Origin of the sequence: Lentzea albidocapillata subsp. violacea, from assembly GCF_900100275.1 — a bacterium.
GTDB lineage: Bacteria > Actinomycetota > Actinomycetes > Mycobacteriales > Pseudonocardiaceae > Lentzea > Lentzea violacea.
On record NZ_FNET01000019.1, the window covers coordinates 1 to 57,484 of the forward strand.

The 57,484-nt window shown below is 66.9% G+C and carries 54 protein-coding genes and 1 pseudogene; 20 read left to right on the forward strand and 35 right to left on the reverse strand.

Annotated elements, in window-relative coordinates; all coding sequences use genetic code 11:
- Positions 1–224: 224 nt before the first annotated feature.
- Positions 225–959, forward strand: coding sequence for a TnsA-like heteromeric transposase endonuclease subunit (locus BLR21_RS31570; protein ID WP_218131020.1), 735 nt, complete (start codon positions 225–227; stop codon positions 957–959).
- A gap of 40 nt (positions 960–999) precedes the next feature.
- On the opposite strand, the gene BLR21_RS43280 is transcribed toward BLR21_RS31570, so the two are convergent.
- The gene (locus BLR21_RS43280; RefSeq protein WP_218131021.1) at positions 1,000–1,140 is read right to left on the reverse strand and encodes a hypothetical protein; all 141 of its coding nucleotides are present in this window, start codon (positions 1,138–1,140) and stop codon (positions 1,000–1,002) included.
- 49 nt (positions 1,141–1,189) lie between these two features.
- On the opposite strand from BLR21_RS43280, the gene BLR21_RS31575 reads away from it, so the two are divergent.
- The 3 genes from BLR21_RS31575 to BLR21_RS31585 all read left to right on the forward strand — a co-directional run bounded on the left by BLR21_RS31575 (position 1,190) and on the right by BLR21_RS31585 (position 6,890).
- On the forward strand, positions 1,190–3,097 hold the full coding sequence (locus BLR21_RS31575; RefSeq protein WP_218131022.1) for a helix-turn-helix domain-containing protein: 1,908 nt from the start codon (positions 1,190–1,192) through the stop codon (positions 3,095–3,097).
- A gap of 77 nt (positions 3,098–3,174) precedes the next feature.
- Entirely contained in the window at positions 3,175–4,254 is a 1,080-nt protein-coding gene (locus tag BLR21_RS31580; RefSeq protein WP_218131023.1) for an AAA family ATPase, read from the forward strand.
- A complete protein-coding gene (locus tag BLR21_RS31585; RefSeq protein WP_090011791.1) occupies positions 4,251–6,890 on the forward strand; it encodes a TniQ family protein in 2,640 nt (879 codons plus the stop codon). Before BLR21_RS31580 ends, BLR21_RS31585 begins: the two co-directional genes overlap by 4 nt.
- Before the next feature lie 259 nt (positions 6,891–7,149).
- On the opposite strand, the gene BLR21_RS31590 is transcribed toward BLR21_RS31585, so the two are convergent.
- The 16 genes from BLR21_RS31590 to BLR21_RS31675 all read right to left on the reverse strand — a co-directional run bounded on the left by BLR21_RS31590 (position 7,150) and on the right by BLR21_RS31675 (position 22,619).
- On the reverse strand, positions 7,150–7,707 hold the full coding sequence (locus tag BLR21_RS31590) for a hypothetical protein (RefSeq protein WP_090011793.1): 558 nt from the start codon (positions 7,705–7,707) through the stop codon (positions 7,150–7,152).
- A 1,447-nt stretch (positions 7,708–9,154) separates the two neighbouring features.
- Positions 9,155–12,295, reverse strand: coding sequence for an AfsR/SARP family transcriptional regulator (locus BLR21_RS31600; protein ID WP_256335059.1), 3,141 nt, complete (start codon positions 12,293–12,295; stop codon positions 9,155–9,157).
- A 111-nt stretch (positions 12,296–12,406) separates the two neighbouring features.
- Entirely contained in the window at positions 12,407–12,811 is a 405-nt protein-coding gene (locus BLR21_RS31605; protein WP_090011795.1) for a hypothetical protein, read from the reverse strand.
- Positions 12,812–12,890: 79 nt separating this feature from the next.
- Positions 12,891–13,337, reverse strand: a complete 447-nt coding sequence (locus tag BLR21_RS31610) for a pilus assembly protein TadG-related protein (RefSeq protein ID WP_256335060.1) — start codon at positions 13,335–13,337, stop codon at positions 12,891–12,893.
- Positions 13,334–13,822, reverse strand: a complete 489-nt coding sequence (locus BLR21_RS31615) for a TadE/TadG family type IV pilus assembly protein (RefSeq protein ID WP_143027948.1) — start codon at positions 13,820–13,822, stop codon at positions 13,334–13,336. The genes BLR21_RS31610 and BLR21_RS31615 overlap by 4 nt, the downstream gene beginning before the upstream one ends.
- Positions 13,819–14,496: a hypothetical protein gene (locus tag BLR21_RS31620; protein ID WP_143027949.1), complete on the reverse strand. Its 678-nt coding sequence runs from the start codon at positions 14,494–14,496 to the stop codon at positions 13,819–13,821. Before BLR21_RS31620 ends, BLR21_RS31615 begins: the two co-directional genes overlap by 4 nt.
- Entirely contained in the window at positions 14,417–15,127 is a 711-nt protein-coding gene (locus BLR21_RS44085; RefSeq protein ID WP_256335061.1) for a TadE/TadG family type IV pilus assembly protein, read from the reverse strand. The genes BLR21_RS31620 and BLR21_RS44085 overlap by 80 nt, the downstream gene beginning before the upstream one ends.
- A gap of 7 nt (positions 15,128–15,134) precedes the next feature.
- On the reverse strand, positions 15,135–15,326 hold the full coding sequence (locus BLR21_RS31630; RefSeq protein WP_090011799.1) for a hypothetical protein: 192 nt from the start codon (positions 15,324–15,326) through the stop codon (positions 15,135–15,137).
- A gap of 46 nt (positions 15,327–15,372) precedes the next feature.
- Positions 15,373–16,266 carry a type II secretion system F family protein gene (locus tag BLR21_RS31635; protein ID WP_090012007.1) on the reverse strand — a complete coding sequence of 298 codons (894 nt, stop codon included), beginning with the start codon at positions 16,264–16,266 and terminating at the stop codon, positions 15,373–15,375.
- 10 nt (positions 16,267–16,276) lie between these two features.
- Positions 16,277–17,185, reverse strand: coding sequence for a type II secretion system F family protein (locus BLR21_RS31640; RefSeq protein ID WP_176929889.1), 909 nt, complete (start codon positions 17,183–17,185; stop codon positions 16,277–16,279).
- Positions 17,182–18,684 carry a TadA family conjugal transfer-associated ATPase gene (locus tag BLR21_RS31645; RefSeq protein WP_256335062.1) on the reverse strand — a complete coding sequence of 501 codons (1,503 nt, stop codon included), beginning with the start codon at positions 18,682–18,684 and terminating at the stop codon, positions 17,182–17,184. Before BLR21_RS31645 ends, BLR21_RS31640 begins: the two co-directional genes overlap by 4 nt.
- A complete protein-coding gene (locus BLR21_RS31650) occupies positions 18,681–19,541 on the reverse strand; it encodes a CpaE/TadZ family protein (protein WP_256335063.1) in 861 nt (286 codons plus the stop codon). The genes BLR21_RS31645 and BLR21_RS31650 overlap by 4 nt, the downstream gene beginning before the upstream one ends.
- A complete protein-coding gene (locus tag BLR21_RS31655; protein WP_090011803.1) occupies positions 19,541–20,248 on the reverse strand; it encodes a hypothetical protein in 708 nt (235 codons plus the stop codon). The genes BLR21_RS31650 and BLR21_RS31655 overlap by 1 nt, the downstream gene beginning before the upstream one ends.
- Positions 20,249–20,334: 86 nt before the next feature.
- Complete coding sequence (locus tag BLR21_RS31660) at positions 20,335–21,195, reverse strand: hypothetical protein (RefSeq protein ID WP_090011805.1); 861 nt, start codon at positions 21,193–21,195, stop codon at positions 20,335–20,337.
- On the reverse strand, positions 21,189–21,722 hold the full coding sequence (locus BLR21_RS31665) for a hypothetical protein (RefSeq protein ID WP_256335064.1): 534 nt from the start codon (positions 21,720–21,722) through the stop codon (positions 21,189–21,191). Before BLR21_RS31665 ends, BLR21_RS31660 begins: the two co-directional genes overlap by 7 nt.
- Before the next feature lie 252 nt (positions 21,723–21,974).
- Positions 21,975–22,619 carry an A24 family peptidase gene (locus tag BLR21_RS31675; protein ID WP_090011811.1) on the reverse strand — a complete coding sequence of 215 codons (645 nt, stop codon included), beginning with the start codon at positions 22,617–22,619 and terminating at the stop codon, positions 21,975–21,977.
- A 321-nt stretch (positions 22,620–22,940) separates the two neighbouring features.
- Here BLR21_RS31675 and BLR21_RS31680 point away from each other — a divergent pair, with 321 nt between their 5' ends.
- The 3 genes from BLR21_RS31680 to BLR21_RS31690 all read left to right on the forward strand — a co-directional run bounded on the left by BLR21_RS31680 (position 22,941) and on the right by BLR21_RS31690 (position 26,843).
- Positions 22,941–25,142 carry a tetratricopeptide repeat protein gene (locus BLR21_RS31680; RefSeq protein WP_256335083.1) on the forward strand — a complete coding sequence of 734 codons (2,202 nt, stop codon included), beginning with the start codon at positions 22,941–22,943 and terminating at the stop codon, positions 25,140–25,142.
- Positions 25,142–26,362, forward strand: coding sequence for an FAD-binding protein (locus BLR21_RS41895; protein WP_176929890.1), 1,221 nt, complete (start codon positions 25,142–25,144; stop codon positions 26,360–26,362). The genes BLR21_RS31680 and BLR21_RS41895 overlap by 1 nt, the downstream gene beginning before the upstream one ends.
- Before the next feature lie 109 nt (positions 26,363–26,471).
- Positions 26,472–26,843, forward strand: a complete 372-nt coding sequence (locus BLR21_RS31690) for a DUF6355 family natural product biosynthesis protein (protein ID WP_143027952.1) — start codon at positions 26,472–26,474, stop codon at positions 26,841–26,843.
- A 103-nt stretch (positions 26,844–26,946) separates the two neighbouring features.
- Here BLR21_RS31690 and BLR21_RS31695 read toward each other — a convergent pair whose 3' ends face one another.
- From BLR21_RS31695 to BLR21_RS31750, 11 genes are all read right to left on the reverse strand, one after another.
- Entirely contained in the window at positions 26,947–27,792 is an 846-nt protein-coding gene (locus BLR21_RS31695; protein WP_090011816.1) for a Scr1 family TA system antitoxin-like transcriptional regulator, read from the reverse strand.
- Positions 27,793–28,118: 326 nt separating this feature from the next.
- Entirely contained in the window at positions 28,119–28,967 is an 849-nt protein-coding gene (locus BLR21_RS31700; RefSeq protein WP_090011818.1) for a helix-turn-helix domain-containing protein, read from the reverse strand.
- Between the two features lie 213 nt (positions 28,968–29,180).
- The gene (locus tag BLR21_RS31705) at positions 29,181–29,765 is read right to left on the reverse strand and encodes a hypothetical protein (protein ID WP_090011820.1); all 585 of its coding nucleotides are present in this window, start codon (positions 29,763–29,765) and stop codon (positions 29,181–29,183) included.
- Between the two features lie 175 nt (positions 29,766–29,940).
- A complete protein-coding gene (locus tag BLR21_RS31710; protein WP_090011822.1) occupies positions 29,941–30,195 on the reverse strand; it encodes a helix-turn-helix domain-containing protein in 255 nt (84 codons plus the stop codon).
- 162 nt (positions 30,196–30,357) lie between these two features.
- Complete coding sequence (locus BLR21_RS31715; protein ID WP_090011824.1) at positions 30,358–31,059, reverse strand: helix-turn-helix domain-containing protein; 702 nt, start codon at positions 31,057–31,059, stop codon at positions 30,358–30,360.
- A complete protein-coding gene (locus BLR21_RS31720; protein WP_143027953.1) occupies positions 31,056–31,430 on the reverse strand; it encodes a hypothetical protein in 375 nt (124 codons plus the stop codon). The genes BLR21_RS31715 and BLR21_RS31720 overlap by 4 nt, the downstream gene beginning before the upstream one ends.
- Positions 31,420–32,250 (reverse strand): RNA polymerase sigma factor, encoded by an 831-nt coding sequence (locus BLR21_RS31725; RefSeq protein ID WP_090011827.1) that lies wholly within the window; start codon positions 32,248–32,250, stop codon positions 31,420–31,422. The genes BLR21_RS31720 and BLR21_RS31725 overlap by 11 nt, the downstream gene beginning before the upstream one ends.
- A 195-nt stretch (positions 32,251–32,445) precedes the next feature.
- Entirely contained in the window at positions 32,446–32,697 is a 252-nt protein-coding gene (locus BLR21_RS31730) for a helix-turn-helix domain-containing protein (protein WP_090011829.1), read from the reverse strand.
- 160 nt (positions 32,698–32,857) lie between these two features.
- The gene (locus BLR21_RS31735) at positions 32,858–33,256 is read right to left on the reverse strand and encodes a hypothetical protein (protein WP_143027954.1); all 399 of its coding nucleotides are present in this window, start codon (positions 33,254–33,256) and stop codon (positions 32,858–32,860) included.
- On the reverse strand, positions 33,253–33,567 hold the full coding sequence (locus BLR21_RS31740; protein WP_090011833.1) for a hypothetical protein: 315 nt from the start codon (positions 33,565–33,567) through the stop codon (positions 33,253–33,255). Before BLR21_RS31740 ends, BLR21_RS31735 begins: the two co-directional genes overlap by 4 nt.
- 307 nt (positions 33,568–33,874) lie before the next feature.
- Positions 33,875–34,201: an HC3 family zinc finger protein gene (locus tag BLR21_RS31750; RefSeq protein ID WP_143027955.1), complete on the reverse strand. Its 327-nt coding sequence runs from the start codon at positions 34,199–34,201 to the stop codon at positions 33,875–33,877.
- A gap of 915 nt (positions 34,202–35,116) precedes the next feature.
- On the opposite strand from BLR21_RS31750, the gene BLR21_RS31755 reads away from it, so the two are divergent.
- The 7 genes from BLR21_RS31755 to BLR21_RS31785 all read left to right on the forward strand — a co-directional run bounded on the left by BLR21_RS31755 (position 35,117) and on the right by BLR21_RS31785 (position 41,342).
- Positions 35,117–35,989: a helix-turn-helix domain-containing protein gene (locus tag BLR21_RS31755; protein WP_176929891.1), complete on the forward strand. Its 873-nt coding sequence runs from the start codon at positions 35,117–35,119 to the stop codon at positions 35,987–35,989.
- A gap of 22 nt (positions 35,990–36,011) precedes the next feature.
- On the forward strand, positions 36,012–36,212 hold the full coding sequence (locus BLR21_RS31760; protein WP_090012013.1) for a DUF397 domain-containing protein: 201 nt from the start codon (positions 36,012–36,014) through the stop codon (positions 36,210–36,212).
- Positions 36,213–36,446: 234 nt separating this feature from the next.
- Complete coding sequence (locus BLR21_RS31765) at positions 36,447–37,358, forward strand: aminoglycoside phosphotransferase family protein (RefSeq protein ID WP_176929892.1); 912 nt, start codon at positions 36,447–36,449, stop codon at positions 37,356–37,358.
- A gap of 9 nt (positions 37,359–37,367) precedes the next feature.
- Positions 37,368–37,967 (forward strand): histidine phosphatase family protein, encoded by a 600-nt coding sequence (locus BLR21_RS31770; RefSeq protein WP_090011839.1) that lies wholly within the window; start codon positions 37,368–37,370, stop codon positions 37,965–37,967.
- A gap of 77 nt (positions 37,968–38,044) precedes the next feature.
- A complete protein-coding gene (serS, locus tag BLR21_RS31775) occupies positions 38,045–39,337 on the forward strand; it encodes a serine--tRNA ligase (protein ID WP_090011841.1) in 1,293 nt (430 codons plus the stop codon).
- The gene (locus BLR21_RS31780; protein ID WP_090011843.1) at positions 39,334–40,359 is read left to right on the forward strand and encodes a glycosyltransferase; all 1,026 of its coding nucleotides are present in this window, start codon (positions 39,334–39,336) and stop codon (positions 40,357–40,359) included. The genes serS and BLR21_RS31780 overlap by 4 nt, the downstream gene beginning before the upstream one ends.
- Complete coding sequence (locus tag BLR21_RS31785) at positions 40,353–41,342, forward strand: hypothetical protein (RefSeq protein WP_143027956.1); 990 nt, start codon at positions 40,353–40,355, stop codon at positions 41,340–41,342. The genes BLR21_RS31780 and BLR21_RS31785 overlap by 7 nt, the downstream gene beginning before the upstream one ends.
- A 6-nt stretch (positions 41,343–41,348) precedes the next feature.
- On the opposite strand, the gene BLR21_RS31790 is transcribed toward BLR21_RS31785, so the two are convergent.
- Positions 41,349–42,605 (reverse strand): methionine adenosyltransferase, encoded by a 1,257-nt coding sequence (locus BLR21_RS31790; RefSeq protein ID WP_218131024.1) that lies wholly within the window; start codon positions 42,603–42,605, stop codon positions 41,349–41,351.
- Positions 42,606–42,748: 143 nt separating this feature from the next.
- Positions 42,749–43,642, reverse strand: coding sequence for a hypothetical protein (locus tag BLR21_RS44090; RefSeq protein ID WP_256335065.1), 894 nt, complete (start codon positions 43,640–43,642; stop codon positions 42,749–42,751).
- A gap of 356 nt (positions 43,643–43,998) precedes the next feature.
- Between BLR21_RS44090 and BLR21_RS31800 the strand changes: the two genes are divergently transcribed.
- Entirely contained in the window at positions 43,999–44,787 is a 789-nt protein-coding gene (locus BLR21_RS31800) for an NYN domain-containing protein (protein WP_256335066.1), read from the forward strand.
- Positions 44,788–45,064: 277 nt separating this feature from the next.
- A pseudogene (locus tag BLR21_RS31805) lies at positions 45,065–45,272 on the forward strand (histone-like nucleoid-structuring protein Lsr2).
- A 386-nt stretch (positions 45,273–45,658) separates the two neighbouring features.
- Here BLR21_RS31805 and BLR21_RS41900 read toward each other — a convergent pair.
- Complete coding sequence (locus tag BLR21_RS41900) at positions 45,659–46,210, reverse strand: COG4315 family predicted lipoprotein (RefSeq protein WP_256335084.1); 552 nt, start codon at positions 46,208–46,210, stop codon at positions 45,659–45,661.
- Positions 46,211–46,270: 60 nt separating this feature from the next.
- Positions 46,271–47,419: a lysyl oxidase family protein gene (locus BLR21_RS31815; protein WP_090011849.1), complete on the reverse strand. Its 1,149-nt coding sequence runs from the start codon at positions 47,417–47,419 to the stop codon at positions 46,271–46,273.
- A 309-nt stretch (positions 47,420–47,728) separates the two neighbouring features.
- Here BLR21_RS31815 and BLR21_RS31820 point away from each other — a divergent pair, with 309 nt between their 5' ends.
- From BLR21_RS31820 to BLR21_RS31835, 4 genes are all read left to right on the forward strand, one after another.
- Positions 47,729–50,038 (forward strand): heavy metal translocating P-type ATPase, encoded by a 2,310-nt coding sequence (locus tag BLR21_RS31820; RefSeq protein ID WP_090011851.1) that lies wholly within the window; start codon positions 47,729–47,731, stop codon positions 50,036–50,038.
- Entirely contained in the window at positions 50,035–51,045 is a 1,011-nt protein-coding gene (locus BLR21_RS31825; RefSeq protein ID WP_090011853.1) for a cytochrome c oxidase assembly protein, read from the forward strand. The genes BLR21_RS31820 and BLR21_RS31825 overlap by 4 nt, the downstream gene beginning before the upstream one ends.
- Positions 51,042–52,970, forward strand: coding sequence for a bifunctional copper resistance protein CopD/cytochrome c oxidase assembly protein (locus BLR21_RS31830; protein WP_256335068.1), 1,929 nt, complete (start codon positions 51,042–51,044; stop codon positions 52,968–52,970). The genes BLR21_RS31825 and BLR21_RS31830 overlap by 4 nt, the downstream gene beginning before the upstream one ends.
- A 252-nt stretch (positions 52,971–53,222) precedes the next feature.
- Positions 53,223–53,858 (forward strand): class I SAM-dependent methyltransferase, encoded by a 636-nt coding sequence (locus BLR21_RS31835; RefSeq protein WP_090012019.1) that lies wholly within the window; start codon positions 53,223–53,225, stop codon positions 53,856–53,858.
- 140 nt (positions 53,859–53,998) lie between these two features.
- Here BLR21_RS31835 and BLR21_RS31840 read toward each other — a convergent pair whose 3' ends face one another.
- From BLR21_RS31840 to BLR21_RS31850, 3 genes are all read right to left on the reverse strand, one after another.
- On the reverse strand, positions 53,999–56,263 hold the full coding sequence (locus BLR21_RS31840) for an MMPL family transporter (protein WP_090011855.1): 2,265 nt from the start codon (positions 56,261–56,263) through the stop codon (positions 53,999–54,001).
- A 123-nt stretch (positions 56,264–56,386) separates the two neighbouring features.
- Positions 56,387–57,214 (reverse strand): helix-turn-helix transcriptional regulator, encoded by an 828-nt coding sequence (locus BLR21_RS31845; RefSeq protein ID WP_176929893.1) that lies wholly within the window; start codon positions 57,212–57,214, stop codon positions 56,387–56,389.
- A 59-nt stretch (positions 57,215–57,273) separates the two neighbouring features.
- Positions 57,274–57,483, reverse strand: coding sequence for a hotdog family protein (locus BLR21_RS31850; protein ID WP_090011859.1), 210 nt, complete (start codon positions 57,481–57,483; stop codon positions 57,274–57,276).
- Between the last annotated feature and the right edge of the window lies 1 nt (position 57,484).

Genomic DNA, 57,484 nt, shown 5'->3' on the forward strand with positions numbered 1-57,484 from the left:
TGTAGGGTCTCACCGCTGATGGCACATTCTCAATGATCTTGGCACCTGGATGACACTTGTGCCATCGGTATGAGACTTGCCGCTGGCCGTCATCGTTGTTTTGATCTTTTGGGCCGTCTGGGTGGTGTCGCCGACTGGCCGCCCTGTCTCGCGACGTCGCTGGCGCGTGTGGTGTATCCCTGGCCGCTCTGCCGCTCACCGACCAGCAGCGGGAGGACGAGCCCATGATGGTTGCAGCCGAGCCTTGCTCGGTGTCGATCCATGTCCGGAGATTCGCGCCGGAGGCGGAGCTCGTGTGCCCGTGGACGGAGGTGGACGTCGGCGTTTTGATCTCCGCACTGCCGTGGCGGACTTTCCGCTGGCACAAGGGGCAGAAGCATTACCCGGGTGCCTTCTGGTCGTCCACCGAGCGGGATCTGGTGATCTACGAATCTCGGCTGGAGTTAGCGCGTTTACTGTTCGCGGATTTCGACAGGTCCGTAGATCATATTGTGGCACAGCCGTTCCTGCTGCGCGCTGCGGTTGGTGGGGTGTTGCGCCGGCACATTCCGGACTATCTGCTGTTCACCAGCGCCGGGCCGTTGGTGGTGGACGTCAAGCCGCGGCATCGGGTGGTCAAGCCGGAGAATGCGTTCACTTTCGCCTGGACGCGGCGGGTGGTGGAGTCACGCGGCTGGCGGTACGAGGTGTGGAGCGAACCGCCCCGTGCTGAGTTGGAGAACGTGCGGTTCCTGGCCGGGTACCGCCGGGACTGGCTGTTCGATCATGAGCTTGTTGCTGAGCTCCGCTCTGCGGATCTTGACGGTGCCACACTGGCGGCGGCCTGCCGGTCTTTCCCGGATCAACCGGCCGCGATGGTGAGGTCTGCGGTCCTGCATCTGTTGTGGCAACAGCACTTCCAGGTCGATTTGACCCGCCCGCTCAGCGGCGCCCATGTGCTGAGGAGGGTTGCTGCATGAGCAGCGCGGCGGTGCGTGTTGGCGTCGGCACGCGCGTCTGTTACGACGGTGAGGTTGTCGAGGTGGTGGAGTTGCTGGCCACCATGGCCGGCAACGAGGTCGTGCTCAAGTACGCCACGGACCAGCGGATCGTGCGGGTGTCGGTGCGGGAGTTGCTGGTTTCGGAGCGGGCCCAGATCATCCCGACCTCTCCTGGTCCCTGCGCTGATGACCCGCTGGAGTTGGCGAGCGTGCTGCTGGCCGAGCTGACCGATTCCGAACGGCAGCAGGTGTTGGAACGGGCCGCTCATGTGCGTGAGGTCTTGACTGGTTACCGCTCTGGAACTGCGGAACTGGCGGCCGCTGGTGAGCCCCGTCCCGAATACGCACCTGGCCTGTCGGCGACGAGCAGATACGAGTCGAAGGCTGCTGAGCTGGGGATTGGGTTGCGGACTGTCAAACGCTGGGTCGCTGATTACCGCCGCCATGGTGAAGCGGGACTGGCTCCGAAGAAGGGCCGCGCAGCGGGTGGGCCGCTGGGGCACACCGACGAGCGGTGGGTGGAGACGGCGTTGGCGGTGATGGTCGAGCACACCGGGGAGTCGAAGCCGTCGCGGACGATGGTGATCGATCGGACCGACGCGCGGGTGGCCGTGCGGTTCGGGTCGGGCGTGGTGAAGGTGCCGAGCCGGGCGACGGCGTTTCGGGTGTTGGAGGAGTTGGAGCGACGGCATCCGACGTTTCGGTTGAGCGCCAAGCGGAATCGGGATATCGCCGACCGGCCGGATGAGGTTTACGGGAAGTTGCGGCCGACGCGGCCGGGCGAGTACGTGCTGATGGACACCACCCGGCTGGACGTGTTCGCGCTGGACCCGGTCACGTTGCGGTGGATCAACTCCGAGCTCACGGTCGCGATGGATTGGTATGACCGGTGTGTCGTCGGATTACGGCTCACGCCGGTGTCGACGAAGTCGGTGGACGCGGCTTCGGTTCTCTACCAGGCGTTCCGGCCGCGGCCGGCTGGGCGGGATTGGCCCGCGCATGCGGTCTGGCCCGAGCACGGGATTCCTCGGTCGGTGCTGCTGGATGCCGATGCGGTCGAGCGGCCGGGTGCGGCGTCGCCGGCGGTGGTGCCGGAGACGATCGTGGTTGATCACGGCAAGATCTACGTGTCGGAGCATCTGACCAGCGTGTGTCGTCGGATGGGGATCTCGATACAGCCAGCCAGGTTGCGGACGGGCCGGGACAAGGGGCCGGTGGAGCGATTTTTCCGTACCCTGCGGGAAGATCTGTTGCAGGCGCTGCCTGGCTACAAGGGCCCGGACGTCCATTCTCGGGGTCTGAATCCCGAGGCGGACGCGTTCTTCTTCCTCGACGAACTCGAAGCGATCATCCGCGAATGGGTCGCGACGGTCTACCACCACAAGCCACACAGCGGCCTGGTTGATCCGCACCTGCCGAAACTGCGGATGTCGCCGGCGATGATGTTCGAGCATGGTGTCGCGCGGGCCGGCTATATCGAGGTTCCGCGCGATCCGGACCTGGGCTATGAGTTCCTCAAGACCGAGTGGCGCACGATTCAGCACTACGGGGTGGAGATCGACGGCCGCCGCTACAACGGCCCGATCCTCACGGGCAAGGAGAACGAGACCAGCCCCTACACCGGGAAGGCCAACGGCCGCTGGCCGTTGCAGGTCGATCCCGACGACATCACCCGCGTCTACTTCCGTGACCCGGCCTCCCGCAGATGGCACACGCTGGCATGGGAGCACGCTCCGTCGCTGACGATGCCGCTGAGCGAGGACGCCTTGCAGTTCGCGCGCAAGCTGGCCGCCGCGAAATACACCTACCCCGACGACAAGATCGCGGTCGCCGACCTGTTCCAGCGCTGGAACATCGGATTGGGCCAGACGCTGCCAGAACGGCGGATGGCGCTGCGGCTGTCCCGCGAACAGGCCGCAATCGGGCTGCCCGAGCAACCACGGGAGCAGGCGGTGTCGGTCTTGCCGTCAGTGGCCCGAGTCCTGGCGGCCACCGCAGCCTCTGGCGAAGTCCCGGCCGACGAGCCGGTGGCGGAGATGGGCGACGACGACATCGACGACCTGGAGGCCGTCGACGCCGAGGACGACTTCTACGCCGATGCTCTGGAGGACGTGTGACCGACACACGTCGCGAGCAACCTTCACCAGGCGCAGAACGAGCAGCGGATCGCCCCGCGGGCCTGGATAACCTCACCTTGGCGCGCAAGGAAGGCTGGCGCAGCTTCGTCGACGCCCCCGCACGCAGCCAGCCCGAACCACTGACCACAAAGGACCTGCGGCGCCTCGGGGACGACGCGCTCGCTGACTACAACCAGCGGCGGCGGGTCTGGCACGCCAACCTCGGTCCGATCAAGACCCCGCAGCTGGCCGGGCTGCACGAGGACTTGTGGGACATCGTGGACAGCAACGTCCAGGACGGGGACAAGGCCAAGGGCGCGATCGCGATCGACGCGTTCCCCGGGCTGGGCAAGACCACCTCGGTGCTGGCGTTCGCCAAACAGTTCCACCTCCGCGAGATCGCCGAGAACGGCGCGTTCACCGCGGACGGACACGAACGCTGGCCGGTCTGCCGGGTCGGGTTGACCGGCAACACCGGCATGAAGGACTTCAACCGGGCGATGCTGGAGTACTTCGGTCATCCCGGCCATCAGCGGGGCACGACCGCACAGTTCGCGCACCGGGCTCTGGATTGCATGCTTTCTTGCGCGGTCCGCGTCTTGATCGTGGATGATCTGCACTTCCTGCGCTGGCGGGCGACATCCGGCATCGAGGTGAGCAACCAGTTCAAATACATCGCCAACGAGTTCCCGGTCACGCTGGTGCTCATCGGCGTCGGTCTGGCCGAACGCGGCCTGTTCTCCGAAGGCGACTCCTACACCAACGCCGTTCTCGCCCAGACCGGACGCCGCACTACCGCGTTGGACATGCGGCCGTTCACCGTCGACACCGACGCAGGGCGGCGGGAGTGGCGGCAGATGCTGCTGGCCATCGAACAACGCCTGGCGCTGTCCGAGAAACACCCCGGGATGCTGGCCGATGAGCTGTCCGACTACCTGTTCGCCCGCAGCACCGGGCACATCGGCTCGCTGATGACTCTGATCAACCGCGGCTGCCAGCGCGCCGTCCGCACCGGCTGCGAGCACCTGAGCCAAGATCTGCTGGACGGCGTGAAGAACGATGCCGCCGCGGAAACGGCTCGCCGCGAACTGGACGCCGCGATCCAGGCTCGCCGGCTGTCGACCCGCGTCGCCCCGGCCCGCTGCCTCGCCGGATGAACCGCCCGCGCACCCTGCCGATCCGGCTGGCACCGCTGCCCGGCGAAGCACTGGACAGCTGGCTGGAAGCACTGGCCGAACGCCTGCACACCAACGTCTTCGACCTCTTCCGGTTCGCGGGGGTGACCACGCGGTGGAACACCGCGAGAAGCCGCAAACCCTGGGTGCGCCACCTCGACGCCGACCAACTCACCGCGGTGAGTATCGCCACCGGGGTCCCGGCCGACACCCTGGCCGCCCTGACCCTGGACCGCTATTCCGGCACCGGGCTGATCATCGACCGGCCCGCGCGAGCAGGCAGCCGTCCACGCTGGTGGCGCGGACTGAGAGGATCACGGTTCTGCCCCAAGTGCCTGTCCGACAACGGAAATCGGTGGATGCTGTCCTGGCGGCTGGCCTGGAGCTTCGCCTGCACCCGCCACCACACGCTCCTGCTCGACGCCTGTCCGGCCTGCGGACGTCGCCACGTCCGGACCCGCGCCCAGCCTGCCGGCTCGCCCTACCTCGGTGATCTGGGGCTCGCTCTCCTCGAGCACTCGCCGCACGGCGGGCCACCCGCCTGCACCTACCCGTTGTCAGAGGCCGACGCGGTCCCACTCGACGCCGACAGCCCTGTGCTGCGGGCCCAACGCCACGTCAACACCACCATCGCCGCGCTGCTGGCCGCCCGGCGCACCCCGGCCGCCTTGGCCGCCTTGGCTGCACCGCAGCAGATCCTCGATGACCTGCACGCCGCCGCCCGCGCGGCACTGGCCGCTCTGCGAACCCCTGCCATACCACCGCAATCCATCGCGGCGATCATCCGCGATCTGGTCGCCGACCACGGTTTCTCCGACAACGCCCACGACGATGACGCCGCCCACGTCGCGGTCGGCGCAACCGCGGCGGACCTCATGCTCGCCACCGGCTCCACCACACCGGACCCGGTGATCACCGGCTGGCTCGCGCACACTCCCACGGGCGGTTCGAAAGCCCACCTCTCCCGCCTGCTGGACCAATGGAACAACGCCAGCCCCGGACTCCAAAGCTCACTGCTCACCTGCATCGGTCCTCGTCTCAACCCCGCGCACCAGCTCCGCTACGGCATCGCGACCAGCACCCCACGCCGCCCGCGATCCGGGCACGGCACGGCACGAGCGGCCAGCGTCCCGAGTTTGTTCTGGCGAGGGTGGGCGCTGCGCCTCAACCCCCAGGGCCTGTTCGACCCGCTGCCCTACCGCCAAGCGCTGAGCATGCTGTTGCAGATCGCCGGACTCGGCGACGTCGACTACACCACCGCCCGCACACTGCTTCAGCTGCCTGCGGCCAGCAACGCCGTCTGCCCCCACTTCACCAAGACACTCCGTGAGGCCGGCGCCTGGGAACCCGTGCTCGCCGTGCTCGGACAACTCGCCCGCGCACTCGACGATCAACCCGCACCCATCGACTACGGACGCCGCCGCCGATGGCGCCGCATCTGCGCCGCCACCCTCGACAGCACAGCCTGGCGGGCGACTTGCGCACAGATCTGCCACCGCTCGTCCGAGCGCCAGGAACGCTTCGCGCGACTACACCTGATCGAATTGCTCACCGGCAGCCACCCCTACCACTACCCGCAGCCGCTGACGCTGTCCCCGGAACTCGACGGCGAGCACTACACCGCCTTCGTCTTCCACCTTCCCGCACAGCTGTCCACGCATCTGCACCAGCAAGCCCAGACCCTGCTGCGGCGCCTGCACATCGACGAACCCGTCACCTGGGAACCGCCGTTCGACCACACCGGCACCGTCTCCTGGCCCGGCCCCCACCCCGACGACGTTCTCCCACAACAACTCTGGGACCTCGTCCAGACAGGACTGACCCGCAACGAGATCGCCGCCCGCCTGCACACCACACCCGAACACATCCACCTGGCCGCCGTCCGGCACCCACAACCCAGGACCCCACGACACCAACCCGCACCAGGCACGAACAGCCCGCCCACAGCCCTGCCCAACGAGCACGATCTACGCGCCTACGTGAGCCAGGGACTCCGTCCAGGTCAGATCGCGAAACTCACCGGCCACAACCACCAACGCATCAACGAACTCCTCACCAGCAACGGAATCGGACCACCAACGCCACGAGAGGTTCTCCGCACGGTCAACCCAGCCTGGCTGCGCGAGCAATACGAAGACAACCACCGTTCCTTCGCCGACATCGCCGCCGATCTGGGCATTCCGGCGGCCAATCTGGCTCGGCACGCCCGCGAACTCGGACTCGCGATCCGCCACGGCGTCGCTGCGCACAAGCACATCCTCAGCGCGCACGGCGGGCCGGACGCGTTCTCCGTCACCATCTGGACCGTCTTCGCCACCCGCGGAGCCGAACAACGCGTCCGACGACTCCTGGCAACCGCCGGACACCCCAACCTCGACCACGCCGCCAGACACCTCGGCACCAGAAAAGCCGTTCTCAGGCACCAAATCGACCAACTCGAACACGCCATCGGCGCCGCACTGCTCGAAACCACGCCTGACTCCGGCGGCATCAGACTGACACCCGCCGGTGCGAATTTCGCGCAAGACGCAGTGCCAGTTCTGACGATCCTCGACCGAAGCGGCAACAGCGACAGGGCCACAACGCGCCGGACCGCTGAGGAAATGCCACGACACTGAGGCCGATCTTGGTGAGACTGCAGTGAGACAAGCCGAGAAACCGCAGGTCGCGCAAGATCGACATGCCGTCGGCGGTGAGGTCCTACAAGATCATTTGGGAATCCTGGTGAGCTGAGCAGCCGAACCGCTCGGTGAGCAGTGCGTGGGCAGTGGTCAAGCCACCTGAGCATTACTCGGCGGGGTGTCCAGACTGCCGCAGGCGCCGGCGGTTCAGGGTTCAGGTCGGTGGTCAGTCATAGTCGAGCCCGGCGGCCGGTTGCTAATGGTTGTGAGCACTCGACCCTGGTTCGTAGTCGCCGTCGAGCCAGCGTAGGAAGTAGGCGGTTCGATCCACGTAGGTGCGTATCGAATTCTCCTTGAGGCCAGCCGTCCGCAACTCTTCTTCAAAACGCATAAGCTCAACTCTGAGTTGGTCGGTGGTTCTGCTCTCCATCTCTTCACCCGCCTTTGCGTTTTGGTCATCAGTTGCCGATTGCTCGTCGGGCTGGATACTGGGAGCGGTGCGGTAGACACCCCGTCCGATTCTGTCGATGCGACCTCGTTGCCATAGGTCGTAGGTCGTTACCTGGATCTCCGTCTTGGGGTCGTTGCGGCCGACCGCCTGAAGTGCCGACCAGATCTCCACAGGTCGCATCGGCCGACCTTGATGGACCAGGACCCACTCGATTGCCTTGGTGCGGGGAAGGTTCATCACGTCGACGGCACCGTTGTCGGCTGCCGCAGGGGGCGCGGATCCGCGCTCAATCAGGCGTTCGACGCGCGCCAGCGCGACACTGAGCCCTGTCCTGAGCTCCTGGAGGTCTTCGACGGCAGCCACAGAACTAAGTTACAACGTTAGTACCACTAAAACAAGGCGTGCCGGGCCAAACTCATCGACACGATCGTTCACCCCGACCCTGGGACCGGCAAAGACCTTGGTGACGTCCTGCGGAAGGTCAAGGGAACGTGGAACTGGGCCGTGGTCGAAGGTCCTGCCACAGTCTCAGTCGATGCAGGTGACTGAACTCGGCAACGCTACGACCCGGCGGCCGGCCACCCGGTCAGATCAGCGGGTGACCGAGAGGCCTTGCAGGCAAGCACTGGTCTCGATCAGGTTGCACAGCAGCGAGTTCCATTTGACCGACTTTTCCTGTTCGGCCGGATCGTTCTCGGCGATCATGCCCTGGTTGCCGAACCGGATCCTGGCGGAGAACCCGTTGTAGGACCTGAATCGTGGCCCAGGTCAGGTCACTCACGCCGGGGAGAAATTCGCACAAGACGCGACTCCGGTCCTGGCTGTGCTCGACCGAGTCGGCAACGGTGACTCCGCCGCAAACACGCCAGAGTCCACCGAACCGCCGAGGAAATGCCACGGAACTGAGATCGACCTCAGATGACATCGCCGTGAGACAATCAAGAAGCCGCAGGTCACACAAGATCAACATGTCACGCGCGCTGAGACCCTACAGGAAGGCACTGTGCGCGCAGATGGTCTTCCCTGCCGCTACGTGGCGTGACGTTCTGTGACGGTGTGACGTGAGCCGGAATACGGAGGGCTGATTCCGGCGCCCTGCCGGACGACGAAAAGCCTCGTTGCTCCGGGGCGAGTGGGAGGCCAGTACCGACTCCCGCGGTAGCACTGAGCAGAGGCGGGCGCTCGAATAGGAGCCGTAGGGATTGTGTCGCTGAACGAGAGGGCGACGGGTACGGCGCGAGGACTCGGCCGGCACTGGTGCGCATGTGAGCGCGACGATGAGGGGTGAGGGGTTTCTTCGGGATGTCCATGACCCGAGGCGCCGTTTCGGGGCAAGTGGGAACAGGCCACACTGGTCACGACGACCTCGGGTGACCTCGCATGACGAGAAGGAATTCTTTCCACGGCCAGCTCGTATTCCATCGACGAAGAATCTCCGGGCAAACATCCCGACCTGCAGAATAGCATTCCTGGCCGCACACACCGAAAAAGGTGACTATCGAAACTTTGTTGCACGACCTGCGCGCAAAGTCTTTTCCGGGCACGGTCACGTACTCGTTGAAGGTCGAAGCACTGGAGTTCTTGACGCTGGCCGAGGCTCTGGTCGTCCCGCTTGGCGCGCACCCGGAACTCATCGCGCACGCTCAGGCGTACCGCTGCCGGATTGGCGGCAAGGTAGTCGCACTTACCGAAATTGCCGAGTTGGACGAACTCGGTCTCAGCGACGGCGAGGCCAGCGAACAGGGCAAGCCTGCGGGCACGAGCTCGGTCCTGGCTGTGGTCGTGAGGCCCGTGCCGTCCTGGCGCCATGTCAACTGGCCGTGCTGCGATCACGTGTGCCCTGAGCGTGTGAACTCGCTGGGCCGGCCGGCTTGTCCTCGTGGCGTTGTCCCAGCTGGGCTGCCAGGCCGCGAGCCTGTGGGGTCGGTGCGGCGTCGAGTTCGGCCAGCCGGGCGCTCAGCAGGGTCAGTGTCCGCGGGATGGCGTCGATCTGCCCGAGCCGTTCCTGCAGGCGCATGATGTCGCGGTAGAGCGGCTCGTTGTGCGGGTCGAATGCCCGCGCGACCTCCAGCAGGTCCAGGGTCTGCTGCGGGTCGGTGTCGACCAGTGCGCGGGCCAGCGCGGCGACGGCGTCGACAGCGTCGCGGCGGATCGCCTCGCGTACGGGTTCGATCCACTCGGCTGTCGTGTCTTCTGCCAGTGTTCCGCCGTAGGCGTTGACCACGTCCCAGAGGGCGTCGATTCGGGCTTGGTCGGTGGTGGCGGCGCGGCGTGCGGCGACAGCGTGAGCGAAGCGCCGGTAGTCGACGCTCACCACCGCGGGGTCGAGTTGGTAGCGGCCGTTGCTCGTCGAGACGATGTCGGTCACCGCTCCGTTGGTGGCGGCGGCCAGTGCGGTGCGCATCCGTGCCAGCGCGGTGTGCAGGGCGTTGGTCGGTCGGGCCGGCGGGTCGTGGCTCCACAGCGCCGAGACGAGCGGGTCGCGGGTGACGCCGTCAGGGTGCAGGGCGAGAAACACCAGCAGTTCCTGGGTTCTGGGCTGCAAGGTCCCGGTGATCTCCCGGGAGCTCGTGGCCGGGTGAGGCTCGGGGTGCCAGTGCACGCGCAGGCCACCGAGCACGGTGACCGTGATCTGCGCGGCGTCCGTGTCGTCCTCGTGGTGGGGGGCGAAGGCCGGCGGTGTTGCGGCCACGGGTTCGGTGTGTCCGTCCGCAGGCGCCGGATCATCGGTGAGTGCGCCCGGCTGTGGATGTTCTTTCTCCGCACCAACGACGTCCGCGCGGTCCGGTCTCTGCTGTCGCTTCCGCAGGCCCTGCGCTGGGCTGGGATCGAGGATCTCCGGCTGGGTGTCGGAGGGTGCGGGTTGCGTAGCCGCGGCCGTGACCTTCAGCTCGATCTCACTCGTACTGGAGGGGCGGGTCTCGAGCGGGCCTTCCGCGCTCGGCACCGTGTGATCGTTGCCGGCCGGTGGCGTGGCCGCGACGGGCGTGTGTGGTGCCGGTGGCAGGTCGGGAAGGTAGCTGGTGTCCGGCGCGTCAGGCTGCGGTTCGGCTTGGTGCAGCAAATTAAGGAGCTGGGTGGTGTCGTCGCCACCGAGGCGGAACACCTGGGTGCCGCGCAGGGCTTCGCCCAGACCGGGACCGGTGGCCGAGATCGTGCCGTCGGCGCGGACATAGCAGGTGACGCCGGGTTGCCACTGGCCCAGCAGCAGCCCGGTGACCCCGAACGGCGCGCCGGTGTCCAGGACCGCCTGGAGCCGCAGGTGCAGTGCTGGAGGCTGTACAACCAGCACCAGCGGCGGCCACATCCTGGGCTCGGCGCCTGGTTCCCGGCTGGCGGTGGCGCGCACAAGGATCTCGGCCTCCACCGCGTCCAACGCGCTGTCCAGGTCTCGGACGACTCGCACTGTCGAGGGCAGGCGCAGGTGGCGCGCCTCGCGTCCGAGCATCGAGACCAGGTCGCCGACGGGGACGATGACCACCGTCCCCGCCGACGTCGCCAGGTGGTGTGGCGAGGTAGTGAGTGCCTCGATCAGCAGAGCACGGGCCGCGGCGGGGGCGCCGGCGCCGACCAGGCCGAGGCCGCGAGCGGCGGCAAGGTCGAGGGCGATCTCGCGCCCATCGCGGACACCGACTCCTGGCGTGAGGACCGCGGTGCAGCCAGCACCGGTCTCGTGTGCGCCCACCACCAAGGGCGGCGCGGCCGAGACAGGCCGCGGACGTTGCTGGTGTTCGTCGTCCGCCTCGTCGTCGAGGCCGATCTCGTTGTGTGCCTCGGTGCGCAGGTGTGCCAGGCGCAGCTGGTAGACGACCGGGGCGACGGGCAGGTCGTCGCGGTCGCCGCTGCCGGGCCGGTATCGGCTGCGATGGCGGCGGCGGGCGAGCATCAGCGTCGCGCTGACCGCGGCTGCCAGCCCGAGACTGACGAACAGCTCGGCGCCCCACCGGAAGCCGGGTTCGTCCGCCGCCTGCGGTGCTGGGGTGCGGCTCGTCGCAGACGGTGGGGCCTGAGGCGTAGATGGCGCGGGTGGGGCGGGTGTGGACGGCTGGAGGCTGGTCGAGGGCGCGGAGGAGGTCGATGGCGGGGCGGGAGAGTTCGGGGCCTGATCGGCTGGCGGCGGCGTGGGTGCATGTGCCTTGTGTGGCAGTGTGAGCTCCTCGCCGGGGAAGATCAGGCTGGGCTGGGTGAAGGCGTGCCCGTTCGGTTGCGGTTTTCCTTTGTTGAGCTCGAAGATCTCCGGCCAGCGGGCGCCGTCGCCGAGGGTGCGTTGCGCGATGCGCCACAACGAGTCGTGGACTCCGTCCTGCGGTGCCAGCACGACCACCGACTCCGGCCGCGTGGAAACATCACCCGCGCCACCAGCGGGCGCTACCGAGGACCGGCCTTCCAGCGCCTCGGTGCCGGGTGTGGGGTGGTGCCAGGCTGGGGCGGTCGCCACGACCGGGGCTCCGGCCCCGAGCGTGGCCGACAGCGGGGCGGACGCCGCCAGTGTGAGCCGGTTGCCCAGTACCGCCATCAGAATCGAGCCGACCAGAACACCCGCCAGCGCCTGCGTCGGGCCCGCGGCGGAGAACTCGACGGACCGGGCCGCGTCGAACCCGCGCCGGGCCGCATCCACAGTGCAGGCCACGACGTCGAGAGCGAACGCCGCCCACCAGATCCAGCACGCGCAGGCGATGACATCCAGCACGAACTCGGCCGTGATCGGGCTGAGCAACACGACCTGCAGCTCGGTCCAGGTCAGAACGTGGTCAGGCAGCGGCCAGCCGACGTAATGCCACAGCGCCCACGGCACACCCGCCGTCAAGGCCAGTAGCGTCGTCGCGGCGACCAGACCGCGCAGCACACGGCAGGCGACACGGATCGTGCCGACCAGTCCCCGCCGGACACGCCAGCCCAGCGCCGGCGACAGAGCTGACCCTCTGCGGGTGTGGTGCGGCTTGGAGGTCACGGCTGGCTCGTTTCCTTGGCTGTACAGGCCTTGTGCGGCCCGATGCGTCCTGTCCTGCGGGTGAGCACCGGCCTGGCTGGGATCACCCCAGCTCGACCGGTTCGGAGGCCGTCAAGTCACGTCCGCCGTGACCAGTTGCGGTGGCGGGACTGCCTGGCCGTTGGTCGTGGTGCTCGCAGCGGACGGCTCGCGGCTCGGGTCGTCGGGCCTGCTAGCGGTGAGCGGCTTCTTCTTCGCACGAGCCGGTTTGGAGGCGTTGAGCCATCCCGTCAGGACAGCCGGCCGGATGCTGGTGAACCGCAACAGCTCGTCGATGTCCATGACGTCACGCGAGCCGGCGATGACCTCTGCGAGTTGCCGATCGAACTCCTCGACCTTGCCGGCGTGGATCGCCCGTTGCCGGGCGAGCTCACCGACCTGTTGCGCCGCAGCGGCTCGCCGCTCCCGCCGAGCAGTGTCGGCTTCCTCGACTCGGCGCCTGATCTCCTGCGCTGTCGCGATATCGGTCGTGGCCATCGTGGTCTCCCCTTCTGTGCGGATGCTGCGGTGCGAGCGATGAAGCCCCTGGGCTCGACCCCTGGGCTGCGGGGGTGGGTCAGGGTTCGGCGGTCGTGACGCCGCGCTGCGGATGCGCGCTGCCCTCGCCGTGAACCTGCAGGCGGGACACGCCGATGAGTCCGAGTAGCTGGGTCGGCTGGGATGCCGTGACCGTGACGGTCACGGTGTTCCCGGACACGGTGACGGTGCCGGAGGCGCCGACGCTGCCGAGGTAGGAGCGGGCCTCGGCCGCTGCCTGCGCCGGGATCAGGTGAAGCTGGCCGCTGGCGCGGTACTGGGCGAGGTCGAGGGCTTGCGCTCCAGCGCGGGCGGCGGCCTCGGCGTGGCCGTTGGCCTTGACCTTGGCCGCGAGCGCCAGGCCACCGTCGAGGCCGAGCCCGGCGAGCGCCAGGAGCGCGAGGGTGATCGTCACGACGAACGCGCTCACCTGCCCGTCGTCCGCACACGACCGCACCCGCCGTGCCAGCTGATTCATCCAGGTCATCTGCCGCTCCTTCCCGCGGTCACGATGGCGCCGGACCTGTAGGTGTCCACCGGCTCGATTGCCGTGGCGGACAAGCGCTTCTGGCCTGCGCCGAGCATCAGGGCGTCACCGAGGTCGACGTCGCAGCTGACGGTCACGGTCACGGTGCCGCCCGGCTGCAGACCTGCGGTGGCGATGTCCACGGCCACGGATCGGCAGGTGACCCCCGCGGAGGCCAGCGCGGCGGTCGCGGTCGCGCGTGCCTGGCCGGCGGCGCGGGCACTCGTGCGCTCGAGACTGGCCGCTCTCGCCGCCTGGTGCGCCACGTCATTGATCCGCAGCCGTGCGTCGACACCGCGGTGCACGACCACCGCGACGAAGACCAGCAGCATCACCAGAAGCGGCGTGACCAGGACCATCTCGCTGCTCGCAGAGCCCCGGTCCTCACGCCACCACGACCTGCGACACGGCGACCTACCGTACGACGCTGTCCGTGCGGCGGTCATGGCGTCACCGCCGCGGGTAGAACGTCGTGCAGTGCGGTCAGGTGCGCGAGCAGGTCGTCGGTCCGGGTCGTGGCCGCGGCGTGGTGCAGCCGCCGGTTGGCTTCGCGGATGTGTGCGGTGGCGAGGGTGAGCCGGGCTATGACCGGCTGCAGATCGTCGTGTGCCGTGGGCGCCTGGTACAGCGCGAGCAGCATGTCCCACGCCAGCCGGTGAACAGCGTCCAAGTGGCCTTGGCCGATCCACGGCGCGGCGGGCCCCGAATGACTCAGGTGCACCGCGTCGATGACCTGCGCGGCCAGGGCTGCCGCAGCCAACGGTCCCCGATCCAAGAAATCAGTGGAACGGAAGTACCATTCACCTCGCCCGCGGTCGGTGCGCCAGGCAGCCGTTCGAGCCGACAGGTCGTGACCGAACCGCAGGTAGTCGTAGCGTGCGATCAGCACCGCGACCACGACGAGCACCGCTCCCGCCGCGACAACAAGAACAAGCATGGGCCGGTTGGCCACGCCGATGAGCAGCGTCACCACCCCGCCGAGTGCATACAGCCCGGCATCAGGCAGCAGGCAACGCCACACGGCACGGCGACACAGCCGCTCACGGGCCAGACCGGGACGCCACAGCACCGGTTCGGTACCGGAACTGAAGCTCCCGTACCGCACAGGAGACTCGTTCATCAGACACTCCCAGTCCTCTCACAGCGCCACGCTGTTCAATCCTTTGTGGATATTCGATAGGCCGATCGGTTGTGTGCGGATCACCGTCCCGGTGTGGGGACGACTCCGCTGGAGCCGGGTTGGGCCTTTCAGGGACCGCTTCGGAATTCCTGAACCCGTTAACATTTGGCACGAACCGTTCGACGGGACCCGCTGCTTCGGCATGAACCGGTAGTCGCAGGAACGGGACAACGGCTCTCGCGGTGCCGGTGATCCGCACGGATGCCGACTCGGGGTTGCGTTCGGCATTGACGCTTGCGCCGGTCAGCGGGCCTCGTGCGAGTTGGTCGAGTAGCTGCTGCGCGCTCGCCGTGCCCACCGCGGCAGTTCCGTTCTGTGCTCGGGTAACGGCGAGTCCTTGTGAGGCGGCGGCTTGTGCGATGTGGGTGGCGTGCGACCACAGCACGAACTGCACGAGCGTCAGCAGCGCCAGTAGCAGTAGCGGTGTGAAGAGCACGAGATCCGCGCTGGCCGCGCCGCGATCGTCCTGCAGAATCCGCTGCAGGAAGCGACGATGCCGGACGGCAAGCCGACGGCTGCGCTGTTTCCGGCAGCCGCGCGAGTCCTGAGTGGAAGCGGTCAAGTGTGCCATCGGGTGCTCACAGTTCGATGCTCGTGGCCTTGGCGATTACCTTGGCCACGATGATTCCGAGCACGAGGACTCCCGCGGAGATGAGCAGGGCGGTGATCAGTGTCGTCTCGCTCACGTAGCCCGCGCTGGGGTTGCGTCGCAGCAGGTCGATGCGTGCCCGCACCATCGTCCACACCATGCTCAACTGGTTGATCGTCATTGTCTTCTCCTTGTCCTATAACGAAAAACGGAACTTGCTCCTCGACTCAGAGGCCGTTGATCACTTGTGTCAGTGCCGGGTAGGCGACGTAGCCGAGGAAGCCGAGGAACAGGCACATGACCGGTAGCGCCATGCGTTCGGTCGCGGAGTGGGCCTCGGCTTCGGCGTCGGTGAGCTGTCGCGTCCGCAAGGCCGTGGCTTTCGAAGCCAGGCTCGCGCGGACCTTGGCGCCTTCGGTGCCGGCCAGACTGACCGAGGCGGCCAGCTCGACCAGCTCCGGGATGCCGAGCTCGTCGCCGAGCTGCCGCAGCGTGGCCCACGGGGTCGTGCGGGTCAGTCGCGCTGCGGCCAGTGCCCGCTGGATGTGGGTGAACGCCCAGCCGTGACCGACCGCCGCCGAGTCGTTGAGCGCGCTGTCGACGCCCGCGCCACCGGCCAGCGTGATCCACACCAGGTCCAGGAACGCCGAGAGCGCATGCCGGAACCCGGTGCGCAGACTCGCCGCTTCGGCACGTGCGCGCAGATCGGGCAGCTCGAATCCGATGGCCGCCAGGACGAGCCCGGCGATGATCGGGAACTGCCAGCCGATCGGCAGCCCGAGGACGGACAGCCCCAGCAGCAGGAGCGCGGGCACCACCAGTCCGGCGAGAGCGAAACTGGCCTTCTCCGCCAGGTGGGCGCTGATCGGCCGTCCGATGACCACGAGGTCGCGGCGCAGCCGCTCGCCGGGCAGCCCCAGCGCGCGCAGCGGCGCGACCGCGGGACTGCCCAGCCGCGCGGCCCATCCCGTCTCGCCGACGACCACGATCGGCGGCGGTGCTGGCGCGGCGGTGACCCGCGCCAGCACCACGCCCAGCGCCGGCCGAGGCGGAAACACCGCGAACGCCAAGGCCCACAGGCCGAAACCGAATCCAGCGCCCAGAACCAGCGCGGTCACCACGGCAGCCACGTCACACCTGCCCCTCGGCGACCGGACGGGGACGCTCCCCCATCGGCGCCTGGGCGGAGGCCAGCAGCCGCGGCGACTGCGCGATGCGGGTAATCCGTGCCAGCCAGGCGAATCCCACCGCGAACAGCAACCCGATACCCAGCAGCACCGCTTGCCCTGTCACGGAGTCGTAGGCCGACAAGTAGGGGCGGTTGAGCAGCACCACGGCCACCGCGAACACCAGCGTGGTCCCCACGATCACCCGCACCGACGTGCGCGTGCGCGCTCGACCGGCCTCCACCCGCATCCGCATCGACACCTGTTCCCGCGCGGTCTGGGCGAGCGCGCCGAGCAGCTCGCCGAGCTGGCGGGCCTGCTGCTCTGCGGCTTTCACCAGCGCGGCGATGACCAGATCGCCGGTCGGGTCCGCGAGCTCGTCGGCCAGCCCCCGCAGCGACGGCGCGAGCCGTTGCCCGTTCTCGAGGCGACGCGCCAGGCCGGCGACCTGGCCGCGGATCGGGGCCGGTGCCAGTGGCGCGGTGGCGAGGATCGCTTGTTCCAGCCCGGATGCGGCCGACAGGGTGTCGCGCAGCATCTCGGTCCAGGTGGCGATCGCCTCGACCTTCGCGACCCGGTGCGCGTGCTCCGGGTCGCGGCCCAGAACACGCGGCAGCGCCCAGCAGGCCATCCCCGCCAGGACCGCGCCGACAACCCAGCCGGTCGCCACGCCGGCTGCTACACCGACCGCGAGCGCGACACCGAACCGGATTCCGAAGCGCTGACGTTGTTCGCCACTGCGCGGTCGCGCGCGCCACAGGCGAGGGCGTTGTTCGACGCCGTGCCAGCCGATGACGAACAGCAGCACTCCCAGCCCTGTACCGAGGCCCAGCAGGACGGCAAGTCCTTGGGCGGTGCCGAGGGAGACGTTCATCGTGGCCACCACCCGTCGGGCTGGTCGAGCACGACAGGGTCGAGTCCGGCGGCGGCAAGCTCGTCGAGGGTGTCGGCGCGCAGCGCGCCGGCCACCGGGCGAGCCCGGCAGTCGCGACCGGGCCGGTAGACCTCGTTGGAGACCACCAGGGGCCCGTCGGCGTCGACGATCTCGCGGACCGACGACACGACCCTGGTGGCCCGGTCGCTGCCACGGCCCAGGTGCACCACGAAATGCACCGCGCTCGCGACCAGCAGCGCGGTGGCCTCCAGCGACAGCCGCTCGGCGCCTTGCGCGGCGTAGGAGGCCAGGCGGGTGAAGGCGATGCGGGAGCTGGAGGCGTGCAGCGTGGCCATGGATCCGTCGTTGCCCTGCGACATCGCGTTGCACATCGGGATGACCTCGGGCCCGCGGATCTCGCCGACGATGACCCGGTCCGGCGACATCCGCAGGCCCCACCGCACCAACTCGGCCTGGGAGACCGCTCCCTCACCCTCCACGTTCGGCTCGCGTGACTGCAGCGCCGTCACATCGGCGTGGATGTTCGGATCACGCTCCAGCCCGAGCTCGAACGCGTCCTCGATGGTGATGATCCGCTCCAGCGGATCCATCTCCGAGGCCAGCGCCCGCAACATGGTCGTCTTCCCGGCCGCGGCACCGCCGGTGATCAGGATGTTCTTGCGGGCGCGCACGAGCGCGCGCAAGAACTCCCGCAGACCGGTGTCGATCGTGCCGCGCTCGCGCAGCTGGGGCAGGGTGGCGGTGAGGTAGCCGTGCCGGCGGATCGACAGCGAGGTCACCCCGTCCGCGGTCAACCCCATCACCGCGAACAACCGCTCACCACCGGGCAGCTGAAGGTTGACCGCGGGGGAACCGTGATCGAACCGCCGTTCCTGGCTGGACGCCCGCGCGGCGAGCAGCCGGACCAGATCGGTGAGTTCGTCGTTGGACGCGGCGATCGGCGCGACCGGTTCGCGGCGGCCGTCGGTGTGCTGCACGATCACGCGATCGAAGCGGTTGGCGTTGATCGTCTCGATCGTCGGGTCGTCCAGCAGCGGCTGCAGGCCCGCCATGCCGAACATCTCGTTGAGCACCTCGACGACCACTTGGCGCTCGACGTCCGGCGCGACGAGGGGTCGGTTGGCCGTGAGTTCCCGCTCGCTGTGGCGGCGCGCCGCGTCCGCCAGGATCGCCTCGCCCAGCGAGCGGCGGGCCGACGGGATCATCGCGGCGCCGCTGCGTTTCTCGTGGGCGTCTACCTGGCTGGGCAGTTCGTCGGCCAGGACGACGCGCAAGTGCTGCCGGAGCCCGTCGCGCGCGGCACGATCGATGTCCTCGCCGGCATCGTCGCGTGGCACGGTGGGCGGACTGCCGCCCGCTGTGGCATTCCACATACCGCCGTAGGTAGGGCTGGTGCCGGGCTGTTGGGGCGGTGACCACGGCTCCTGGCGGGGCAGCGGCGGCACCGACCTGAGATGCCCGTTCACGGGTTGAGTCATGACAAGACTCCTCTCCAAGAGTGCTCCTGCCTGCCGGACTGGTCGTCTGCGGGAAGCCGTGGTGTGACAGGGAGTTCGTGGGCTGGGCCGGTGCCGTTGACGAGACTGAGGGTGGGTGCAGCCACGATCCTGGGTGCCAGTTCGGTGGCGACCTTGTGCGCGAACCGGCCCAGCGCGGAATGCGACGGCCGGCTGCGGCGCCACCGCGATCGCGGTGGCCGTCCACACAGGACAGCGGCACCGTGTGGGTCGTGCGGGATGCGGCCCAGCGGCATCACGCCGAGCTCGCGGCCGACGTCGGTGGTGGCGTAGCCGTCCCCGACCAGCAGCAGCATCGGCCGGGGTGTCCAGCGCGCGGCTGTGGGCAGTCTGCGGGCCAGGTGCGCGAGATCGTCGGCGTGTGCGCGGGTGAGCAGCACCAAGGCGTCGGCCTCGCGGACGATGTTCATCGCCGCGGAGGCGTGATCGATCCGGCCGCAGTCGGCGATCACGACGACACCGGGCCTGTGCGCACTGGCCCGGATGAGACCCGCGCCGGAAGGTGAGTCTGCGGTGAGGGTGAGCAGGGCACCGCGAGTGAGATCTGCGTCCGGCGGCGCGGTGACCGCGAGCAGGCCTCCTGGTAGCGCTTGGGTGTGCTGCCACAGCAACCCTGGGTCGGCGCTGCCCCGTGCGGCCGCGGCAAGGCTGAGCAGGCCGGGTGAGGAAGGCAGGCGGAACCGCGTCGCAATGTCGCCTCCGGACGGATCCGCTTCGACGAGCACCGGCTGTGTGGGAGCCGGCCAGCGGGCGGCCAGCGCGACAGAAAAGGTCGTCACGCCTGGTGAGCCTTTGAGGCTGACAATGGCGACCAGCATCACCGGCCACCTCCCGCTACGAGCACGAGTGACAGCTGGCCGACCGGCACCGCGGCGACCTGACTGGCCGCGGCTTCGGTGAGTTGCACCGACACCACCGTGACCTGCTCGTGGGGCGGCGTCGCCACGCTCGTCACCACACCCGGCCACGTGCCGGTGCCCTCCGCGGAGGGAATGCGCGGCACGGGTCCGCTCGTGCCACTGGACACGATCACCACGGTCACCCGTGCTCCCGATCCGACCTCGGTGGGGAACTGGCCGGACTTCAGCGCCAAGGACACGATCGCCTGTCCCGCCACGGGAACCGCGGAGGAGTCCATCGCGTCCGGGGTGAGCAAGGCACCCGCGGGCAGGCTCACCGACATGGTCTTGCCCACCACGCCGGCCGCCTGCCCGGCGTCCACGACCAGCACGCCCGCGTCGACCGCGACCTTGACGCGCCGCAAATCCTGCGCCACCAACACATGCCCGACCGTCACCTCGCGGGCGAGCGCCAGCACCGGCCGCTGATCGTCGGTGGCGAGCGAGATCCACAGGAACGCTCCCGCGCACAGACCTGGGAGCAACAAGCCGAGCACCAGGTAGGGACGGTTTCGTCGCCTGCCGCGCAAGCGTGAGACGTTGCGCTGCTTGCCGCTCATCCACAGTCCATTGTCTGATGTGGATTGACTCGTGACGGCGTGGCTGTCGGTGACGAAGGTGCTCATGTCGCCCTCCAAAAGGCATGGGAGTAGTGCGCCGCGTCGCGAATGAGCATCAGCGAGCGGTTGAGGGAAGGTGGTTCAGTTGAAGGTCAGCGGGACCCGTTGTTCAGGGCGTGTGACTCAGCGACTCGGAACGTCGTGGAGTTCGTGGTGGTCAGGTCCGGGAACGTGCCGCTCTGGCCGGCGCCGGACCAGGTGACGGTCCAGTGCACGGTGGCGGACACGGCGAACGCCTGTCCTGGCTCACGAGAGGAGGAGCGGCGATAGGTGTGCCCGCAGTCCGGTGAGCTCGCTTTCGGGTCGGCATCGGCCTGATACCGGGTACCTGGCCCGGTACACGTCACGATGGTGCCGTCACCCATTGACCAGCTGACCGTCACCGGCGTCGCGGTCGCGGTCACCAATACACCCGGCACCGATGCGGTTGCGGCCGAATCCGTCCACCCCGCGGACAGCCACAGCCACGTGGGCAAGTGCACCAGCTGCGTCCCAGACGGACTGGCCGTAATGGCCGGAGCAGGCAACTGCAACTGCTTGCGCGCCATCTGCGCGACCTGCTCCGGACTCAACGTCGGCGGCGTGCCCGCACCTGAAGGAACCCACACCGGGCCGTGCGAGTCAGGATCCTTGCCGTCGGGACTGCACAACACCATGAACCAGCCGCCTGGCTCCGGCGAAGGCCCGCTCGGCGCGGGATAGTCCACCGGCACGTACCGACAGCCGAACTCGCTGTCAGCGGCACCGCTGTCGTCGTGTATCCCGGTCGTGGGCTTGCCGTTGGCGGTCGGCCGGTCCGGCCGAGTGCCGGCAGTGAGCTGGCACGCGGGTGAAGGCGTCTGGCCGCAGTTGACGTCACCGAAGATGTTGTCCGCCCGTACAGGCGGGGCTGCGAGCGCTGCTCCTATGAGTGCGGCGGACACGAGGGCCGCGACGTATCTGATGGTCAGCATGACCCCACCTCATGGACACCGAAGTCGGAGACCTTCCACGATCCGTCCGCTTGTTTCTCCACTACAGCGTTAATGAGATGACGGCCACCCGGCTTGTCGTCGGCCAGCTGGCCATTGTCGGCTCGGTACTTCAGCGCGTTCGAAGAGTCACCGCAGTCCGTGACGACGATCTTTCGCGGATCACCCTCACGATCCACAGTGGACACAGACGGTCGAAGGACCGGCTCGCCTTTGGTGACAAGACCTTTGTAGTTGTCGCCGTAGAGACTCTGGGAGAGCTTGTCCAAGGCGATGCCTGTCGCGTGCTGGCGCAAGCGGGGAGATTGCCAGTCCGAGGTCTTGCCAGCGGTGGCGAAGTCACCCCACATCCCTTCGTATGCGGCAGTGGCCTTGTCGCGAGCGACGTCGGCTGACGAAGCTGTGGAGGATGGCGGCAGGGCTGGTGCGGGCGTACTGGTCGTCGTGGCGACCGGTGCGCCGTTACATGCACTGAGCATGATCACCATGCCTGCTACGACCAGGGGCATCTTCGTAAGGTTCACCGCGGCCTCCAACCGGGAATGTGAACAGTGGTGCCGAGGTGGACCCCGAAGGGGGGATGGGGTCCACCTCGACCGGCGCGCCCGGCGTGAAGCCGGTGTCCGGGCGCAAGTCGTCGGCGAGAGCGTCGAGCACAATGAGGGCGAACAGCGCGATCACGCGCCGCAGCGTCGCCAGTGGTCCGCCCAGAATCACGGGGGCCTTCTTCTCTGAACGGCAGGCACATCAGGAGGCCTCCGCTACATCAGCAGGATCGTGCAGACCGGTGCGAAGACCAGCGCTGGTCCGAGGGGAATCTGCAGTCCTTGCCAGTAGGCCCTTCTCGCGCGCAGCACACCGAAGGTGACCGCGCCGAGTGCGAGCGCCAAGCCGAGCCCGATGGCCACGTGCGACCAGCTGAACCAGCCGAGGAAGAACGCGACTGTGGTGGACAGGGTGACGTCGCCGGCGCCCCAGCCCTCCGGTGACACCAACGCCATCGTCACCGTGACCGCGAAGACCGCCGCAAGAGCACCGCCGGCCCGCAGCACGCGTCCGGCACCGTCGTGCTGGACAAACGCAGCGAGACCGAGCTGGATGGCGCCACCAGCGAGCAGCGTGCCGACCAGGATCTGGGGAAGCCGGTGACACGCCCAGTCGATCGACGCGAGCAGCAAGCCCATGATCGCAAGCCACGAGACCGCGCCCGCTGCTGCTGGCCGCCGCTCGGCCACCTCGACCAGCACGAGGCTCAGCAGCGCGCTTGCCGCGAGCATCGCCGCCCATTCGCTTCGGACAGCTGAACTCCACGACAGCGGTTCGCGCAGCGCCACGCGACGGCCAACAACGGTGACGACGGGGCCCGCAACCGCGCCGAGAAGGCCATAGGTCAGCCAGAGCGACATTGCGCCTCCCGTGACGAGCGCAGAATGCGAATTCGTTTCGGATGAGCGACGAAAGTTGTCGTTCGACCGGGTGACTTCGTACGCGTGGTTGCGTGGAATACGTGACGAAGCAACGAGTCGTCTGCATACCCTCACCTCCTCGGACCTGCTGTTTCCACTGCTTGTGGTCAGTTGACAACGTTCAGTGTTGGCAGGTTCAAGGGGGAACCGCTAGGGGGGAGCTGTATCGCGATGAACAAGAGACAGAAGACAGCTATCCACACGACCGGGGGGTCGAAGAATGAACATATCCAAACGAATTGCCAGACGTTCGGTCGGCGAATGCGCGAGTTGCGGGATGCGCAGAAAAAGTCACTGACCCTGCTCAGTGCTGAGTCCAGCGTGAGCCGGGGCTATCTCAGCAACCTCGAACACGACCGCAGCGTGCCCAGCCCCGAGGTCGCCGCGGCGATCGACGACGCGCTCGGCGCCAGCGGTCGGCTCGCTGAGCTTGTCGTGCCCAAGCCCCGTTCCAGGGCGACGCGCGAGCGCGTGCGCCCCGCCCAGCTTCCGGCGGCGGTACGCGGCTTCGTAGCGCGCCGGCAGGTGCTCGAGGAGGCCGAGGCAGCCTTGGCCGTGCACGAGGGCGTGATCGCCATCGACGGCCCGGCCGGCGTGGGCAAGACCGCGTTCACGGTCACCTGGGCGCACGAGATCGCCGCGGACTTCCCGGACGGTGTGCTGTTCACCGACCTGCGCGGCTACGCCGCCGGCCCGCCCGAAGACCCCTCGGTCGTACTCGGCGCGTTCCTGCTCTCACTCGGTGCTACCCCGTCGGAGATCCCCAGCGACCTCGGCGGGCGGGCGGCCCTGTACCGCACCCTGCTGGAGGGCACCCGCACCTTGGTGGTGCTGGACAACGCGTTCGACGACGAGCAGATCCGCCCGCTGTTGCCAGGCTCGGCAACGTCCCTCGCGTTGATCACCAGCCGCAGCCGCATGTCGGGTGCGGTCGTGCACCAAGGCGCGGTCCGCCTCACCGTCCAGCCGATGAGCGCCAGCGAAGCGCACGAGCTGCTCAGGTCGGTGGTCGGGCCGCGGCTTGACGTCGACCCTGCCGCGGCGCGGGCTATCGCCGACCGGGCAGGGCGACTACCGCTCGCCTTGCGCATCGCGGCGGAACGCGTCAACTTGAGGCGCAATACGCCGCTGAGTGCGCTGGCGGACGAGCTCACGCGGCGTCAGCCGCTCGATGTGTTCGCTGTCGATGACACCCTCGCAGTGCGGACGGTGCTGTCCTACTCCCACGACGCTCTACCCGAGAAGATGGCGACCACGTTCCGGCTGCTGGGGCTGCATCCCGGTGGGCCGATCCGTATCGAGGCCGCCGCGGCGCTCACCGAACTCCCGCCGGAATTCGCGCTGGGCCACCTATCCGCTCTGGCCAGCGTGCACCTGGTCGAGCTGACCGCCAAGGACCAGTTCGTGATGCACGACCTCGTCCACTCCTACGCCCAGGAACTCGCCCTGGAGCACAATCCGCACGAAGCCAACGTCGCCGCGCTCGAGCGGCTCATCGACTCCTACCTGCGCGCTGGGGCGGCGGCGACACGGCTGCTTTGGCCTTCGCGGCCCCGGCGTCCACCAGACCTGCCCAATCACAATCTGACAACGTTGACATTCCGTCGGTCTGCGGACGCCATCCGCTGGTTCGAGGAGGAGCTGCGGTTGCTCGTCCGGCTGGTCCGGTGCGGAGCGCGGTGGAACATCACCTCTGTGGCCTACCTGCCGGTGGTGATCAACGAGATGCTCTTCCACCGCCGCGCCTGGTCCTGGTGGGTGCCCGCGCTCAAGGACGCACTCGCCATGGCGCGCCGGGGCGGGCACCGTGACGCTGAGGCGTGGATGCTGGAAACGCTGGCCGATGCCGGCATCGACGCGGGCGACGCCGCCTCGTCGATCGGGCTCTACCAGGAGGCGATGAGCATCCGCGCCGAGCTGGACGACCGCAGCGGCATCGCCGCCTGCCACGTCGGCCTCGGACGGGCCTACTGCCAGCTCGGCGACTACGACACCGCGATCGCGCACTGCGAAACCGCCCGCCAGGTCAGCGACGACGCGGGCGACAGCTGGGAGCACGCGGTGGCGACCGCGCACCTCGCGATGGCACGGGCTGCCCTCGGCGCCACCACCGACGCGCGCGAGCTACTCGAGCTTGTCAGGAAGAGCCTCGACGAGACCGAAGACTTCATGTCGTCGGGATGCGCATCGACCCTGCTCGCCGGCCTGGCCGAGTCGACGACCGAGTACGACCTCGCCCTGCGGCACCTCGACGACGCGCTGGCCACTTTCCACTACGTCGGCGACGTGTGGAGTCAGGCCCACGTCCACAGTCGCATCGGCGACCTACAGGCCGAGCGCGGCAATCAGCACGCCGCCCACAAAGCGTGGTCTGCCGCCGCGGAGCTGCTCAACGGCAACATCGAGCCCACCGCGACGCGACTACGCCAGCAGATGATCAACAGCTTGAAGGAGGACCAGTAGTGGCCCCAGCGTTTGCGGCCCTTCCCGAACTGGCCGGCACGCTCGACACCGACCAGGACGCGCTGCGCTGGGCAGCGCACGACTACGGCGGCACAGTCCAGCACCTACCCGCAGCGGTGCTGCGCCCCGCCTCCGCAGCCGACATCAGCATCGTGGTCCGGTGCGCCCGCGAGCACGGCCTGCAGGTCGTGCCCCGCGGGCAGGGCCACTCCACCAGCGGCCAGGCTCAGGCGCCAGGTGGCGTGGTGGTCGACATGAACCAGCTCAACCGCGTTCACGACGTCCGTCCCGACCGCGTGGTCGTCGACGCGGGTGCGCGGTGGAGCGATCTGCTCCGAGCGACCCTGCCTCACGGACTGACCCCTCCAGTGCTCACCGACTACCTTGAACTGACCGTCGGCGGCACCCTGTCGGTCGGCGGCCTCGGCGGCGCGAGCCACCACCACGGCGCACAGACCGACAACCTCCTCAGTCTCGACGTCGTGACGCCCAGCGGCGACATCGTCACCTGTGGCCCAGACGACAACCGGGAAGTGTTCGACGCGGTGCGCGCCGGCCGGGGCCGCAGCGGCATCATCACCCGCGCCACCCTGCGCCTTGTGCCCGCTCCGGACACCGTGACATGGCACAAACTCCACTACGACACCGTCGACCAGCTCGTCGCCCGCCAGCGGCACCTCATCACCACCGGCGCCTTCGACTACGTCGAAGGACAGCTCAAGCTCCGTGACGGGCAGCGTGTCGCCGAGCTGGAAGCGGTCACGTTCACCGGCGTCTCCGCAGGCCACGGCCGACTCGACAGTCTCGGCTTCCGCGACGCCGACACCCGGACCGCGAGCTACTGGGACTTCGTCAACCGGCTCGCCGACGGCGAACCCCTCCTGCGCAACGCCGGGCTGTGGGAGTCGCCGCACCCGTGGTGCAACCTGCTCGTGCCGAACACAGCCGCGGAAGAACTGCTGCGCCACAACGAAAATGACCTCGGCGCCGACCTGTACAGCGACTTCGGCCTTGTCCTCGCCTATCCGCTGCGCACCGATCGCATCACCACACCGCGGCTCATGCTGCCCGACGACGACATCGTCTTCCTTGTCGCGGCGCTGCGCTACGCACCAGCGGGCGCACCTCAGGTCGTGGCCGCGATGCAGGCAGCAAACGATGTCCTCGTCACCAAGACTCTCCAGGCGGGTGGGCGGCTCTATCTCGATCCGCTGCCGTAGACCGTCTTCTGTCTCGCGTTCACCGCGATACAGAAGACACCTTGTCAGTCTGTTGTGGACTCTTCAAGACTGAAGTGCACCAGGAACTTCAGCGAAAGAGGCCCTTCTGATGAATGCGAACACCGCACGCGCGCTCACGGCGGCAGGCATGCTCCTTGCCGCCACCGCGGTCGGCATGATCGACACCAGTAGCAACACCGCATCCGCGATCACTCCCCAGCGCTGCGGCTTCTATGCGCTCAACCCCGCACAAGGCGAGAAGACCGGCGGCTACGTCCACTGCGGCAACAGTTTCATCCTCATCAAGTACCACTGGAGTACAGGCAGCACCGGCACATCATGTATCGAGCCCTGGGGTAGTCGCCCCTTCTTCAGGGACGGACCGCACAGGATCGTCAACGCCTACTACGTCACCACGCCACCCAACCTCACCGGACCGCCTGGCAACCAGAGGTGCTCAGTCGGCCAGCCACGCGTCTGAGACCCGTACGCGCCGCAGGCTTGGCCTTCGCTCAGCCTGCGGCGCCGCCACCTCTGCGGGTTGATCGCGCCGCGTAACATCGGCCCCGCGACTCGCATCGGGTTCACCGGGCGGCGAGCCGCTCGAAGCTCTCTGCCAGGCGGCGCAGAAAAGAGTGCGATTGACGTTCGGTCAGAGCGCTCGCCCGCAGAGATTCGATCATCTGCCGAAAGGGCTGAATGTCCACATCGGAGGTGATCACCGCGACGCCCGGCAGCGTCGTGACGACCACGTGACGATCGTCGTGAAGTTCGAACCCGTGCGTGGGCAGCGGTGTGACGACGGCATCGCTGGTGACGACGCGGACGGTCACGTTCGGGAAGCGTTCGGGCGCGGAGGCCATGTCGTGCAGCTGCTCGGCCATGATCTTGAGCGACCCGACGCGGGTTCGCACCGCGGTCTCGCGCACGAGAAACTCGAACTTGATGTCAGGGTTCGACAGCAGTTCCTTTCGCTTGCGCAGCAAAGAGGTTGCTCTGCCGCCACGGTCGATGAGCGGCTTGGTGGCCGCGAGCAGATAGTCACGGGTGCGCAGCCAGTCAGGTACAACAGCGATCTCAGCCACGACGACACGTCCGCATGCGCCGAACCGCGACAGCAATGCCGCGTGCTCGGTCACCACACCCCGGCGCAACACCATGCGGTGCGTATACGGATCGTCGTGAAGGCCGCGGATCAGGCGGAGCGCTTGTTCCGCGGACGAGGGGTCCGTGCCCAACCCGGCTATCAGCTGCTGCACGTCGTCGAGGCTCGGCAGCAGAACACCGTTCTCGATCTTCGATAGCTTCGACTGGGTGAATCCCGCTCGTCGTGCGGCGGCGGCGCCAGTGACCTTCGCCAGCGTGCGGTACCCGCGCAGCAGGGCACCGAGCTCGTCAAGATCCTGCTGGGCATCGTCAGAGCGAGCCATCACATTTCCTAGTCGTTCACTGGTGAGGCAGTTCCTGCCTGCTCACCAACCGGGGGCGGGGGCCGATGAACAGGCGCTCCAGCGCGATGAAGCGCCCGCTCGGGCGCACCAGCCAGGGAGTCCAATAGGTCCGGACCGGTAGTGCAGTGTCCGCCAGATCACCACGGCAGCGGCGGCACTGGTAAGGCCATGTCGCAGCGGCTCACCTGGAGTACTCGTCCAGTCAGCCAGGGCACCGAACGGCTACGTCGAGCGCGTTCGTCACCGCAACGCGGCAGGGCAGCCAGCAGAGGTCGGCATCCGCACGCCCAACGCGATCAAGAGCGTTAACCTGCTGCCTCGGTCGTGCGCAACAAGTCGGTGATTGCAGCTTTTGACTGGTCAGCATCCAGACTTGTGCGGACAAGCGAACTGACGATCGTTTCGTAGCCCTGGACTGCGGCCTTCTCTTCAATGATGAGGCTGAAGTTCTCGCCCTCCACCCACACGAGCGGCTCGTACGTCGCGAAACTGAGCTGGGTGAACGGTCCACTCAACCCTGCATGAGCGCCAGAATCCGCAGGCAGAACCCGGATCGTGATGTTCGCCCGCGTCGCCATCCGAAGGAGGTGGCGTGCTTGCTCCGCTTGCGTGTCGACGCTGCCGACACGCAAGCGGAGCGCGGATTCATGCAGGAGGAAGGCGCATTTCAGACCGTGGCGGAGTTGCTTCTGCATCTCGAGCCGCGCAGCCACCCGCGCTTCCATCTCATCGTCGGGCACGCTCGAAGAAGCACGGAGCACTTCCCGCATGTAGGCGACCGTCTGCAGCGCATCCGGAACCATGTGTGTATGCCAGCTGACGAGCTTGTTGGCCACCGCCATGTGTTCAACGAATGTCCGATTACGGATGGGTGCGCGCGTGCCGTGCTGCTGCCACCAGCCTTTGATGTTGGTGTCAGGAAAGAGATCCAGCAGGTGCCGGCTTTCGGCAGCACCCGTTCGGCAAACGCCTAGAAGAAGAGCCAGCTCAGTCTCGGTCGCGCCGCCCTTGCCGTTCACCAAGTCCGAGACCTTTGCCTCCTGCCAGCCCACCCGTTCGGCAGCCGCGCGCCCGGAGAAGCCGGCATCGGCGATGGCAGCTCGCAGACCGTCGCCAAACTCACGGCCTCGAACGGTGGAGTACCTCTTCGGCATGGTGCCTTCCCTTACAACTGAAGATGAACATCTTTGTTCTACGAGAGATAGTTCCGGGACTGTTCCCGGGTGCGTGGCGTGCTGATCACCTGGCAGGCACGAGCAGCCGCTGCACTGACACGCGCAAACCCGAGGTGGCGCAGCTGCACCCCACGTGAGAGCCGCAGCTCTGTCCAGGCCCGACAAAGGCCACGCCGGCTACGCCGCCCAGCCTCAGGCCCACGTGGTGTCGTCCCTTGGCGTGAGCAAGTCAGGTGCAATTGACCGCTCGGCGGCGCGCATCGCTTCACCCAACCAGGAAGCGTGGCGGTCGAGCTTGTGTGCCGCCGCTGTCACCAGAACGGCCATTACTTCGAACGCGCCAGCACCGCACAGGACCGCAGCGGCTCGCCCGATCGCGCCCGCATCCCCTGCCGCGTAAGCGGATACCACGGCCGAGGCGACCTTCACGTTCTCCTGCCACGCCGTGCGATCGTCGTCGTCTACGTCCTCAGGAACCGTGAACACGACCGGGAACTCGATCGGGCACACGAGCTGATCACGGGGAACGCCATCGAGCAGTATCGCAGCCAGAACGCTCGCCGCAGCCACGACAGCCCGCTCTCCATGCGTGGCAACGATGTGGAGTGAGTCCTCGACCCGTTCAGGCTCGGCCCGCAGCTGATGACCCACGGCGCACAAGGCCCAGCGACTGCCGATATCGGCTCCGGCATCGCGGTGCAGCCGAAGCTCATCGAGAACAATCTGCTCCGCACCGCACGGCAGGTACTCACTACCAGCAGCGTCATCAGGGGTCATCGAGTTTCTCTTTGTTCGTAGGGTCGCCGCAGGTCGTGGCTTTCGAATGCAACGCGGTTTCACGATCGGTGCCGCAGTGGTTGCCACCACGCCGGGGTGCTCCAACGGTGTCCTGCGGGTACCGGACTTGTCGCGATGGGAAGCGGCGCAGCCGCGCACTAACAGGCCTGCGGCCTCAGCGAGAGCCAGATCCCTTGGCCCGCAGTGCAGGTCGTGGCCGGTTGGCGCCTCCACGTGGGCGGAGCGTCACACCCGCACCGGTCAGCCACCCGTGAATCGCACCGTAGGAGTAGCCGGACTCCTCGGCCAGCGCGCGGATGCTTGCTCCCGCCGTGTAACGCTGTTCGAGGTTCGCCACAAGCTCCGCCCGCTGCTCGGCGGTCAACTTGTGCGCCGGATACGGCTTCTGAATCGCCGGTTGGTTCGTCATGCGTTGCTTCCTTCTCCTGTGGTCGTCATAGCACGGCATTGAGTGACGGTGGATCGTCTTTGTCGCTGAGGTTGCCGTCTAGCCATCTGCGGGGAGAGCCTGCAATGCCTCGCTGCTGCGGTGCTTCACAAGCGGCCTGCAAGCACGACCTGACGACACCTGTCAGTGGCCGTCCGATGTGCCTGTGGGCGCGTGCTCGGCACCGCCACTGTCGCGCTTGATGCGCATGTCGCCTGCCTCGGTGAGTCGCCAGCACCGGCATGGATGCTTGCTGCTCGCGGGATCGGCAGGCTTCCGTTCGGCTGACAGCCAGCCCGCAGACACGAACTCGCCGAGCGTCAGGTAGACGACCGCGCGTGGCAAGCCTGTGACAGCCCTGACTTCCTTGTAGGTCAGCGTCCCATCAGGACGGTGCCTGAATGCCGTGAGAACCTCGGCTCGCCGAGGAGTCAGGTCCGGTTCCTTCATCACCCCGCACCACGAGGCTCCCTTGCTCGGATTGGCCGCCAGATCGTGCGCCAGCACCGCCGCCAGCACGTCCTGCTCAGGTTGCAACCCCATCCGACGGATCCGGGGATCTGGGGCCGAGGCAGCGTGGATCTCCAACAGAAATTGCTGAGGGTCGAGGCCATAGAACTTCGCCAGCCCGACGACGCGCGTCAGCCCTGGCATCTTCTCGCCGCTGAGCCAGTTCACGACCGTGGTCAGGCTGACCTCCAGGAAGTTCGCCAGATCCATCTGGTCCGTGGTGGCCTGCTGCTGGAGCTCGCGCATTGTCCGGGCGAACACGGAACGATACGAGTGGTCCATGATCACTCTCGTCCCCGGCGTGCCGCTGATGTCGGATGGACCGTTCAGCTTCATCGGCCTGCCGCACCAGGCGTCAGGATGTCGGCGGCTAGGGCATCGAGGTCAAGGGCGAGCGCGGAGAGTCTGGTGCACAAGCCTGGCGAGTCGGCTTCGCTCAGGGCCGCTCGTGCCGCAGGCACGGCGTCGAGGTTCAGCCAGTAGGTGCTCCGCTCACGCGTCCCGGGATCGCAAGATTCCACCGTGCCGGTCTCCATGCGCATCACTTCCGCGTGGTGCAGGCGGTTCAGGCCGGTGCGGGCGACCGCTGTCGAACACCGCGCGGCCTTCTCCAACTGGCGGACGCGCCACCGCCGGGTTAGCGGCTGCGACAGCGCGATCCCCAGCACAACGCGGTCGCTGGTCATCAAGGGTGTGTCAGTCTTCATCGGCAGGAATCCTTTCCGTCGCAACGGCGTCCGCCTCAAGGGACGAGTTAATGGGGTGCGGGTGAATCGGCGGCAGCGTTGCGTTCACCGACACCAGCTCGGCGGCCAGCGAGCGGCAACTCGAGCAGCCGTCAAGGTGCTGCTCGACTCTTCTGCGGCTGTGGCACACCGCTTTGCGTGTCCAGCGGCTCAGCCTGTCCACCGTGCTCGTGCACCTAGGCGCACACCGATTCCTGTCCACATGAGCTGCCAGAAAAGCGATTCGGAGATCGTCACGCGCCCGGTACGCGCGGCTCGACACCGCATCCACCCCGATCCTCAACAGTGGCGCGGTGTCTGCCGGGGACATCGCCAGGACCTCCGTGTACCACAGGACCTGTTGCGCTGTAGGCGACAGACGTTCGTACGCCCGCAGGGCCAGCATCCGATCCAGCCTGCCCTCCAGCCCATAGTCCTGAAAGGATGTCGACCCTTGCCCGGCCAAGACAGCGGCATCGACCGGCGGATCCTCCATCGGCCATTCCCGTTGCTCCTGTCGTGACCGCGTGTACGCGAGACGCGTGATGGTCGTCAGCAGGTACGCGCGGAACGACTCCGTCGGACCACCGCCCGCGAGCAAGATCTCCAGCAACCGCGCGAAACCGTCGGAGACCAACGCCTCAGCTTCGGCGCGGCAGCGGGCGAACCTGCGGGCGCGACGGGTCGCTGCCCCGACGTGTCGTTCGTAGAGAGGCCCGAACGCGGCCACGGTCCCAGCGCGAACAGACTCGGCCAACTCGGCGTCGTCGCGGTGCGTGTAGTCCGCAGTGGCAGTCGGCATCGTCGTTCCCTTCCGGACGCAACCATCGTCTGAGGTAACGCCCCCTGATCAGCCACGGGTACACGGTGCCGATGTGTGTTTCTGGCAGGCCGAGGGAGACGGCGATCTCTGAGAGTCCTGCGCCGGCCGCGCTTTGATCGGCCACATAGAGCGCCAGCTCGTCCCGATAGACGCGGTAGGTCAGCCACCACGAGATCAGCATCCGCTCGCGACCGCCAACACTGAGGCCGGCATCGGCTTCTGCCGACTGCCGCCACGTGGGCGCATCTGGATCCCGGCCTCGGTCAGCCACCGGTGAACCGTGCCGTACGGGCGGTCGGCGCTCTGGGCGATGACGCGGATGCTCTCACCGTTGCGGTAGCGCTCGGTGAGATCCTGAACGAGCTTTTCCCGCTCAGGCAGCGTCAGGGTTCGCGGCTTGCGGTTGACAGGTGCGGAGGCGGTCATCGTGAAGTCCTCTCGGGGAAGATGGGGTCGGTGTGACGGGCAGCTAGGGGTACATCGACAGCCGAAAGCGTTGCGGCAACATCAGACCGCTCCGGCTTGTTGACCTTGAAAAGTGACCACGCAGCAGTTCAAAACGAGAAGGGAAGTCCAGACGGGACAACTACAGGGCCTCGTCGTGATGCCCTGGCCGCGGCGTGACGTCGAGGTAGACGCCGACAGCTAACGTCAACGCGTCCTGGTTTCCCCGCCACAGGAACAGCACCGCAGCGCTCAGCGCACCGGTGCCGCCGACCAACGCGGCCACCGCCCACGGGGAGTACGCCCCGGTGATGACATACAAGATCGCGGCGACGTTCAACGACAGACCAAGAGCCAGGAGAACAGCTCCGCGACGCTCGGCCCTCGCCCATGCCCGCACAACACTGCTGCGGACAGACATCAGGCGTACCGCCTGAGTTTGCGCGGGTCCGTCTACACGGCTGACGTAGTCGGCTAGATCAGACAGTCGTTTCGCCGCAAGCGTGGCGCGCACATCCGGGAACGGGTCGACGTCGCTCACGAGGTCCATGTTCCTTCCGGCAAGGACTCCAGAAGGGCTCTCATCCGTGCTGGCGCGCCCTGTGTGAACATCTCCAGCTTGTCAGCCTGATAGGTCCCCCACCTGTCACGGCAGCTGCCGCACGTCGGCACGATGTCGTACGTTGCCGTCAACTGCCCGACGCTGAACTCATCGCCGCACTCAGCGCTGCGCGTGTGTCCGGCGAAGTCCACCGGGAACACGTGACTTCTCCAGTCCCCGGTCTCAAGCAGGATCTCCAACACCGTCACGGTGATCACCACCTCGACCTGCCGCGCCTCACCGCGGAGCATCCACGGACCTTCGGCACGGCCACGGGTTCCTCGGGACCGTCCACTGTCCAGGCGAGGCGGACGACAAGGAGCATCCGGCATGCTCCCGGCAACCGTCGCAACCAACCGCGCCTGCACTCCGTGCAACGGCCGTTCGCGTCAGGCTTGTGCTGCTCGGTGAGAGCCCTCAGCACGCGGACCAGGCGCGGTACATCCTGCCGTGCGACAGACAGCACCGACTCGTCATCACCCTCGGCCACGATCCTGATGAGCTGGGCCAAATCGCCGTGCAGCTCATCACGCAACATCTTCTCCAACACGCCGTTCGTCATGAGCTGACTCCGGCCTTCTGAGGCTGCGTTCGCGAACGGCTGCGTCCGCCAGCGCCGCAGCGTGATCTGTCCGGCAGGGGCCCCTGCGCGGGCACCTCCGCGCGCAGCGCTTGATCCTCACGCCACGCCTCATCGCACTTCGGACATGTGGGCCACAGCCCGTCCGGGTACTTCGGCGGTGGGATCTTCGGCACGACGACCTCGGCACCGCACAACGTGTCGCCCGTAGCGCCCGGCTCCACCAGGCCCCGCAGCACCGCGTGCCGCGCACCATCAGCGGGGAACCAACGGAACGGTTCAGGAGGAGTCAACCCGGTCACCATCACGGCCGCCGCTCTGAGCGTACAACCCGCCGATTGGCCGATGGCTCTGCGCTGGCGACGTTGATATCGCGGGCATCCGTGGCTGAAGTGACAACCACGGCTGTGCGGCTTGGGGCAGTGAGCTGTGGATCGGTCAACCCACTGGTTAGCTCGACGATCCGTTCGGAGGGGATGTTGGCTCGTCCACTCGTTCGCGATCGCACCTGTGCTGATGCAACAGGAAGCTCGTCTCCCCGATGATTGTCGACCACATATGAGCCCACAGCGTCACTAAAACCATTGCAGACAAACGAACGTCGACGAAGGGACGGTGAAGCCGACGCAAGGGGTAGCGTCCGGCTCCACCGTCCACCTTGGCGGATATCGCGTGGAGCGCTCGAGAGCGGTCGGCGCGTCAGAACATCGCGATATCCACCGGCCTCCCGGCACGGCGCGTGGCTTCGCCATCCGGGATGGCTGTGAGGCAGCTGGACAGCCTGGCCGGGGCGGTTCATGCGCGCGCGGCGTTCAAGCTTGCGAGCTCTTGCCCGAGACCAACGCTCAACGCGTGTAGGGCGATCAAGTCCAGGATCGCAGCCTCACCTGGCGGCGCAATGAGTGCTACCGCTCCCTCGAATGTGCGTCGGACAGCCAGCACCCGTTGACGGTTCGCGGCGTCTTGGCAAGGCACCCACCAGTCCACGGCGGCCAAATCGGTGGCCGCACCTTGAGCTGTTGCGGACATGCCTGCTCCCATCTGTCGCTCCAGTCGAGCAAGACCGCTTGAGCGCCTCGCTTACTGAGTAGCAACACGTTGGATCTGCTGACGATGGATACCATAAACATGGAGCGCTCCATTTTGACACCCTCCAGATGGGGGATGTGCGATTACGACGGGTAGCAGGCACACTGGTCCCCAGGAGAAGGAGGTGCACTGTGAGTGCTTCTGACCGGGCCGCTCGCATGCCTCGACGCAGGCTTGCGCGCACACTGCGTCAGCACCGCGCGAAATCTGGACTGACGGCCGACGATGCGGCAGCGTCACTGTTCTGCGGCAGCGGCACGATCTCGCGGATGGAGAACGGCCAGAGCGCTGAACCGCTCCGGGTCAAAGCCGCACTTGAGCTCTACGGTGCACCGGCCGAGGTCGTGGCGGAGATGGTCAAGATCGCGGCGCAGACCGCCGGCCGCAAGGGAGCAGTGGTCCGGCGGCCCTACCACGACCTTGTTCCCAAGAACCTCGCCGAATACTTCGACCTCGAGGACGAGGCTGATAGCGCAGCGGTACTTGAGGGTGAGTTCGTGCCTGGGCTCCTTCAGGTTCCGGAGTACGCCCAAGCGTTGATCAGCTCCTGGGACCCACATCAGGCGCCGGAGCAGGTCGCGCAGCTACTGGCCGTGCGCATGGAGCGCCAGCAACGTCTGCACGGCGTCCGACCGCTGAAGCTCCGCGTGTTGATCAGCGAGGCGGCCTTGCACACTCAGGTCGGCGGCCCGGACGTCCTTCGAGCCCAGCTCGAACACCTGGTGACGCTTGCCAAGAACGCGCCGAACGTCAGCATCCGCGTCCTGCCATGGTCAACTGGTGCGCGGCCGGCGTTGGGTCGGAACTTCACCATTCTCAGCTTCCCCGACCCCGACGACACCGACGTGATCTTCTCCGAGACGGTCACCTACTTCGTCCTGGAAGACGAAACCGACGAGGTTCGCAGGTTCACTGAAGCCTATGATCGTGTATGGCAGCTGGCACTCGACGAGTCCGCATCGGCAAAGCTGATCGCCCGAGCTGCCGAACAGATCAAGTCCTGACGATCAAGTGGAGGGGTACCGCATGTCGAGCCCCGACCTGTCCCATCTCACCTGGCGAACAAGCTCATACAGCCAGGGAAACGGCGCTTGTGTCGAGGTGGCTCTCGGCACCGACGTGGTGGGCCTACGCGACTCCAAGAATCCGGATGGTGGACACATCCTTGTGCCCACCTTCGGCTTCAGACGACTAGTCACGAGCATCAAGTTCGGTTATCAGCACTGATAGTGATTCCAACCGACGTGATGGGATGGCGAGACGCCACCCATCACGTCCCAGGACAAGCCCCACCCTGTTGTCGGACTTGACACTCACTGGCGCCGATTGGCGTGCCTTCCAACTTTGCGCCGCTGACGATGGGCCTGAAAAACGTTCGGAGACCTGTCTGAAGGATTGATGGCTGCCGCTGCGCCAAGCTGCCCTAAGATCAGAGATCAACTCTCGTCGGATCGTGAGGACATGGCCACGCTGACACACGACGTACCGCCTGGCTCTCACCGCCGCTTGACCGAGCACTACGGCGCAGACGTCACCAGCTGGCTCAGTGGGGTCGACCGGTTGTTCGCTGATGCGGCAGACCGGTGGGACGTGCGGTTAGCTGGGTATCACGACGCTGGATGGACGTCGGTGGTGGCGTTCGGGCACTTGGGCGACGACCAGCCGGTCGTCCTGAAAGCGCTGCCTGAGGCTGAACGCTTTGTCCTGGAGAGAGAAGCGCTCACTCATTGGGGCGGCGACGGCGTCTGTCGCCTTCGTCGGGCCAGTGACGACGATCAGATGCTTATGATCGAGGCAGTTGGACGCCGGATCGGCGGAAGCACTCGTCCAGACGATCATGCCCAGCGCGTTGCCGCTGCTCTTCCTCGCTTGCATCAGCGCATGGTCATGAGAGGCCAGGTGCCCCTCGTCGTTGACTACTACCGGGACACCGTCGTACCGCGGATTGAGCAGCGCGCACAGCGGTTCGCAGACGTCCTCGGAGCATCTCGTGTCAGTCGGACATTAGCCCTATGTCGTGACCTGGTGTCTGCCAGCACCGCGAGGGTGATGCTGCACTCCGACCTCTACGCCGAGAACGTCCTGTTCGATCTGGACCAGACTCCGATCTTCATCGATCCGCACGCGAAGGTCGGTCCGCCGGCCTTCGATTGGGCGTTCTGGTGCGTCTACTACACCCCGAACGAAGGATTCGCTGATCGAGTCGCGCTCTGCCGGGAGCAGGTACCGGACTTGGTTGACGAGGTTCTGGCGTGGTCGGCCACGCTGGCAGTGGACGGCTGCCTCTACTACCTGGACACCGACGATCCGACAGCGATGGCCATGCTCGACGATCTCGGGGACCCGCTGCTGTCCTCCATCGTCGGGAACTGACCAGCCGCGATGAGGACTTACCTCGTTCGGCACGCCCGGACCCGTCTGAGCGCCTCGTACCGCGTGAACGGCGACCCATCCGTTCCTGTCGCCCTGGACGATGTAGGCATCAAACAATGCGCGCAGTTGTCAGAGCGCGCACTATGGCTCAAAGCCGTCAACGTCTGCGTGACGAGTCGGTTCGCACGGGCAGCTCAGACTGCGGACCTCTTGCTCGGAGACACCAAGACCGTGCGGAAGATTGATCATCGGCTGGACGAGATCCGCTATGGCGACTTCGAGGGCTGCGAGTGGCGCACCTACGGCGCCTGGCTGGGTGAGCACGGTCCAGCGGCTGTCCCACCTGGTGCCGATGAGTCGTGGCTGATGGCCGCAGACCGCCTCCTCGCGGGACTGGGATCATGCCTGGCGTATCCCTCGCCTCGGCTCGTGGTGGGGCACGGGATCCTTGTCTCGCTGGTGCAAGCACTGCTGGACGGCGTTGAATCACTTGCCTGCGATGCGCTCCCCGAGGCGCCTTATGTGTCGCCAATCGTGCTGCCAGATGACGTATTGGCAGAGGTCGTCGACCGTGGTCGCAAGCTCACCCGACAGCCCGGCCATCAATAGCGACATCCAGTTTGGATACTCTCACCAGGCGAAGTCGGCCCCGTGGGTCGTCAGGTCAACTATGCACTGGAGCACTGATGCACGATCCTCGCGTTCTGCTCGATCCGGCTACCGAGGCTGTGCGAAAACTAGCTCGCCGTGGCTTCGAGCTCGACCTCGGACATCTGGAGAAGCTGACCAGTCAGCGGACCGCATCAGCTCAGCAGATCGACAGCGCTCGCAAGGAGTCGAACGAGCTCGCGCGCGAGGTTCAGCAGAGGGCCAAGGCCGGCGAGGATGTGGCCGAGCTGCGCGAACGCGCTCGGAATCTCAAGTCCGAGATCCAGCATGCGGAAGAGCAGCACAGGCAGTTCGAAGACGACCTTCGCGACTTTCTGCTCGGTATCCCGAACTTGCCAGACGACGAGCTACCAGACGGCAACTCCGACGAGTTCGCGGTCGAGGTGCGAACCTGGGGCACGGCCCCGACCTTCGACTTCACCCCACGAGACCACGTCGACATCGGCGAGAGCCTCGGGATCTTTGACTTCAACCGATCCAGCAAGCTCGCAGGGCCACGGTTTGCCGTGTTGAAGGGCGTGGGCGCTGAGCTCGAGCGCGCCATTGCCACCTTCCTGCTGCAGCTTCACACCAGGCGGCACGGGTATGTCGAGTTCTCACTGCCTGCGCTGGTCAATCGGCCGACGATGACGGGCACCGGGCAGCTTCCCAAGTTCGAGGAAGACCTGTTCAAGACCGGCGTAGCGGATCGCGAACTGTTCCTCGTGCCGACCGCCGAGGTGCCGCTGACCAACCTGCACGCCAGCGAGACACTGCAGGCAGAGTCCTTGCCGCTGGCCTATACGGCACACACGCCGTGCTTCCGTTCCGAGGCTGGCTCCTACGGACGTGATACCCGCGGTCTGATCCGGCTGCACCAGTTCGCCAAAGTCGAACTCGTTCGTATCGTCGACGCCGAGAGTTCTCGCGACGAACTTGAGATCATGCTCAGTCACGCGGAGACCTGTCTGAAGGAGCTCGGGCTTGCCTACCGAGTTGTCCGCCTGGCAGCTGGCGACATCGGCTTCTCTGCCGAGTACACCTACGACATCGAGGTATGGCTGCCCAGCCAGCAGTGCTACCGGGAGATCTCCAGCGTCTCCGACTGTGGCGTCTTCCAGGCCCGTCGTGCGGGTATCCGCACCAAGACCAAGGATGGCAAGCGCGGACTCGCCGCCACGCTCAACGGATCTGGGCTACCGATCGGCCGCACATTGGTCGCCATCCTCGAACAAGGCCAGCAAGCCGACGGCTCGGTCCGCATTCCTGAGGTCCTGCAGCCGCTGCTCGGCTACGCCGTGATCAACGCCGACGGCACTACCTCGGCGTGAGAGTCGGTATCTGCGACTTTCCCTCGGCCTACGCTTTCCCGCCGTACGGGTACGGCGGGATTGAACGCTGGCTGTGGGCAGTCGCGGTAGGTGCGCAGCGCACCGGCGTCGAGGCCGTGCTGATCGGACCGGCCTGGCGCGACGATCTTCCTGGTGGGTTCCGGCGTCTTCCGATCCGGCTTGAGCACACGACAGTCGAGAGCGATCGCTGGCACCAGCTCGACGCTCTCAACCTTGACCTGCTCGTTGTCGGGCACGAGTACCCGTCACTGAGCGCTTGGCGGGCGTCCTGGCAAGGCCTGGGTTGCGCCGTGGCAACTTTCCAGCATGATCCGAACTTTCAGCATGCTGCCGACGCGTTCGATGGTCGGCGGTCGCGGCTGTACTGCTATTCGCCGGAGATGATGCTGCGCTATGAGGCCCACCGGCCGCAGCAGGCGTTGAGCGTGCAGTTCGGCTTCGGCGAGGAAACGCCACCTCCTGCGGTCGCGGGTGGCGATCTGGTGTGGATCGGCCGCATCGATAGCGACAAGGCGCCTCATCTCGCCGCGCTGGCTGCCGCGAAACTGGGCCAGCGCTTGCGCATCATCGGCCCCACGCTCGATCCCGGCTATGTCGCCCGGCACCGTGCGATCCTGTCCGCGCCTCACGTCGAGTTGGTTGGCGAGCTGGCCGGTGCTGACAAGATCGAAGCTCTTCGGTCGGCCAGGACGATGATCTACACGTGCGCACGGGACTACGTCGAGGCAGGCGCTGCTGTATTTGGTGAAACTTTGCGATGTGGGACACCGGTGGCTGCGCTGGTCTGGCGTGCCGGGACATGTGCCGAGATTGCGCTGTGCGAACAGACCGGCGTCGTAGCCGAAGCGCACCCGCTGGACGATGACGAGGCCGCAGCAGCACGCCTGGCGGAGGCCATCATCGATGCGCATCGGTTGCGTCCAGGCCAGGTGCAGGAAGCCGGGCTAACGCGATTCGACCCTGCGCAGCACTTTCAGGCCCTAGCCTCCATACCGTGCTGAGCCTCGCACCCGACTACCCCTCTCAGCTCGCCGACGCCCTGCACACTCAGTTCGCCTCTCAGTGGCGGGTCGAGATCGATCAGCAGCACATCAGAGTTCGCCCACATCGCGCTGCTTCGAACCCCCGGCCACCGCGACGATCGCCGAACCCGGCGCACCTCGTCGCGACGATGGCAAGAACCTTCGACGACAACGGAATCCCGGCAGATGGCTTGCTGCCCGTGTGGTGGGGCCGTGACACCGACCTGACGATCTCGGCTGTCCAGGCACTCGATCCCTGGCTCAAGGATGGCGTCAACCGTGTGTGGCGGGAGGGCTTTCTGCCACAGCCCGTCGTTCGATTTACCGGTGAACGGGACAGCGACGGCCGCCTCCGGGATGGCTACCTGACCTCCTTCGTGAACTTGTCCTGCGTTCAACGCATCTCCGGCACGCACCATCATGCCCAGCTGATCGACATCTGGATCAGTGCACTGTCAGCCATCGGAATCCACGCCGGCAGATTGACCATCAGCGGTGACCTCACCGTCTGGCACCGCGGTCCGGTCAGCGGCATCACGCTGTTCTTTAGCTGCGACGGCAACGTCTTCGCCGATGCGGTGCTGCTGTGGCACACCGCTCGCCCCGAGTACCTCGCCACCGACATCGGTTCGGGCGCCGAGAGACTGGCGTGGATCTTGTCCAAAGTCAGCTGGGCCGAGACGGTGTTCGGGCCGACAGCGGCGCTCTGGGGCGTCGATCTTGTCGACGCGGTGCGGACCGCGACCTTGCTCGTCATGGCCGGCATTCGGCCAGGAGCCACCGGCCCAGGATCGGCTCTGCGTCGTGTCCTTCGCCCCGTTCCCGCCACGATGGCAGCGGCCGGGCTCGGACGCATCGTCCGAGCCCAGCGCACGTACTGGACCGCGATAGGCATGACCGGGCCCGGATGGCCCGCCATCGCTACCGCGCTCGAGGACGAGGTGCTGTCCGCCGAACACTGACGCCGACTAAGCGAGGCGCAGGTCCCCGTAGATGATCTCCGTGGTCAGCTCGGGGATCGAGTCCATGACCTGATGCACAACGAGTTCAACCACCTCCTCACCGACATCGGCTGCCGTCATGCGCACGAGCACCCGCCACGGCCGTTGCAGCGGCTGACCCGTAGCGCTGACGAGGTGCACCTCGCAGTAGCCACCGAACCGATCGTGAAGCTGCTGCGCGATTCGCCGAGCGGCCACGTTGTACAGCTTGCCGACGTGGTACACCGGGTTCTTTCCGTTGGCACCCTCAAGGTTCATCGGCCGCAACGGCGTGATCAACCCGTTGACGCGATTACCCCGCCCGACGACACCTTCGTCGCCCGACTCGATGGAACTGCCGCTGTAGGTCAGGTACAGCTCGTCGCGTTCGAGAATGTCCCGCGCGTTGAGACGGAACGTCGCCTTGTGCGACGGCAGCTCGGCCGCCGCGATCCGGCGGCACTCGACCAGCACCTCGTCAGAATTGTCCACGTACGTCGCCCGGTCCGGTACATGCGTCGATTTCTGGGGCACGCACAGCACGGCATCGAGCCGACTGCTGTCAGCGAGCACCATCAGCTTGACGTCAGTCCCGCACCACGGCCGAGAGGCCGTGAATTCGCTGACTGTGGAAAACGTGTCGACGAGGCGGCGAGCGAAGCGCTCAACCTCGTTGTCCGGGGCCCAGCCGGTCCCAAGCGAGGTGTCGTTGGCAACAAGCATCCGGCGTTCACGCAAGTCGTCGATCGACGACGGAGCAAACCACGACTGCCGCTCGGGAGCCACCTCCGCAGCGAACACCGCACCAGGACTGGAGTTCGCGGTGATGTTGAGCTCGATGCTGACATGATCGGCTAACTCGGGCAGCCGCGTGGCGAAGAACGCGCGAACCGTATCGGTGACCAGCTCGTCGACCGGCACACTGACCGGGCCACAAGACCGCGTGGCTCTGCCATTCACCAGCACACGAACCGGTTCTGCCACCCGCCCGCCGCCGTACCAGACCTGCGTGGCACCACCTAGCAGGGCGAGTTTGTCGAAGTTGTGGTGCAGCACCGCTCCGCAATGTTCAAGCGTCCAACGGCTGTAGACCCGTGACAACTCCTCAGCCAAGTGGTCAGCAAGCGTGTCCGGGTGCCCGGCGCCTTTACGTTCCAGCAGCGTGAAGGCAGTCCCCGCATCGATCCCAGTCTCTAGGCTCAGGCGGGTTTCGAAGGCCGAGCCCATCGCTGGCAGCCGCGCCATGTGATCTCCCAATGCCAGATAGCGATTACCCAAAGTGTTCAGGACGCTACTGGAGGGGTACGACAAGATCACCCGCTTAAGCAGGTCGGCCCTCGAACACGGTCATGGAGGGTGCGGTGCTGGCCAAGTGGCCAAGTGGCACGTCAGCGACGGAATCCGCGATGACGATCACGCGGTGGGACGTTGCCGAACTCCTCGAACCACGCCTCGGCCTCCCCTGTCTCGATCGGGAACCGGTGGCTGAGCAGCCCTTCGTAGTCCTTGTCCTGGAACAAGACATCCTGCAGCGTGTTCCAGTTGTAGTCCGCCTTGGAGGCAGGGAGGCTGGCCTCCAGGTCCGTGACGAGTTCGTCCTCGTCGCTGTAGAGGCGTTCGGCGTCCTGGATCGCCAGGTCGAGCGCGATTTCCTCGGCGGTGCAAGTCGGTGTGGGATACCGGCCGATCTGGAGATCGGAGCTGAGGTCGTCGAAGGTGCGGGCGTAGCGGCGCAGAAACCACTCGTCCAGATCCGCGATGCAAGGAAGCACAGCGCCCAGCGGGCCGGGCTGCCCGTCGCGGCACAAGCCGGTCCGGTAGATGTAGTCGTACGCCTCGTCGGCGAGGATCGCCAGCGCGTGCCCGAGCACCGCGGCCGTCCGCGGTGTCAGGATCGCCGGCAGGCAGATCTCGCACTCACCGTCGGCACATGCTGGGCAGGCGGCACAGTCATCACGGCACGTCCCGCAGAACTCGCACCGGCCGGGGCAGTTGGTCGTCGGGAACTGCAGAAAGCCTTCGTCGCCGATCGTCGGGAGTTGCCGAGCCACCCGCGAAGCGGCCGGATCCTCGGAAGCGGCGGCCATCAGGGTGGGCAGCACCCCGCCGACGGCGGCGCGGACCGGGTCTGGCGCGCCGTCCAGAACCGCCGACAAGTGCCGCTCGGCGGTGATCCGCTGTAACAAGATCCCGTTGAGCGCTGAGGCCAGCATGGTGGCCGAGGGCGCGTCGGGCAGATTGACCAGAATCTCTGCTTCGGGACCGTCGCCGCGGTCGATCATGGCCAGTACCTCGTGCGCGTTCAGCGTGTGGTGGGGCACGAAAGCCAGGTACGACCTGGTGGTGGCGGACATCGAACTCCTTGATGTGATCCCGAGTCGGGAGCCTATGGCCCGGTCACATTGTGGGCGAGCATCCGCTGTGCGCGTGTCACCGTGGACGAGCAGCACCACAGGCTCGTCGTGCCGTCGGCGTGCTGCAGCCCGTGCCGTCGTGGATGACCGGAATAGAGATCGGCGTTGGTCGGTGCTGCCGGCCGACAGACTGCTGGGAGCGAGGTTATGGCTCGCGAGAACGCCGCCAGGCTCGCGGTGCTCATCGATACGGACAACGCACAGCCGTCGGTCGTCGGGGGTTGTTGGCCGAGGTCGCCAAGTTCGGTACCGCGCACGTCAAGCGAGCTTACGGAGACTGGACTGGGACCAACCTGCGAGGCTGGAACGATCAGCTGCTGGCCCAGTCGATTCAGCCCATCCAGCAGTTCGCCTACACAGCGGGCAAGAACGCCACCGATGCGGCGATGGTGATCGACGCGATGGACCTGCTGTACTCGGATCGCTTCGATGGATTCTGCATCGTCTCGAGTGATAGCGACTTCACCCGGCTCGCAGCGCGGCTGCGCGAGTCTGGTTTGACGGTGTTCGGGTTTGGCGAACGTAAGACCCCCAAGCCGTTCGTCGCGGCCTGCGACAAGTTCATCTACATCGAGAACCTGTCCTACGCCGACGGAACGACCGCGTCGACGGGCGCGGTGGTCAAGACCAGACCGGCCGCGGTCTCCACCACGCAACTCAAGGCCGATACCGCGTTGGTCAACCAGCTGCGCAACGCCGTCGACGCGGCTTCCGATGACGACGGGTGGGCGCCTCTGGCGACCGTCGGGCACATCCTCATCAAGCAACGCTCGGATTTCGACTCGCGTAACTACGGCTACGCCAAGCTCAGCGAACTATTGACCGCGACCACCCTGTTCGAGCTCGACCACCGCCGCTCGGGCGACGGCAAACCGGCAGTCGTATACACCCGCGACAAACGCCGCCGCGTCGACAAGAAGACACAGACGGCCTCAGCGGACACGAGAAGCGATAACGACTCGGCTGTAGAGGATCCCCACGGGGTCGCCGGCGCCGTCAACTTGAACGGGTAGGCATCGCGCTGCTGTACGGTTTCGGCATTTTCCAGGCCAGAGCGGAACCATGCCGAAGCCCTCCAGTTGGGATTAGAGGACTCGGTGTAGTCACCCCGATGCTCGAATACGTTCTTCCTGCCGACCGGACATCCATCCTTGGTGGGCGCTTGCGGCGGTAGCGAGGCAGCGCGCCACAATCGGCGGTCTAATACAACCGCGTTCACATGGGATGCGTGGTTACTGCTAAATTGGGCTGACTCCATCAATTCTTCATCAATCCTGCGGGGTATGCGGAATGACACAGAAGGTCCTGGTACAGCTCATTGACGACCCGGACGGCACCACAGCCGTAGAACATCGAGACCGTGCAGTTCGGCCTCGATGGCACCACTTATGAGATCGATCTCAAGGCGCAGAACGCGGGCACCAGGAACGGACACGAGCTGTCTGATCGTGGCCGGATCCCAGCCCACGTCATCGACGAGTTCGAGAAGGATCACTGATGATCATGCGACCCGCGTGGGATGCCCCGGTGCGGTTGGCAAGTCACAGTCGCGATGGGAACAGACTTGGTAGCCGGCAGTAGGTCTTGTTGCGGAGCATGGTCACAGCCAGCGGGATGTCCGGACACGAAACCCGTCATCGCTACGGCAGGCGTGTGATTGTCACCGAAGGTGGCGAACTGGTCAAGACAAGACGCACTCTGCACCACCATCAATCCGAGCACGACGGCCAGAGCAGCGACCAAGCGCTTAACGCGTGCTCGTGTCACAGCACTGACAGCTTCCTTGCCCAGCACGCTCGCCAGGATAGAGGCACCCTGATTCAGCGCACCGCTTAGTGCAGGTATCGCCAATGGCTACCGCATCATCTTCCCAGGCGACCGGTCTTAGCCTCGGGCTTTCTCGCCGGTCGGGGTCACGGCGAACCAGACCCCATCGAGGCCGTCACCGAACGCGTCGCCGGCTTTTTCGTCCTCGACGTAGCGGTACAACGGGTGCCCGTTGAGCGTCACCTGCCTGAGGCCGTTGGGGCGCTCCGTCATGCCGAGAAGCACGGCGTCGATGCCGTTCGTGGTTTCCACCTCGGCCGTCAGCAGAGGCGTCCACTTCAGCGTGCAGTCGGGCTCGACGCAATTGGACTTCGGTGGATTCGTTGCATCCTTCTCGTACCGGTAGATGGTGTTCTGATTGTGGTCCACGAGGATCTCGCCGAGGTTCGGCGTCTGCACAACCTGAACTCCCATCCTGTACTCAGGTGACGTCTCTCCGTCGACTGCCGGTCCAGCAGGTCCGATCAGACCGAGTGAAGTGCCGTCAGGGTTCGTCGCGCAGGCACCTGTCAGCAGAAGCAACGCCAGCGCGGCCGCACCTCTCCGTGACACCGGGGCCCCCCTCCTGCGGCAGACGGTCTCCTCAATGTCTACGGATGTCGCGACCACCTCGTTCAAGGCCTGAGCCTGGAATTCCGAGCACGTGTCAACGACGCGCGGATTCACTGTTCAGGGGGCGTTCGCGTTGGCGCAACAGCAGCAGCCCAGCGCGGAGGTCACGGAACTGCACCCATTCCTCCCGGTGGCCGAACCCGGTGTCCGGATGGGCCCGCTGCGGCCGCGCACAGCAGATCTCGTCAAGGGCACGTTCGGCGCCTGACCCAGGCCACGGTCATCCTGCCTGGCGACAGAACCCGTTCCCGCCTTCGTCGCAGCCGTGCAACGCTCCCGTCCTGGACAGCTCCTGAGCAGCGTCACGGCAGGAGCCTCAGTGATCACCAACGGCCGGGTGGCGGCGCCGCCTGGCCATTGGACGGAGATCGAGATCGAGGAGGAGTTGTTGTCGTAACTGGACTCGACGAGGGTACGGTCGGAGTTGACCGTGTTGACCACGTCGTAGGTGCCGGACGGGACGTTGGTGAGGTCGAGCCACTGGAAGTCGACGTTGAAGCGGTAGTCGTCGCCGCTGCCGACGGAGATGCCCTCGAACATCTCGGTAGCGCGTGGATCGCCGTATCCGCAGCGGCTCTTCTCGAGGCGTTGCGCGAGCTGGCCTTCCGGGCTGGCGGTGTCGCGCACTGCGCCGGGCAACGTGTCGGCATCGGCGGTGCGGTAGCGGTCGCCGAGGCAGAACCCGTTCTTGCGGTCGGCGACAACGGTCTCGCCCCCTGGAGTCCGCAGCTGCAGCCGCGCGAATCCCATGAGGTGCCAGTGCCTGTGCATTCGGGCAGGCTCGTAGTACATCGACGTGGCGGTGGCACGCTCGGCTTCGTCGTACGAGCCAGGAATCGGCCCGCCTCGTCCGGTTTGGAAGGCTTGACGCACTTCCATGTCGGCGGAGCTTCGGTTTGGACGTCGGCCGTAGAGCAGCAAGGGACCGTCGCCGACGTTGTCCTCGGCGGTGGTGAACCGCAGTCGAACCGCTTGGATGTCGCCAGAAGTCACGCAGTCGCCATTGGGCGCCTGGGCGTCGGTGACCATGCAGACGTCCCAGTCCCGGCAAAGCGCGGGATCTCCGCCATAGCCACCAGGGCATCCGACCGGTGCTTGGCGAAGGTCCGGCAGCAGAGGCTGCTCGTTTGCCTGAGCCTGCGACACCAATGCCGCGGTGATCACTAAAGCCAGCCCTGCCGCACTCCAGAATCTGCCAGAACCCATGGCGGACGAGGCTAGTGCGAGAAGACACTCTTGGCCTTGATCCTAACTTCAGGTGTACCCGGCCGAGTGAACCGGAACAAGAAGTGTCTGCAGCTCGACACGATCGTCACCGGCAGGCCGGCCACCTCCGGCGGCGCGGCGAATCGGTCGCCCGTCTCGTACAACACCGAGCCGACGGCAGCGAACAGCAGTGCGCCCCCGTGCCCATGCCCGTGGCCCCTGACTCGGTGCCCGCGCGGGCGCAGGCCACACACACTCTCTACTATTGGCCATAGTTTTAGAGCGGACTCTGCGAAGCGGGACTCTCACATGGTCGAATCCGGACTCGTTCCCACCGGCACAGCTGATCCCGGTCAGGGGGAAGCTGCGAGGAACCGGCGAGATGTCGAGCTGTTCGTGTCCGGCATGACCTGTGCGGCCTGCGCGGCCAGGACGTCGCGCAAGCTGAACAAGTTCTCCGGTGTGGCCGCGACCGTCAACTTCGCCACCGGCCGGGCGCAGGTGACCGTGACCAGCGACGTGACCGACGAGGCACTCGTCGAAGCGGTCGTCCAGGTCGGGTACGGAGCCGAGGTCGTGCGGCCTGCGGAACCGGAGCCTGAGGGCCGCGACGAGGCGGAGCACGCCCGCGACCTGTGGCACAGGCTCGTGGTGGCAGTGGTGTTGTTCGTCCCACTGGCTGATCTGTCGATCACCTTCACCGTGCTGCCTGGTTGGCGTTTCCCCGGCTGGCAGTGGTTGCTTCTGGCGCTCGCGGCACCGGTGGTGTGCTGGGCAGCAGCGCCGTTCCACCGCGTCGCCGCACGTAGCGCCAGGCGTGGCGCCACCTCGATGGACACCCTCGTGTCGCTCGGGATCATCGCGGCGACGGCGTGGTCGAGCTACTCGATGTTCTTCGCGGCGGCGCCGCCCGAGAGTGTCGCCGGGATGTGGTTGTTGCCGCAGCCGGAAGGCGCGATTTACCTGGAGGTGGCGGCAGGCCTGACAGCGTTCGTGCTCGCTGGCCGCTACTTCGAGGCCAAGGCACGGTGGCGGGCTGGTGGCGCGTTGCGTGAACTGGCCGCGTTGCGTGCCGAGGAAGTCGTTCTCGTGCTCGACGACGGCTCTCACCACATCGTTCCCGTCGACCAGCTTCAGGTCGGCCGGCGGTTCATCGTCCGGTCCGGTGAGAGGGTCGCCAGCGATGGCGTGGTGGTCGACGGACGCGCTGCCGTCGACATGAGCTCCATGACCGGCGAGTCGGTGCCGGTGGAAGCCGCCGCGGGCGCCGACGTCATCGGTGGCACCGTCGTCCTCAACGGCACGCTGCTGGTCAAGGCCACGAAGGTCGGCCGGGACACCCAACTGGCCGCGATGGAGCGGCTGGTGGCGGATGCGCAGACTGGAGAGGCACCGGTGCAGCGCGTAGCGGATCGGGCGTCCGGCTATTTCGTACCCGCGGTGCTGGCGTTGGCGATCCTCACGCTCGCCGGGTGGCTCCTGATCGACGGCTCCGTCGAGCGGTCGTTCGCCGCCGCGCTCGCGGTGTTGGTGATCGCGTGCCCGTGCGCGCTCGGCCTCGCGACCCCGATGGCGTTGATGGTCGCCTCCGGCCGGGCAGCACGGCTGGGTCTGTTCATCAAGGGCTACCCGGCGCTCGAGTCGACGCGAACCATCGACACGGTCGTGCTCGACAAGACCGGCACGGTCACGACAGGCACGATGTCGTTGGTTGACGTGCACTGCGCCGACGATGTCGAACGCACCGAGTTGCTGCGACTGGTGGGCGCACTCGAACAGGTCTCCACGCACCCGGTCGCGGTGGCGATCGTCTCCGCAGCCCGCGCGGAGGTCGGCTCCCTGCCGCCGGTCTCCGGTTTCCGCGACGAACCCGGCCTGGGTGCCTCGGGGACCGTGGACGGCCACGAGGTGCGGGCCGGACGCGCGAAGTTGTTCACCGACCAGGGTTGCGCACTGCCCGCGGCGCTCGACGAACTGCGCGGCGAGTGGGAGCACCACGGCCGGACCACGGTGGTGGTCAGCCTGGACGGAGAGTTCGCCGGGCTGCTCGGCCTGCGCGACGCGGTGCGGGCCGACGCGCGGCAAGCGGTCGCCGAACTGCATGAGCTCGGTCTGCGCACGGTGTTGCTCACCGGGGACAACGAGACCACGGCCCGCACGGTCGCTGAGGAGATCGGCGTCGAGCGCGTCGTCGCGGGAGTCCTGCCGGGCGACAAGGCGGAGGAGGTGCGTCGGCTGAAGGCGGAGGGACGTGCGGTGGCTGTGGTCGGCGACGGGGTGAACGACGCTGCCGCCCTCGCCACCGCCGACCTGGGCATGGCGATCGGGGCCGGCACTGACGTCGCGATCGATGCCGCGGATCTCATCCTGGTGCGCGAGGACGTCACGGCGGTACCCGACGCGATCAAACTCGCCCGCGCGACGCTGCGGACCATCCGCGGGAACCTGTTCTGGGCGTTCGGCTACAACGTCGCGGCGATTCCTCTCGCCGCGGCCGGACTGCTCAACCCGCTCGTCGCCGGCGCGGCGATGGCGATGTCGTCACTGTTCGTGGTGTCCAACAGCATGCGCCTGCGGCGGTTCACGCCCAGTCCGGCGCAGCAGAACGACAGGACGTGACCACGGTGTCCGGTGCCGCACTGGCGACCATGCCCGACGTGAACCTGCCACCGCTGACGGTCGCGAGGATGTTCACCAGCTGGACGCTGGATCCGGCGATGGTGCTGCCGATCATCGCCGCGGGAGCCCTGTACCTGTGGGGCGTGAGAGTGCTGCGCCGCCGGGGTGACACCTGGGAACGCAGCCGCGTCGTCTACTGGTTCGTCGGGCTCGCCATCATCTTCGTCGCGACGTCCTCGGCGCTCGGCGTCTACGACCGTGTCCTCTTCAGCGTGCCCGCGATCCAGCACATGCTTCTGCAGATGATCGCGCCGGTACCTCTGGTCCTCGGAGCGCCGATGCGGCTGGCGATGCGCACCCTGCCCAAACGCGGCCGCGCGCTGCTTCTCGCGGTGGTGCACAGCGCCCCGGCACGCTTCCTCGCGCACCCCGCCATCACGTTCCTGCTGTTCTCAGTCAGCCAGTTCGTCTTCTACTACACGCCGCTCTACGACTGGTCGCTCACCAACGTGTGGGCGCACGACCTCTCCCACGTGCACTTCGTGCTGGCGGGGTTCCTATTCTACTGGTCGCTGCTGGGCGTGGACCCGGTGCCGCACCGGCCGCCGTTCGTCTTCCGGTTCGTCATGGTCGTCGGCCTCGGGCCGGTGCACATCCTGCTCGGCATCCCGATCATGATGATGGCGACGCTGGTCAGCGACTTCTACGTCGGTGCCGGCCGCCGGTCGTGGGGTCCCACTCCCCTGGCGGACCAGCAGATCGGCGGCGGTGTCCTCTGGGGATTCGGCGACGTGGCGGCGGCCGTGCTCGTCGGCGCGTTCCTGCGCCAGTGGTACCGCTCCGACGAACGGGAAGCGCGCCGGATGGACCGGCAGCTCGACCGCGCGCACGGCGAGTCGGCCACGGTCACCCCGTGGTGGCTCCTCGAAGAAGGCAACAAGTCGGCTGAACTGCTTGGGCCTCAGCGCGATTCCGAACGAACGAGCCCACGGAAGCGGTCCCGGTGACGATCTCGACCTCCCGCCGCGGCGGGCGACCTGTGGCGTGGCTGGCCGGAGGAACAGCTGTCGGACTGGTGCTCGTCGTTGCGCTCGTGTCCGGCAACGCTGACGCGTACGCGGCCATGGGCCTCCCCAATCCAGGAACCGTCACGAAGATCGGCACGTATGTGCTGCGGTTCGTGGCCGACCTGGCGGCCGCGCTCTGTGCCGGTGCGCTGTGCTATGCGGCATTCTTCGTTCCTCCCAAGGATTCCGGTGCCCTGACCGCCGATGGCTGGAGCGCGGTCCGGTTGGGTGGCTGGGCCGCATGGGTGTGGTTCGTCGCAGCCGCACTCCTGGTGCCGTTCGACGGCGCCGAGTCGACCGGTGTGCCGGTGACGGCGGTGCTGAGCCCCGAGGGCCTCGCGGTGGTGGTCTCCGTGCTGAGCGAACCGATCGCCTGGCTCGTCTCGGCAGTGGTGGCGCTCGTAGTCGCTCTGTGCTGCCACCGCGTACTGAGGTGGCGGCCGGCTGCCGGTCTCGCTGTGGTCGCTGTGATGGGCCTGCTGCCACCGGTCGTGGTGGGTCACGGCTCCGCGGGTCTGGCGCACGACGTGGCCATGAACAGCCTGATCATCCACGTGGTCACTGCGGCACTGTGGCTCGGCGTACTGGTCTGCCTGGTGCTGCACGTGCGTCGGGGCACCGGCAGGCCGGGCATCGCGATCAGGCGCTACCGGCGCTTCGCGTTCTGGTGCTGGCTCGCAGTGGCATCCTCGGGTGTGGTCGCCGCTCTCACGCTGGTCACCCCTTCGCAACTGCTCACCACCGAGTACGGCCGGACAACGCTCGCCAAGGTGGCCGTGTTCGCGTTGCTCGGGGCTCTCGCCACGCTGGCCCGCCGCAAACGAGGATTTGTCGCCCTCGTCGTGGCCGAGACCGTGCTCATGCTGGTCACGGTCGGGGTGTCGGCGGGCATGGCCCAGCAAGTGCCGCCGGCGCTGCTGGGAGCCGATCTCAACCCGCTCCAGGTCGCGCTCGGCTATCGGCTGCCCGGCCCGCCGGACGCGCTGAACCTGCTCCTCAGCTGGCGGCTGGACCTTCTGCTGGGCGTCGGCTTCCTCATCGCCGCCGCCGGGTACGTGCTTGCCCTGCAGCGGTTGCGCGCACGTGGCGAACGCTGGCCAGCGCACCGCACAGCAACGTGGCTGGCAGGGTGCGCCGTAGGGGTCATGGCGACATCGTCCGGCGTGGGTGCGTACGCACCGGCCAGCTTCAGCGTGCACATGGTGATGCACATGGCGCTCAACATGATCGCGCCGTTGCTGCTCGTACTCGGCGCGCCCGTCACTCTGGCCCTGCGGACACTCACCGAGGCGGAAGGTCCTCGTGAGCTGCTCGTCTGGGTTCTCGACTCGCGGCTGGCCCGGACACTGTGCCATCCGATCGTCGCGACTGTCGTGTTCGTCGTCAGCTACTACCTGCTGTACTTCGGCGGGGTCTTTGAGCCGGTGATGTCCGAGCACTGGTCGCGGATGGCGCTCAGCCTGGTCGTTCTCGTGAGCGGCTACCTGTTCTACTGGGTCGTCGTGGGCGCGGACCCGTCACCTGGGCGGCTGCCGCACCTCGGCCGGCTGGGCCTGGTGTTCGCGGTCATGCCGTTCCACGGCGTGTTCGCCGTGATCCTGATGAGCACGAACACGGTGATCGCCTCGAACTACTACCGCACGCTCGCCCTGGGGTGGCAGGTCGATCTGCTGGCCGACCAGCGACTGGCCGGGGTGATCTCGTTGGTCGTCGGCGAACTCGCCCTCGTGGCAGCCCAGGTCGTGCTCCTGGTGCAGTGGCAACACCACGACCAACTCGGCACCTTCCGAACGCTGCCTGCCGACCTCGACGACGAGGAGACCGCAGCCTACCGCGCCATGCTGACGAAGCTCAGGCGTCGTTGAACTGCTGGTCGTGGACGACACCGCGCTACTGCAGCAGACCGCTCCGCAGGTCACCCGCACCCAGGCTCCGGTTCCTCCGGTGCGACGGGCCCGTTCCTCGTGCTCGGCGCGATTGGTGCTCTGGCCGTGGGTCAAGCACAGGTAGATCACACCGAATCTGACCGGAAGCCGGGGTTGTCCCCGATGCGCCGGAGGCAGCGGTCGTGCTTGTCTGGAGAGGACGGCGAGCGGTGGACGAACTTGGGGCGAACCATGGCGCAGACCGATGATCGGACAACCCGTTGGCAGCGGTATTGGGACCGCAAGTCCGCGAACTACGACAAAGAGATCGGCGTCCTGGATCGCAGGGTTTTCGGTGACTCTCGCAGGTGGGCATGTTCGCGCGCGACCGGCGAGATCCTCGAGGTCGCCGTGGGTACCGGGCTGAACTTACCCTTCTACGCCGACGACGTTGTCATCACCGGCCTGGACATCAGCAAGCAGATGCTCGATCTGGCCCGATCGCGAGCACAGGACGTAGGCCGCGAAGTGGCACTGCGGCAAGGGACTGCTCACGCATTGCCGTTCGTCGACGCCTCGTTCGACACCGTTTTGTGCACCTTGGGCTTGTGCGCCATACCCGATCACGAGACAGCGGTCGATGAGATGGTGCGGGTGCTGCGCCCCGGTGGGCGGCTGATCCTCGTCGACCACGTCGCCAGCTCGGCACGCCTTGCGCGTGGTGTGCAGTGGCTGGTGGAGCGCATCACGATTCCGATGGCAGGAGAGCATTTTCTGCGTCGACCGCTGCACCTCGTTCAGGACCGCGGCCTAGAAGTGGAACTGCGGCAACGGTTCAAGCTAGGCGTCGTGGAACGACTCGTCGCTCGCAAGCCGATCGACCACTGACCGACTGGCCGAACAGCTTCGCCGATCGTGGCTCAACAGCTGGGCGAGGCGGGTCTTCCAAGTCGCGGTCAGGGAATCTTCGACAGCGGCCGGCTCTCCTAGGGGTCCTTGGGGGAAGGAGAGAGCCGGCCCCGGTTCCGCTACCGCGCTTCCGACAAGCCGAACTTGTTGTGGAAGGCGCGGAGCCATCCCGGCAACCACCAGTTGCCGTCGCCGCACATGCGCATCAGCGCGGGCATGAGCGCACCTCTGATCAGTGTTGCGTCCACGATCACCGCGATCGCGAGCCCGACACCGAGCAGCTTGACCGGAGTCAGCCCTGAGGTCGCGAAGGCGAACAGCACCACCGCGACGATCACCGCGGCCGCCGTCACGAGCCTGCCGACCCGCTCGAGGCCCCCCGCGACCGAGGCCACGTTGTCACCAGTGAGCTCGTGGTGCTCCTTGATGCGGGACAACATGAACACCTGGTAGTCCATCGACACACCGAACGCCACGCAGAACATCAGGATCGGCATCCGGATGTTGACGTTGTCCGTGACGATGAAGTCGCCCACCAACCAGCGCAGGTGGCCCTCCTGGAAAATGAAGACCATCGCTCCGAACGTGGCGGTGAGGCTGAGCAGGTTCATGAAGATGGCCTGCAACGGGATCAGCAGGCTGCCGGTGAACAGGAACAGCAGGATGAACGTGGTCACCGCGATGAACAGCAACACCCACGGCAACGCACCGCCGACGTTGACCCGCGCGTCCACCAGCTGCGCGGCCTGACCGCCGACCAACCGGTCCGTGGACGGCGACGGCAGGTCTCGCACCTTCGCCACCAGGTCGCCACCCTGCGGCGAGTACGGCTCGGGCTCGGAGATGATCGACACCCAGGTGCCCACCTGCGCGTCGAACCTCGCCGAACTCGGGTCCGGCGGTGCGACCTGCTCCCCCTTGATGTACGAACCGGTAGCGGCGTCGACCCTGGTGACGCCGCTGACCTGGGAGAGCTTGGTGGCGTAGTCGCCGATCTTCGTGGAGTCGGCCTGCGCGGGCACGCCTGGCAGCACCACGGTGAGCGGAGAGTCCTCCTTGCTCGCGTAGTTGTCGCGGATGTATTGCGCGGCAACGTGTGCCGGTGCGTCGGGCGGCAGCACGCGGTCGTCCGACTCGCCGAACTTCGCGCCCAGGAACGGCGATCCCACGACGAGCAGCAGGGCCGTCACGATCAGGAAGAACGGCAGCGGCCGCTTCATCACGATCAGCGACCAGCGGTGCCAGAAGCCACCGCTGCCGTCGGTCTGCGCGGCCTTCTTGCGGGACCGGAACAGGCCCTGCAGGCTCAGCGCGTCGACCTTGCGTCCCAGCACCGACAGCAGGGCGGGCAGTACGACCACCGCACCCAGCGCAGCCAGCGCCACCACGGAGATGCCCGCGTAGGCGAACGAGCGCAGGAAGTTCATGGGGAACAACAACAGCGACGACATCGACACCGCGACGGTCAACGCGGAGAAGACGACTGTGCGGCCGGCGGTACGCACCGTTGTGCCGATCGCTTCCTTCACATCGGATCCGCTCGCCAGCTCCTCTCGGAATCTCGTGAGGATGAAGAGGCTGTAGTCGATGGCGAGGCCGAGCCCGAGCGCGATGGTGATGTTCACGGCGAACACCGACACCGGCACCATCATGTTGAACACCTTCAACATGACGAGCGCACCGACCACCGCCAGGCCACCCACCGCGAGCGGCGTCAGCGCGGCGATGACACCGCGGAACACCAGCAGCAGGATCAGCAACGTGAGCGGCGCGGCGATGAGCTCGGCCCGCACCAGGTCCTCGTCGCTCTGCGTGTTGACCTCAGCCCTGACCTGCGCGACACCCGTTGCCTCGACGGTGAACCCGTCGCGCTTGCCGACGATGTTCGGCACGATGCGCGTGGTCGCCTTGCTGACCTCGTTCTCGTCGCCGGCGAGCCGGACGAGCACCATCGCGGACTTGCTGTCCTCACCGCGAAGTGGCGGCGCGCCGTTCAGGCTCCAGAACGACTCCGCCTGCACCACACCGGATTCCTTGGCGAGCCGGTCCGTGAGCTCCGTGCCGAACTTGACCGCGGCGGGGTCCTCGACGGACCCCGGCGTCTTCACCAGGAACACCAGATGTGGTGCTCCTGCCTTGAAGTCCTTGTTCAGGATGTTGTCGGCGCGGGTCGCCTCCGCGTTGGTCGCGGTGATCCCGCCTTCGGACAGGCGTTCCGTGACATCCGATCCGAACGGCAGCGCGAGTCCGATCGCGACGACCACGGCGACCAGCACCAGGATCCGGCGCCGGAAGACGCCGTGTCCGATGCGTTCCAGCAGTGAGCGCTTAGCCCCCTTGCCGATGCCGGGCGGCGCCTCCCGCTCCTTCTGGTCCGCTGTCATGTGTTGCTCACTCCTCGGTGAAACTCCTGCGGGCGGGTGATCGTCACCCGATGACAAGAGTCTGCGGGCGCGGCCCGTCCCGAGACTTGTAAGAAACGGCTATACCCACCGGGGGTACGCGCGCTACCTCGCGCGGCCGTGCCGTTCGGGGACGTCCATGCATCCCAACGTCACCTTCTCGCAGTCCTCGCTCGGAGGGTGTGGGGACACCGCTTTGGCGAGCAGCGACGGTGCAAGGCCGAAGGTGCGGCGGGTGACGTTGGTGAGGTGTGCGGAATCGGTGAATCCCGCGGTGTGCGCGGCCTCGGTCAGCGTGGCGCCACCGAGTACCGACTCGACGGCTCGTTGTAGCCGCAACCACAGCACGTAACGGCGGAACGACAGGCCGATCTCGGACGCGAACAAGTGCCGCAAGCGGCTGTCCGAGATGCCCACCGCGTCACTCACCTCGGACAACGAGACCGGGCCGCTGATGATCGTCGGCAGATAACGGATGGCGTCCACGAGCACTGGGTGGCCCACGACACCGGTCACGACTCGGCAGTCGACACCCAGCGTGACGAAGATGCGGCACACCAGTGCTTCGGGCTCCTGGTCGTCGCGGCTCAGCAACGCGGGCGTCAACGTGCTCGCAGAATCGACCCACGCAGCGACGGACGACGAGACGCCGCGTGCGACGAGTTCCCGGCCGGTGGTGCTCTCCGGTTCGAGATAGAGCATCACCGTGCGTGGGTTGCCCTCGACGATGGCGTGCGGCTCGTTAGCCGGGATCACGGCGGACTGGCAGCGCTGCCGCCGGCCCTCTCCGTCCTGGAGCTCGACCTGGCCGTCGGCGAGAACGATCTGGATCGCGTGGTGCGCGTGTTCGGCCGCCTGGCCGACCGCACCGAGGTAGAGCTGCCACCCCGGCCGGATCACGCCGATCCCACCGCTCCAGGTGCTGCCCGCCATCAGCCTCCCCTGTCCACGCCGGTCGCCGCACGTGGGCACCATTGTGACAGGGGCGCACATCAGACGGTCGATTCGTCCGATTCAGCGACGTGTGCGAACGCGCGCACCTGCGCCGTCAACGCCACCTTGCCCGTGTTCTCGACCTCGACGCTGATGCCGAAGACGATCTCGGTGAAACCGCGGATTCGCGGCGTGACCGACACCAGTTCGGCAGTCGTGCGGATTCGGGTGCCCGCCGTGACCGGCGCCGAGAACCGCAGCCGGTCCATG

Coding starts and splice junctions, on each gene's coding strand:
- BLR21_RS31630 (WP_090011799.1), bottom strand. CDS start 15,326: ATGACGATCAACCAGTTGAGCATGGTGTGGACGATGGTGCGGGCACGC.
- BLR21_RS31850 (WP_090011859.1), bottom strand. CDS start 57,483: ATGGACCGGCTGCGGTTCTCGGCGCCGGTCACGGCGGGCACCCGAATC.
- BLR21_RS31765 (WP_176929892.1), top strand. CDS start 36,447: ATGGCCACGCTGACACACGACGTACCGCCTGGCTCTCACCGCCGCTTG.
- BLR21_RS31660 (WP_090011805.1), bottom strand. CDS start 21,195: ATGCTGACCATCAGATACGTCGCGGCCCTCGTGTCCGCCGCACTCATA.
- BLR21_RS31690 (WP_143027952.1), top strand. CDS start 26,472: ATGAATGCGAACACCGCACGCGCGCTCACGGCGGCAGGCATGCTCCTT.
- BLR21_RS43280 (WP_218131021.1), bottom strand. CDS start 1,140: ATGATCTGGGCCCGCTCCGAAACCAGCAACTCCCGCACCGACACCCGC.
- BLR21_RS31715 (WP_090011824.1), bottom strand. CDS start 31,059: ATGAAGCTGAACGGTCCATCCGACATCAGCGGCACGCCGGGGACGAGA.
- BLR21_RS31585 (WP_090011791.1), top strand. CDS start 4,251: ATGAACCGCCCGCGCACCCTGCCGATCCGGCTGGCACCGCTGCCCGGC.
- BLR21_RS31700 (WP_090011818.1), bottom strand. CDS start 28,967: ATGCCGAAGAGGTACTCCACCGTTCGAGGCCGTGAGTTTGGCGACGGT.
- BLR21_RS31720 (WP_143027953.1), bottom strand. CDS start 31,430: ATGAAGACTGACACACCCTTGATGACCAGCGACCGCGTTGTGCTGGGG.
- BLR21_RS31650 (WP_256335063.1), bottom strand. CDS start 19,541: ATGCTGGTCGCCATTGTCAGCCTCAAAGGCTCACCAGGCGTGACGACC.
- BLR21_RS31820 (WP_090011851.1), top strand. CDS start 47,729: ATGGTCGAATCCGGACTCGTTCCCACCGGCACAGCTGATCCCGGTCAG.
- serS (WP_090011841.1), top strand. CDS start 38,045: ATGCACGATCCTCGCGTTCTGCTCGATCCGGCTACCGAGGCTGTGCGA.
- BLR21_RS31770 (WP_090011839.1), top strand. CDS start 37,368: ATGAGGACTTACCTCGTTCGGCACGCCCGGACCCGTCTGAGCGCCTCG.
- BLR21_RS31790 (WP_218131024.1), bottom strand. CDS start 42,605: ATGGCGCGGCTGCCAGCGATGGGCTCGGCCTTCGAAACCCGCCTGAGC.
- BLR21_RS44090 (WP_256335065.1), bottom strand. CDS start 43,642: ATGATCGACCGCGGCGACGGTCCCGAAGCAGAGATTCTGGTCAATCTG.
- BLR21_RS31750 (WP_143027955.1), bottom strand. CDS start 34,201: ATGGTGACCGGGTTGACTCCTCCTGAACCGTTCCGTTGGTTCCCCGCT.
- BLR21_RS31710 (WP_090011822.1), bottom strand. CDS start 30,195: ATGACGAACCAACCGGCGATTCAGAAGCCGTATCCGGCGCACAAGTTG.
- BLR21_RS31620 (WP_143027949.1), bottom strand. CDS start 14,496: ATGAACGAGTCTCCTGTGCGGTACGGGAGCTTCAGTTCCGGTACCGAA.
- BLR21_RS31695 (WP_090011816.1), bottom strand. CDS start 27,792: ATGGCTCGCTCTGACGATGCCCAGCAGGATCTTGACGAGCTCGGTGCC.
- BLR21_RS31725 (WP_090011827.1), bottom strand. CDS start 32,250: ATGCCGACTGCCACTGCGGACTACACGCACCGCGACGACGCCGAGTTG.
- BLR21_RS31570 (WP_218131020.1), top strand. CDS start 225: ATGATGGTTGCAGCCGAGCCTTGCTCGGTGTCGATCCATGTCCGGAGA.
- BLR21_RS31610 (WP_256335060.1), bottom strand. CDS start 13,337: ATGACCTGGATGAATCAGCTGGCACGGCGGGTGCGGTCGTGTGCGGAC.
- BLR21_RS31835 (WP_090012019.1), top strand. CDS start 53,223: ATGGCGCAGACCGATGATCGGACAACCCGTTGGCAGCGGTATTGGGAC.
- BLR21_RS31640 (WP_176929889.1), bottom strand. CDS start 17,185: ATGAACGTCTCCCTCGGCACCGCCCAAGGACTTGCCGTCCTGCTGGGC.
- BLR21_RS31740 (WP_090011833.1), bottom strand. CDS start 33,567: ATGCTCCGCGGTGAGGCGCGGCAGGTCGAGGTGGTGATCACCGTGACG.
- BLR21_RS31645 (WP_256335062.1), bottom strand. CDS start 18,684: ATGACTCAACCCGTGAACGGGCATCTCAGGTCGGTGCCGCCGCTGCCC.
- BLR21_RS31845 (WP_176929893.1), bottom strand. CDS start 57,214: ATGGCGGGCAGCACCTGGAGCGGTGGGATCGGCGTGATCCGGCCGGGG.
- BLR21_RS31840 (WP_090011855.1), bottom strand. CDS start 56,263: ATGACAGCGGACCAGAAGGAGCGGGAGGCGCCGCCCGGCATCGGCAAG.
- BLR21_RS31615 (WP_143027948.1), bottom strand. CDS start 13,822: ATGACCGCCGCACGGACAGCGTCGTACGGTAGGTCGCCGTGTCGCAGG.
- BLR21_RS31605 (WP_090011795.1), bottom strand. CDS start 12,811: ATGGCCACGACCGATATCGCGACAGCGCAGGAGATCAGGCGCCGAGTC.
- BLR21_RS31705 (WP_090011820.1), bottom strand. CDS start 29,765: ATGACCCCTGATGACGCTGCTGGTAGTGAGTACCTGCCGTGCGGTGCG.
- BLR21_RS31815 (WP_090011849.1), bottom strand. CDS start 47,419: ATGGGTTCTGGCAGATTCTGGAGTGCGGCAGGGCTGGCTTTAGTGATC.
- BLR21_RS31730 (WP_090011829.1), bottom strand. CDS start 32,697: ATGACCGCCTCCGCACCTGTCAACCGCAAGCCGCGAACCCTGACGCTG.
- BLR21_RS31680 (WP_256335083.1), top strand. CDS start 22,941: ATGCGCGAGTTGCGGGATGCGCAGAAAAAGTCACTGACCCTGCTCAGT.
- BLR21_RS31665 (WP_256335064.1), bottom strand. CDS start 21,722: ATGCCCCTGGTCGTAGCAGGCATGGTGATCATGCTCAGTGCATGTAAC.
- BLR21_RS31675 (WP_090011811.1), bottom strand. CDS start 22,619: ATGTCGCTCTGGCTGACCTATGGCCTTCTCGGCGCGGTTGCGGGCCCC.
- BLR21_RS31760 (WP_090012013.1), top strand. CDS start 36,012: ATGTCGAGCCCCGACCTGTCCCATCTCACCTGGCGAACAAGCTCATAC.
- BLR21_RS44085 (WP_256335061.1), bottom strand. CDS start 15,127: ATGGCACACTTGACCGCTTCCACTCAGGACTCGCGCGGCTGCCGGAAA.
- BLR21_RS31655 (WP_090011803.1), bottom strand. CDS start 20,248: ATGAGCACCTTCGTCACCGACAGCCACGCCGTCACGAGTCAATCCACA.